Annotated in this window: 53 protein-coding genes and 2 tRNA genes (2 of these 55 cut by a window edge); 42 read left to right on the top strand and 13 right to left on the bottom strand. The window is 34.8% G+C overall.

Annotated features, from left to right (window positions below; translation table 11 throughout):
- Together ACSVH5_RS01250 and ACSVH5_RS01255 are read right to left on the bottom strand one after the other, a co-directional pair.
- A protein-coding gene (locus ACSVH5_RS01250; protein ID WP_438059648.1) for an adenylate/guanylate cyclase domain-containing protein crosses the window boundary here: on the bottom strand, window positions 1–564 show its start. 1,284 nt of this gene lie to the left of the window's left edge; only the first 564 of its 1,848 coding nucleotides appear in the window; its start codon is at window positions 562–564; the stop codon falls past the left edge of the window.
- 20 nt (window positions 565–584) lie between these two features.
- Window positions 585–1,160: a hypothetical protein gene (locus ACSVH5_RS01255; protein WP_438059649.1), complete on the bottom strand. Its 576-nt coding sequence runs from the start codon at window positions 1,158–1,160 to the stop codon at window positions 585–587.
- A gap of 255 nt (window positions 1,161–1,415) precedes the next feature.
- Here ACSVH5_RS01255 and ACSVH5_RS01260 point away from each other — a divergent pair, with 255 nt between their 5' ends.
- The 18 genes from ACSVH5_RS01260 (at window position 1,416) to argH (ending at window position 22,390) form a co-directional block, all read left to right on the top strand.
- Window positions 1,416–2,303: a YitT family protein gene (locus tag ACSVH5_RS01260; protein WP_438059650.1), complete on the top strand. Its 888-nt coding sequence runs from the start codon at window positions 1,416–1,418 to the stop codon at window positions 2,301–2,303.
- Between the two features lie 67 nt (window positions 2,304–2,370).
- Window positions 2,371–2,934, top strand: coding sequence for a TetR/AcrR family transcriptional regulator (locus ACSVH5_RS01265; RefSeq protein ID WP_438059651.1), 564 nt, complete (start codon window positions 2,371–2,373; stop codon window positions 2,932–2,934).
- 46 nt (window positions 2,935–2,980) lie between these two features.
- On the top strand, window positions 2,981–4,033 hold the full coding sequence (locus ACSVH5_RS01270; protein WP_438059652.1) for an alkane 1-monooxygenase: 1,053 nt from the start codon (window positions 2,981–2,983) through the stop codon (window positions 4,031–4,033).
- Between the two features lie 128 nt (window positions 4,034–4,161).
- Window positions 4,162–5,601: a M20/M25/M40 family metallo-hydrolase gene (locus tag ACSVH5_RS01275; protein ID WP_438059653.1), complete on the top strand. Its 1,440-nt coding sequence runs from the start codon at window positions 4,162–4,164 to the stop codon at window positions 5,599–5,601.
- A gap of 124 nt (window positions 5,602–5,725) precedes the next feature.
- On the top strand, window positions 5,726–6,808 hold the full coding sequence (gcvT, locus tag ACSVH5_RS01280) for a glycine cleavage system aminomethyltransferase GcvT (RefSeq protein WP_438059654.1): 1,083 nt from the start codon (window positions 5,726–5,728) through the stop codon (window positions 6,806–6,808).
- A 6-nt stretch (window positions 6,809–6,814) separates the two neighbouring features.
- Window positions 6,815–8,842: a carboxy terminal-processing peptidase gene (locus tag ACSVH5_RS01285; protein WP_438059655.1), complete on the top strand. Its 2,028-nt coding sequence runs from the start codon at window positions 6,815–6,817 to the stop codon at window positions 8,840–8,842.
- A gap of 94 nt (window positions 8,843–8,936) precedes the next feature.
- Window positions 8,937–9,647, top strand: coding sequence for a YebC/PmpR family DNA-binding transcriptional regulator (locus ACSVH5_RS01290; protein ID WP_438059656.1), 711 nt, complete (start codon window positions 8,937–8,939; stop codon window positions 9,645–9,647).
- 116 nt (window positions 9,648–9,763) lie between these two features.
- Window positions 9,764–10,945 (top strand): hypothetical protein, encoded by a 1,182-nt coding sequence (locus tag ACSVH5_RS01295; protein WP_438059657.1) that lies wholly within the window; start codon window positions 9,764–9,766, stop codon window positions 10,943–10,945.
- Window positions 10,946–11,437: 492 nt separating this feature from the next.
- A complete protein-coding gene (locus ACSVH5_RS01300; RefSeq protein WP_159684929.1) occupies window positions 11,438–12,055 on the top strand; it encodes a GNAT family N-acetyltransferase in 618 nt (205 codons plus the stop codon).
- Between the two features lie 57 nt (window positions 12,056–12,112).
- A complete protein-coding gene (locus ACSVH5_RS01305) occupies window positions 12,113–13,312 on the top strand; it encodes an argininosuccinate synthase (protein ID WP_438059658.1) in 1,200 nt (399 codons plus the stop codon).
- Between the two features lie 217 nt (window positions 13,313–13,529).
- Window positions 13,530–14,507 carry an N-acetyl-gamma-glutamyl-phosphate reductase gene (gene argC / locus ACSVH5_RS01310; protein WP_438059659.1) on the top strand — a complete coding sequence of 326 codons (978 nt, stop codon included), beginning with the start codon at window positions 13,530–13,532 and terminating at the stop codon, window positions 14,505–14,507.
- 126 nt (window positions 14,508–14,633) lie between these two features.
- A complete protein-coding gene (locus ACSVH5_RS01315; RefSeq protein ID WP_438059660.1) occupies window positions 14,634–15,770 on the top strand; it encodes an aspartate aminotransferase family protein in 1,137 nt (378 codons plus the stop codon).
- A gap of 86 nt (window positions 15,771–15,856) precedes the next feature.
- Window positions 15,857–17,053 (top strand): glutamate-5-semialdehyde dehydrogenase, encoded by a 1,197-nt coding sequence (locus tag ACSVH5_RS01320; protein WP_438059661.1) that lies wholly within the window; start codon window positions 15,857–15,859, stop codon window positions 17,051–17,053.
- A 102-nt stretch (window positions 17,054–17,155) separates the two neighbouring features.
- Window positions 17,156–17,917 (top strand): glutamate 5-kinase, encoded by a 762-nt coding sequence (gene proB, locus ACSVH5_RS01325; protein ID WP_438059662.1) that lies wholly within the window; start codon window positions 17,156–17,158, stop codon window positions 17,915–17,917.
- 53 nt (window positions 17,918–17,970) lie between these two features.
- Window positions 17,971–18,945: an N-acetylornithine carbamoyltransferase gene (locus ACSVH5_RS01330; RefSeq protein ID WP_438059663.1), complete on the top strand. Its 975-nt coding sequence runs from the start codon at window positions 17,971–17,973 to the stop codon at window positions 18,943–18,945.
- Between the two features lie 9 nt (window positions 18,946–18,954).
- Window positions 18,955–19,731 carry an acetylglutamate kinase gene (argB, locus tag ACSVH5_RS01335; RefSeq protein WP_438059664.1) on the top strand — a complete coding sequence of 259 codons (777 nt, stop codon included), beginning with the start codon at window positions 18,955–18,957 and terminating at the stop codon, window positions 19,729–19,731.
- A 147-nt stretch (window positions 19,732–19,878) separates the two neighbouring features.
- Complete coding sequence (locus ACSVH5_RS01340; RefSeq protein ID WP_438059665.1) at window positions 19,879–20,943, top strand: M20 family metallo-hydrolase; 1,065 nt, start codon at window positions 19,879–19,881, stop codon at window positions 20,941–20,943.
- A 166-nt stretch (window positions 20,944–21,109) separates the two neighbouring features.
- Window positions 21,110–22,390 carry an argininosuccinate lyase gene (argH, locus tag ACSVH5_RS01345; RefSeq protein ID WP_438059666.1) on the top strand — a complete coding sequence of 427 codons (1,281 nt, stop codon included), beginning with the start codon at window positions 21,110–21,112 and terminating at the stop codon, window positions 22,388–22,390.
- A gap of 85 nt (window positions 22,391–22,475) precedes the next feature.
- Here argH and ACSVH5_RS01350 read toward each other — a convergent pair whose 3' ends face one another.
- Together ACSVH5_RS01350 and ytxJ are read right to left on the bottom strand one after the other, a co-directional pair.
- A complete protein-coding gene (locus tag ACSVH5_RS01350) occupies window positions 22,476–22,997 on the bottom strand; it encodes a GNAT family N-acetyltransferase (RefSeq protein WP_438059667.1) in 522 nt (173 codons plus the stop codon).
- A gap of 75 nt (window positions 22,998–23,072) precedes the next feature.
- Window positions 23,073–23,462 carry a bacillithiol system redox-active protein YtxJ gene (gene ytxJ, locus ACSVH5_RS01355; protein WP_438059668.1) on the bottom strand — a complete coding sequence of 130 codons (390 nt, stop codon included), beginning with the start codon at window positions 23,460–23,462 and terminating at the stop codon, window positions 23,073–23,075.
- 152 nt (window positions 23,463–23,614) lie between these two features.
- Between ytxJ and clpB the strand changes: the two genes are divergently transcribed.
- From clpB to ACSVH5_RS01385, 6 genes are all read left to right on the top strand, one after another.
- On the top strand, window positions 23,615–26,218 hold the full coding sequence (gene clpB, locus ACSVH5_RS01360) for an ATP-dependent chaperone ClpB (RefSeq protein WP_438059669.1): 2,604 nt from the start codon (window positions 23,615–23,617) through the stop codon (window positions 26,216–26,218).
- Between the two features lie 201 nt (window positions 26,219–26,419).
- Window positions 26,420–26,677: a hypothetical protein gene (locus tag ACSVH5_RS01365; RefSeq protein WP_438059670.1), complete on the top strand. Its 258-nt coding sequence runs from the start codon at window positions 26,420–26,422 to the stop codon at window positions 26,675–26,677.
- Window positions 26,678–26,715: 38 nt separating this feature from the next.
- A complete protein-coding gene (locus ACSVH5_RS01370) occupies window positions 26,716–27,588 on the top strand; it encodes a DUF808 domain-containing protein (RefSeq protein ID WP_438059671.1) in 873 nt (290 codons plus the stop codon).
- A 185-nt stretch (window positions 27,589–27,773) separates the two neighbouring features.
- The gene (locus ACSVH5_RS01375) at window positions 27,774–28,139 is read left to right on the top strand and encodes a glyoxalase (protein ID WP_438059672.1); all 366 of its coding nucleotides are present in this window, start codon (window positions 27,774–27,776) and stop codon (window positions 28,137–28,139) included.
- Between the two features lie 132 nt (window positions 28,140–28,271).
- The gene (locus tag ACSVH5_RS01380) at window positions 28,272–29,159 is read left to right on the top strand and encodes a carbon-nitrogen hydrolase (protein WP_438059673.1); all 888 of its coding nucleotides are present in this window, start codon (window positions 28,272–28,274) and stop codon (window positions 29,157–29,159) included.
- Between the two features lie 2 nt (window positions 29,160–29,161).
- Window positions 29,162–30,202: an agmatine deiminase family protein gene (locus tag ACSVH5_RS01385; protein WP_438059963.1), complete on the top strand. Its 1,041-nt coding sequence runs from the start codon at window positions 29,162–29,164 to the stop codon at window positions 30,200–30,202.
- A gap of 74 nt (window positions 30,203–30,276) precedes the next feature.
- Here ACSVH5_RS01385 and ACSVH5_RS01390 read toward each other — a convergent pair whose 3' ends face one another.
- The gene (locus ACSVH5_RS01390; RefSeq protein WP_438059674.1) at window positions 30,277–32,538 is read right to left on the bottom strand and encodes a M1 family metallopeptidase; all 2,262 of its coding nucleotides are present in this window, start codon (window positions 32,536–32,538) and stop codon (window positions 30,277–30,279) included.
- Window positions 32,539–32,697: 159 nt separating this feature from the next.
- Between ACSVH5_RS01390 and ACSVH5_RS01395 the strand changes: the two genes are divergently transcribed.
- The 5 genes from ACSVH5_RS01395 (at window position 32,698) to ACSVH5_RS01415 (ending at window position 37,561) form a co-directional block, all read left to right on the top strand.
- Window positions 32,698–33,552 carry an aldose 1-epimerase family protein gene (locus ACSVH5_RS01395; RefSeq protein WP_438059675.1) on the top strand — a complete coding sequence of 285 codons (855 nt, stop codon included), beginning with the start codon at window positions 32,698–32,700 and terminating at the stop codon, window positions 33,550–33,552.
- A 10-nt stretch (window positions 33,553–33,562) separates the two neighbouring features.
- The gene (locus tag ACSVH5_RS01400; protein ID WP_438059676.1) at window positions 33,563–34,114 is read left to right on the top strand and encodes a GNAT family N-acetyltransferase; all 552 of its coding nucleotides are present in this window, start codon (window positions 33,563–33,565) and stop codon (window positions 34,112–34,114) included.
- A gap of 6 nt (window positions 34,115–34,120) precedes the next feature.
- On the top strand, window positions 34,121–34,636 hold the full coding sequence (locus ACSVH5_RS01405) for a hypothetical protein (protein WP_438059677.1): 516 nt from the start codon (window positions 34,121–34,123) through the stop codon (window positions 34,634–34,636).
- 46 nt (window positions 34,637–34,682) lie between these two features.
- Entirely contained in the window at window positions 34,683–36,881 is a 2,199-nt protein-coding gene (locus ACSVH5_RS01410) for a TonB-dependent receptor plug domain-containing protein (RefSeq protein ID WP_438059678.1), read from the top strand.
- A gap of 122 nt (window positions 36,882–37,003) precedes the next feature.
- Window positions 37,004–37,561 (top strand): DUF3575 domain-containing protein, encoded by a 558-nt coding sequence (locus ACSVH5_RS01415; RefSeq protein ID WP_438059679.1) that lies wholly within the window; start codon window positions 37,004–37,006, stop codon window positions 37,559–37,561.
- Here the strand turns inward: ACSVH5_RS01415 and ACSVH5_RS01420 are convergent.
- Window positions 37,558–37,782: a VF530 family DNA-binding protein gene (locus ACSVH5_RS01420; protein ID WP_438059680.1), complete on the bottom strand. Its 225-nt coding sequence runs from the start codon at window positions 37,780–37,782 to the stop codon at window positions 37,558–37,560. The genes ACSVH5_RS01415 and ACSVH5_RS01420 overlap by 4 nt on opposite strands.
- Before the next feature lie 70 nt (window positions 37,783–37,852).
- On the opposite strand from ACSVH5_RS01420, the gene smpB reads away from it, so the two are divergent.
- Together smpB and ACSVH5_RS01430 are read left to right on the top strand one after the other, a co-directional pair.
- The gene (smpB, locus tag ACSVH5_RS01425) at window positions 37,853–38,305 is read left to right on the top strand and encodes an SsrA-binding protein SmpB (protein ID WP_438059681.1); all 453 of its coding nucleotides are present in this window, start codon (window positions 37,853–37,855) and stop codon (window positions 38,303–38,305) included.
- 75 nt (window positions 38,306–38,380) lie between these two features.
- The gene (locus ACSVH5_RS01430; RefSeq protein WP_438059682.1) at window positions 38,381–39,019 is read left to right on the top strand and encodes a hypothetical protein; all 639 of its coding nucleotides are present in this window, start codon (window positions 38,381–38,383) and stop codon (window positions 39,017–39,019) included.
- Window positions 39,020–39,077: 58 nt separating this feature from the next.
- Here ACSVH5_RS01430 and ACSVH5_RS01435 read toward each other — a convergent pair whose 3' ends face one another.
- Complete coding sequence (locus ACSVH5_RS01435) at window positions 39,078–39,719, bottom strand: protein-L-isoaspartate(D-aspartate) O-methyltransferase (protein WP_438059683.1); 642 nt, start codon at window positions 39,717–39,719, stop codon at window positions 39,078–39,080.
- Window positions 39,720–39,884: 165 nt separating this feature from the next.
- Between ACSVH5_RS01435 and ACSVH5_RS01440 the strand changes: the two genes are divergently transcribed.
- Window positions 39,885–40,850 carry a Gfo/Idh/MocA family protein gene (locus tag ACSVH5_RS01440; protein ID WP_438059684.1) on the top strand — a complete coding sequence of 322 codons (966 nt, stop codon included), beginning with the start codon at window positions 39,885–39,887 and terminating at the stop codon, window positions 40,848–40,850.
- A gap of 88 nt (window positions 40,851–40,938) precedes the next feature.
- Window positions 40,939–41,826, top strand: coding sequence for a 3-hydroxyacyl-CoA dehydrogenase family protein (locus tag ACSVH5_RS01445; protein WP_315173368.1), 888 nt, complete (start codon window positions 40,939–40,941; stop codon window positions 41,824–41,826).
- A 70-nt stretch (window positions 41,827–41,896) separates the two neighbouring features.
- Here the strand turns inward: ACSVH5_RS01445 and gpmI are convergent, their stop codons facing one another.
- The 3 genes from gpmI to ACSVH5_RS01460 form a co-directional block, all read right to left on the bottom strand.
- Window positions 41,897–43,414 carry a 2,3-bisphosphoglycerate-independent phosphoglycerate mutase gene (gene gpmI, locus ACSVH5_RS01450; RefSeq protein ID WP_438059685.1) on the bottom strand — a complete coding sequence of 506 codons (1,518 nt, stop codon included), beginning with the start codon at window positions 43,412–43,414 and terminating at the stop codon, window positions 41,897–41,899.
- A 120-nt stretch (window positions 43,415–43,534) separates the two neighbouring features.
- The gene (locus tag ACSVH5_RS01455; RefSeq protein WP_438059686.1) at window positions 43,535–45,961 is read right to left on the bottom strand and encodes a DUF5916 domain-containing protein; all 2,427 of its coding nucleotides are present in this window, start codon (window positions 45,959–45,961) and stop codon (window positions 43,535–43,537) included.
- 168 nt (window positions 45,962–46,129) lie between these two features.
- Window positions 46,130–48,445 carry a DUF5916 domain-containing protein gene (locus tag ACSVH5_RS01460; protein ID WP_438059687.1) on the bottom strand — a complete coding sequence of 772 codons (2,316 nt, stop codon included), beginning with the start codon at window positions 48,443–48,445 and terminating at the stop codon, window positions 46,130–46,132.
- Window positions 48,446–48,723: 278 nt separating this feature from the next.
- Here ACSVH5_RS01460 and ACSVH5_RS01465 point away from each other — a divergent pair, with 278 nt between their 5' ends.
- Window positions 48,724–49,455, top strand: coding sequence for a murein L,D-transpeptidase catalytic domain family protein (locus ACSVH5_RS01465; protein WP_438059688.1), 732 nt, complete (start codon window positions 48,724–48,726; stop codon window positions 49,453–49,455).
- Here the strand turns inward: ACSVH5_RS01465 and ACSVH5_RS01470 are convergent.
- Window positions 49,444–51,030, bottom strand: coding sequence for a L,D-transpeptidase family protein (locus ACSVH5_RS01470; protein WP_438059689.1), 1,587 nt, complete (start codon window positions 51,028–51,030; stop codon window positions 49,444–49,446). The genes ACSVH5_RS01465 and ACSVH5_RS01470 overlap by 12 nt on opposite strands.
- Window position 51,031: 1 nt before the next feature.
- Complete coding sequence (locus tag ACSVH5_RS01475) at window positions 51,032–51,469, bottom strand: GNAT family N-acetyltransferase (protein WP_438059690.1); 438 nt, start codon at window positions 51,467–51,469, stop codon at window positions 51,032–51,034.
- Window positions 51,470–51,607: 138 nt separating this feature from the next.
- Here ACSVH5_RS01475 and ACSVH5_RS01480 point away from each other — a divergent pair.
- Together ACSVH5_RS01480 and ACSVH5_RS01485 are read left to right on the top strand one after the other, a co-directional pair.
- Window positions 51,608–51,680, top strand: a tRNA-Gly gene (locus ACSVH5_RS01480).
- 91 nt (window positions 51,681–51,771) lie between these two features.
- Window positions 51,772–51,844: transfer RNA gene (locus tag ACSVH5_RS01485), tRNA-Gly, on the top strand.
- A 33-nt stretch (window positions 51,845–51,877) separates the two neighbouring features.
- Here ACSVH5_RS01485 and pepE read toward each other — a convergent pair.
- Window positions 51,878–52,585, bottom strand: coding sequence for a dipeptidase PepE (pepE, locus tag ACSVH5_RS01490; RefSeq protein ID WP_438059691.1), 708 nt, complete (start codon window positions 52,583–52,585; stop codon window positions 51,878–51,880).
- A gap of 127 nt (window positions 52,586–52,712) precedes the next feature.
- Between pepE and ACSVH5_RS01495 the strand changes: the two genes are divergently transcribed.
- The 6 genes from ACSVH5_RS01495 to ACSVH5_RS01520 form a co-directional block, all read left to right on the top strand.
- The gene (locus tag ACSVH5_RS01495; RefSeq protein ID WP_438059692.1) at window positions 52,713–53,471 is read left to right on the top strand and encodes a carboxypeptidase-like regulatory domain-containing protein; all 759 of its coding nucleotides are present in this window, start codon (window positions 52,713–52,715) and stop codon (window positions 53,469–53,471) included.
- Window positions 53,461–54,183 (top strand): hypothetical protein, encoded by a 723-nt coding sequence (locus ACSVH5_RS01500; protein ID WP_438059693.1) that lies wholly within the window; start codon window positions 53,461–53,463, stop codon window positions 54,181–54,183. The genes ACSVH5_RS01495 and ACSVH5_RS01500 overlap by 11 nt, the downstream gene beginning before the upstream one ends.
- Window positions 54,170–54,904: a hypothetical protein gene (locus ACSVH5_RS01505; RefSeq protein ID WP_438059694.1), complete on the top strand. Its 735-nt coding sequence runs from the start codon at window positions 54,170–54,172 to the stop codon at window positions 54,902–54,904. The genes ACSVH5_RS01500 and ACSVH5_RS01505 overlap by 14 nt, the downstream gene beginning before the upstream one ends.
- Window positions 54,873–55,637, top strand: a complete 765-nt coding sequence (locus ACSVH5_RS01510; RefSeq protein ID WP_438059695.1) for a hypothetical protein — start codon at window positions 54,873–54,875, stop codon at window positions 55,635–55,637. Before ACSVH5_RS01505 ends, ACSVH5_RS01510 begins: the two co-directional genes overlap by 32 nt.
- Window positions 55,634–56,137 carry a DUF6702 family protein gene (locus ACSVH5_RS01515; protein WP_438059696.1) on the top strand — a complete coding sequence of 168 codons (504 nt, stop codon included), beginning with the start codon at window positions 55,634–55,636 and terminating at the stop codon, window positions 56,135–56,137. The genes ACSVH5_RS01510 and ACSVH5_RS01515 overlap by 4 nt, the downstream gene beginning before the upstream one ends.
- Before the next feature lie 61 nt (window positions 56,138–56,198).
- Window positions 56,199–57,671, top strand: the 5' portion of a protein-coding gene (locus ACSVH5_RS01520) for a M1 family metallopeptidase (RefSeq protein WP_438059697.1). It continues 771 nt past the right edge of the window; only the first 1,473 of its 2,244 coding nucleotides appear in the window; it begins with the start codon at window positions 56,199–56,201; the stop codon falls past the right edge of the window.

A 57,671-nucleotide genomic window follows, 5' to 3' on the forward strand; every position in this document is an offset into this window, starting at 1 on the left:
TAGTTCTAATTGATTGTTTTTTAGATATTCGTCACCCAAATTGGATAAAGCAGAGGCCAATTTCAAAGGCTCATTTGATTTTCGCAAAATTGCAATAGCTTTTTCATAATAAGCATACGCTTTTTTGGTGTCTTTCATAACCGAAAAGACATTGGCCATAGCCATATAACTTATTCCTTGCCCTACAAAATTATCAGAATTTTGAGCAATTTTAATGGCTTGCACAAAATCACTCAAAGCTTCTTGCAAGTTACCTTTCAACTTAAGTTTATTTCCTCTTAAATAATACCCTCTAAACAAGTACAAATCATTCTTTTCTTTTTTAGACAATACGATAAGCTCATTGCTATAGTTTATAGCCAATGATAAATCATTTAGCTCGTTGAATGCTAAATTGCGAAGTAATTCTAGTTGTGTAGCGTTATCATTCCCCCCTTTTTTATAGATAATAGCTAAACTGTCAGCGACTTTTTGATCTTGAGCATACAATGAAAATCTCAAAACTAATAGTATAAAAAAAAGAACTACTTTAGTTTTTCCTGAAAATTTAGAATAAGTATTCAAAAAATAACGATTTAGATGAATTACGGATTAATATCTAATTTGGGAGTAACGCCAAGTCCGGGATTAATGTCTAATTTAGGCGTGACACCAAGTCCGGGATTGATATCCAATTTTGGAGTGACCCCTGGATTATTGGGATTAATTTCAACTTTAGGATCAATTAAAAAAGATTTTGACTGTTCTTTGTAATGCACTGTAAAATGAATTTTATATACGTTTTGTTTTCCGATGAGACTTTCTCTGTCTTTTACTGTAGCTACAACATTTCCTGACACGCCTCCTTTCCCTATAATTGCTAAATCATCGGACGCATCATTCCCAAAACACATTTCAAAATCATCATTACTGGCATCTAAATCATAAACAACTTTGTCAATAGCCACTGAATACCAAGTATCATCTGTTACACCTTCCCATTCTACTTCTTGTGTTAGATAAACATTAGACAAAAAGTCTTGAATTTTACCGCTTTCTGAAAAACCATCATTATCATCGGACAAATAACAACGTTCATGTATTTCTTCCTGTGTTGGATTGGTCATTTGAAACAATCGGGCTGCTTCGACATTCAACTGAATTTTAACTCTTTTCCCCATAACGCATTACTTTAAATTAAACCATAAACTCTATTTCTAAAAAACAAATTCTATAAAATAATTAACTGATTTTGAGGCAAATAAAACAACTAATCATTCAAAGATACAGTTTTTATAAATAGGTTACTATTGTGTACTATAAAAAACAAAACTGCAAATGAATGCGACATAAAAATTGGTCTCAAAAAAATAACCCTTTGAAAACAAAGTATTTAAAATTTAAATAATTAAATTTATCGGTAAAACCATCTACAAATGAACCAAAGAACAAATTCTATTGACTGGAAAGAAATTTTTCATCCCAAAAATATTGCGCTAAACTTGATTGGTGTTGCCTTAATTTTATTAGCTCTAAAAGGATTCATGATTCCTAACAAATTTTTGGATGGTGGAGTTATTGGAATTTCCATCTTAATTCATGAGATAACCCATTGGCCGTTTAGCCTTTTGGTTTTAATTTTTAATATTCCATTTATTTTTTTAGGAAATAAATTATTGGGAGTAACTTTTGCCGTCCAAAGTTTAATTACTTTTATTTTAATCGCTGTTGGTTACACCTTTTTTCAAATTGATGCTGTTACATCTGATAAGCTATTGATTGCTTTATTTGGGGGTTGTTTAATAGGTTCTGGTATGGGATTATGCATTCGAAGTGGCTCGGTGGCTGATGGAATCGAAATAGTTGCCCTACTCACCACCCGAAAAATAGGTTTAAATGTATCTGAAGTAATTTTTGCGATGAACACCTTATTGTTTTTAGCTGCAGCATGGTCTTTCGGGATTTCAACTGCTTTGTATTCTATTGTAACGTATTTTTCTGCTATTAAGGCACTGGATTATATTTCGCATGGGGTCGAACAATACACGGCCTTGCATATCATTTCTGCAAAAAGTGAGGAAATGAAACAATTAGTTGTTCAGAAATTAGGAAAAGGAATCACAATAATCAAAGGAGAAAGAGGTTATCTTCCTGAAAGTTTTGAAGTTAAAGCGCCATGCGACATCATTGTTACTATTGTGACTCGCTTAGAATTACTTCGTATCAAAGACGAAATCAAACTAATAGATCCTCATGCTTTTACTTACATACAGTTTATAAAAGAAGCTAGCGGAGGCATTCTTCGTCTTCGAAAAAGTCATTAATTTTTTTAATGAACCTAACATCATCAATTGTTTTGATTAAATAGTATATTGTTCAAAATTTAAACCAATGAAAACAGAGGTTAAACTTCCTTGGATAGAGCTAGGGTATACTATTTTTGCTAACGAGGGACCATCTGCTATAAAAATAGAGCAACTGGCTCGTAAGGTTGGTAAAAGTAAATCTTCCTTTTATCATCATTTTGCCGATACCTCCGTTTTTCTTGAAGAATTATTGAAGTACCATTTGAAACAATCTCAAAAAATAAGTATTTTAGCCAAAGCCTGCCAAACGATAACTCCCGATTTTATTCATCTTTTACTTCAAATAAAAACAGACATTCTATTCAACAGACAACTACGTGTGCACAGAGACAATCCTGTTTTTAAAGAATGTTTCCTATCAGCCAATATTCCCGTTGAAAATGCTTTTTTACAAATTTGGACAGCAGGTATCGGATTAGAATCAAATGTAAAATTTGCAAAAATGTTACTACAACTGACCATTGAAAATTTTTATCTACAAATTACAGCTGCAAACTTAAATGAAGAATGGTTGACACACTACTTCAATGAAATTAAGACTATGGTGGCTTATTCGGATAAAAAACAAAAAATAGACGGTTTCGTCTAAAAAGTGATTCTCTTTTTTTACATATTTGTTCATAACAAAAAACGGTATGGAAAACACAAAATGGAAGTATTTGGCGGTTTATATCACCCCATTAGTAGTGATTTTTTCACTTTCAAGCATGAATTATTGGTCTTACTTTTCAGTACTATTCGTTTTCGGATTCATCCCTCTAGTTGAACTTTTCACTAAGAAAGATCAAAACAATTTATCCGAAATTGATGAAGAAAAAGCCTCAAAAAACCGTATCTACGATTGGATTTTGTATGGTTTGGTCCCGATGCAATATGGTATATTTTTCTATTTTTTGTATCAAATGAGTAACGATCAAGTGACTTTATTTACAAAAATTGGGTACACAACAGCCCTAGGCATTTCTTGTGGTGTATTAGGAATCAATGCTGCGCATGAGCTAGGCCATCGTTCCTCACGTAAAGAACAACTGATGAGTAAATTGCTACTAATAACCTCCTTGTATCTCCATTTTTTTATTGAACACAATCGTGGTCATCATAAAAATGTTTCTACAGACCATGATCCCGCTTCAAGTAAATTTGGCGAAACCGTTTACAGCTTTTACTTCCGATCCATAATTATGGGATGGCTTTCTGCATGGAAATTAGAGCAACAAAAATTGCAAGTCAACCACCAAAAATTTTGGAGTTGGCATAATGAAATGATTCGATTTCAAGTATATCAAGCTCTATTGATCCTTTTACTCCTGATTTTTTTTGGGGCACAAACTACACTATTTTTTATAGTAGCCGCTAGTATTGGTATCGTATTATTAGAAACTGTTAATTATATTGAACACTATGGCTTAAGAAGAACTAAAAAAGGAGAACGCTACGAACGTACCCTTCCTATACATTCTTGGAATTCAAATCACCCTATTGGAAGAGTACTATTATTAGAACTTTCAAGACATTCGGATCATCATTTTATAGCAAGTCGAAAATACCCGCTTTTAAGACATCATGACCAAAGCCCTCAAATGCCAACTGGTTACCCAGGAATGATGCTTTTAACATTAATTCCTCCATTATGGTTTTATGTAATGCATAGAAAAATAAATGAGATTAAAAGAGTTGCCATAAATTAATTCCGGTTTTGCCTTTATAAAAAAATTATTTAGAATTATAAAATTATAGTGATTCACTTCCATTTTTAACATAATTTTATATATTTTAGCAATAAAATACTTGATACTCTTTTAAAACAAGCTGAGAAATGAGATTGTATTGCTTTACTTTTATTTTTTTATTTTCGTATTCGATTTCAGCACAGTTTTTAAAAAAGAAAAAGAAAAAAATAATTTCTTATGAAAGTATCATCATTAGTGATTCGGCTACTCAAAGACTCTCTAATGCAATTCAGTTTGAAACGGTTTCTAAAACTGATTCCTTAGATTTTTACAAGGATGAGTTTGGAAAATTCTATCAATTTTTGAAATCTAGCTACCCCTTAGTATTTCAAAATTGCACACAAATTTCCTTCAATTCGCACGCTATCCTCTTAAAATGGGAAGGTTTAAATCCCAACCTAAAACCTAATTTATTCATGGCACATCAAGATGTAGTGCCTGCCAAACATCAAAAATACAAATGGAATTACCCACCCTTTGGAGGAGTAATCAAAAATGGACAAATTTATGGACGGGGTACACTTGATGATAAAGCTTCACTTATTGGCTTACTCGAAGCTGCCGAATATGCCCTCAAAAACAACTTTGAACCGTTACGGACCATTTATTTTGCTTTTGGAGATGATGAAGAAACCAAGGGTAATGGCGCGAAAGAAATCGCAGATTGGTTCCTAAAAAACAATATAGAATTCGAATTAATTTTAGATGAAGGTCCAGGCGTTGGTCTAGATATTATTCCAGAAGTTGCGAAACCTATTGCATTCATAGGCATAGCCGAAAAAGGATATGCTACAGTAGAACTAACCGTCAATCAAGAAAGTGGTCACTCTTCGATGCCATCGAAACATACCGCCATTGGTATACTAAGCCAGGCAATTGCCAATATTGAAAACAATCCTTTCAAAGCCCATTATCACGGGTTAGCCAAGAAAATGTTTGACGAAATTGCCTCTGAAATGGATTTCTCTAAAAAAATAGTATTTAGAAACAGTTGGCTTTTTAGTGGCTTAATCAAAAAAGAATTAGCAAAAAAATATTCTACTAATGCTTTAATACGAACCACAGCTGCCACAACCATGTTTACTTCGGGGGAATCTGAAAATGTTCTACCACACAAAGCCTCGGCTACTATCAACTTCCGATTAATTCCAGGTGACTCCATTAAAGACATTATGCCCTATCTCAAAAAAGTAATTGACAACCCAAAAGTAAAAGTTAGTTTTAAAGGAGAAGCTGTAAATGCCTCGCCCATAGCCAAAAAAAAATCGGTAGGTTACCGAGCCTTAGAGAAAAGTTGTCACGAAATTTTCCCAAAAGCTATTGTTGCTCCAGTTTTGGTTATTGGCTCAACCGATTCTCGATATTTCAACCTTACTTGCCATAACATTCTTCGATTTATACCCTTGCATTTTAGCAATGCCGACTTGGAACATATTCACGGATTTGACGAACACGTTGGAATAGAAAATTACCATAATATGATTCGATTTTACATTCGTTTATTTCAAAATCTTAATGATTTTTAATTTCATTGCAAATAATTTAAAAAAAACACTCCAAATCAGAACTCATATATCGCTAGCTAATTCTTTGCCACACGAAATAAAATCAATAAATTAGCGCCACTAAATTTTATACAAAACACACACAATGAAAAATACGGCGCTTACGCACATACACGAGGAGTTAGGAGCAAAAATGCTACCATTTGCAGGATACAATATGCCAATATTATACCAAGGAGTAAATATAGAACACGAAACCGTTCGTAACGGAGTGGGTGTTTTTGATGTTTCGCATATGGGTGAGTTCATGCTTTCAGGTCCAAATGCCTTGGCCTTAATTCAAAAAGTAACTTCTAATGATGCTTCAACGCTTACCATTGGAAGAGCCCAATATTCTTGTTTACCAAACAATGATGGTGGCATCGTAGACGATTTAATCGTATATAAAATGCAAGAAGAAAAATATCTTTTGGTAGTTAATGCTTCAAATATTGAAAAAGATTGGAATTGGATTACCTCTCACAATGATTTAGGTGTAACGATGGAAAACTTATCCGATGACTATTCTTTATTGGCAATTCAAGGACCAAAAGCTGTTGAAGCCATGCAATCATTGGCTACCATTGATTTATCGGCCATTGCTTACTATCATTTTGAAGTTGCCGAATTTGCAGGTTTCCAAGACATTATTATCTCAGCAACAGGATATACTGGCTCGGGTGGTTTTGAAATTTATTGCAAAAATGACCAAGTAGCAACCATTTGGAACAAAGTTTTCGAAGCTGGAGCTGCTTTTGGGATTCAACCTATTGGATTAGCAGCAAGAGATACTTTGCGATTAGAGATGGGATTCTGCTTGTATGGAAATGACATCAACGATACCACTTCACCGCTTGAAGCTGGTTTAGGATGGATTACAAAATTCACAAAAGAATTTACGAATTCAGAAAACTTGAAACAACAAAAAGAAGCTGGTGTAAGCAAGAAATTAGTAGCTTTTGAAATGCAAGAACGTGCAGTACCAAGACATGACTACGAAATTGTTGATGCTACTGGAGCAGTTATAGGAGTTGTAACTTCTGGAACAATGTCGCCTTCAATGAATAAAGGAATTGGTCTTGGTTATGTAACAACTGCCAATAGTGCCGTTGATAGCACTATTTATATAAGAATTAGAAAGAACGATGTACCTGCCAAAGTGGTAAAACTCCCTTTTTACAAAAAATAAAACATCATGAAAAAAATTTTACTGGTAGCCTTAGTATTCTCTAGCCAAATATGGGCTCAAAATAATGTGGACGCTTGTAAAATTCTTTCTAAAATAAATGCGCTTATTCAAAAAGAGCATGTACAACCTAAACCGGTAGACGATAGTCTATCGGTTTATATATTTGACAATTTAATCAATGATTTAGACCCTGGAAGAAATGTTTTTTTTACATCTGAATACGATACTTTGTCTAATAAGTATCGGTTGCAACTAGACAATCTAATTCAAAACCAAGATTGTGAATTCATTACTACTATAGATGTTATTTACCAAAAAGCAATCCTAAGAAACAAATCTATTTTAGAAAAATTAGATAAAGAGAACTTAGATTACAGCTTACAAGATACGGTTAGAGTATATAAAAAAGCTTTTCCTGTTTATATTACCCCTTCAAATTTGGAAAAAACATGGAGAAAGAAACTTCGTTTTGACATCCTAACTGAAATAGCTGGAAGCTCTAAAAATCTAGATTCCATTCAAGCCAATTTTGAATCCTTAATCAATTATTACAAAGGCATTACGATTCAAAATGAAATTTGTAAAATTAATACCGAGCTTAAAAGGAAAAACTATATTACTGAAAAAATTTTCGCCCTTTTTTGCACCTATTTTGACCCACACACCAACTATTTTAGCGCCAATAGCAAATCAAATTTTGTATCCTCTTTATCCAAAGAACGCCTATCATTAGGCTTCATGGTAAATTTAAATGAAAAAAATCAAATCATTATTGAAGAAATAGACCCAAATGGCCCAGCCTTCAAAAATGGAAAATTAAAAAAAGGAGATCAAATACTTTCAATAAGTAATACCAAAGAAACACTTAGAGTGACTTGTGCTTCTATGGAACAAATATCTGAGTTAATCAGTTCTGACGCCAATAAAATCATCACTTTGATGATTAAAAGAAAAGGTGAAAAAAACTTTAGTGTCACTCTCGAAAAAGAAGTCATCAAAGATGAAGATAATACTGTTTACAGCTATGTGGTTGAAGGTAAAAACAAAATCGGTTACATTAAAATACCTAGTTTTTATTCCAATTTTGAAAACAAAAACAGTAGTGGTTGTGCCGAAGATGTAGGCTCAGAAATCATAAAACTTCAAAATGACAATATTAACGGTTTAGTGATTGACCTAATGGACAATGGAGGCGGATCAATGGAAGAAGCAATTAAGCTAGCTGGTTTATTTGTACACCATGGCCCAATATCAATAGTGGTCGATAAAACCAAACGCCAACAAATTATTCAAGATTCTTACCGAGGTTATTTATACAAAGGCCCAGTAATCATCTTAGTCAATAACGGTACCGCTTCAGCAAGTGAATTTTTCGCTACGATTTTACAAGATTATAACCGAGCAATGGTCATTGGCAGCAGCACATTGGGCAAAGCGACTATGCAAACCATATTACCCTTAGAAAATGATGAGGACAATTTTGTCAAAGTGACTATTAATAAATTCTACCGTATTACAGGAAAAAGTCATCAAAGCATAGGGGTCATTCCAGATGTAAAGATACCGATCTTATACGAGTCGATTATGCAAAATGAAAGTGACTATCCTACAGCCTTCAAAAATGATGTACTAACCACCTCGATCAATTTTACACCCTATATAAAACATAAATTAATTCACCATTTGGCCAAAATCAGCCATCGAAGAGTTCAAGACAATTCGTATTTTAACAACATAGTGGCTTTGAACAAAAGAATTGATGCTGTGGTCAAAAACCCAAAAAATACAATTCCCTTAGAAATAAAGTCGATTTTCGAAGAACAAAAAGAAATGACTTCTATAACTGATGATATAACCAATTTCAAAGATGAAACTCTTAATTTGAAAGTAAAAAACGCTACTTTCAATGAATCACTATTAAAAGTTTATCCTTCACAAAGAGCCATCAAAGAAGAACAAATCAAGACCTTAAAAAATAATCATTATTTAAATGAAGCCATTCAAATTATCAACGATTATTTTGAATTAAAATAGAAAGTTTGCTACGTGGCAAACTACAAAAGAATTCTAAATGCATTTGGTAAAATAAGGAATAACTGTATTTTTGCAGTTCAAAATATAAATAGAAATGGGAAGAGCTTTTGAATTCCGAAAAGGTAGAAAAATGAAACGTTGGTCAGCCATGGCCAAAGCCTTTACTAGAATTGGTAAAGATATCGTAATGGCAGTAAAAGAAGGCGGTCCAAATCCAGATGCCAACTCAAGATTAAGAGCCGTTATCCAGAATGCTAAGGCAGCCAATATGCCTAAAGAAAACGTAGAACGCGCCATAAAAAAAGCAACCGAAAAAGATACTGCCAACTATAAAGAAGTTTTATTTGAAGGCTATGCACCACACGGAATTGCTATTTTAATAGAAACCGCAACGGATAATAACAACAGAACAGTAGCTAATGTTAGAAGTTACTTTAACAAATGCAACGGGACTTTGGGTACACAAGGATCTGTTGAATTTATGTTCGATCATACTTGCAATTTCAGAATTCCAAAAGAAGGTATCGACGCTGAAGAATTGGAATTAGAATTAATTGATTTTGGTGCCGAAGAAGTTTTTGAAGATGAAGATGGTATTTTGATTTATGCTCCATTCAATAGCTTTGGAACCATTCAAAAAGAACTAGAAAACAGAAATTTAGACATCTTATCTTCTGGTTTTGAAAGGATTCCACAAATCACTAAAAAACTTTCCGAAGCTGAAATGGCTGATGTAGAAAAATTGATTGAAAAACTTGAAGAAGATGATGACGTAATGAACGTATATCACACCATGGAAGAGTAACACTACGTAATTAAAAATAAAATCCGACACTTTGATTTGTCGGATTTTTTTTGGCGCTATATTTGGCATCTCCAAAAGAGCCAAAATCTAATCTAATACTAGAAATTACATTTAATATGAAGAAAACTACTCTAATCCTATTCCTCCTTTTTATTATTAGTGGTTGTGGAGTAAAACAAACCCAACAATTAGTTAGCACCGGTAATTATGATGAAGCCATCAACAACGCTTTGGCTAACCTAAGAACCAACAAAGACAAAAAAGGTAAACAAGACTACATTTACCTACTCGAAGAAGCCTTTGCCAAAGCCAAAGAGAGAGATTTGAACAATATTCAAATGCTAAATATTGAATCCAATCCCAATCAAATCGAAAAATTGTATAATTATTATGTGCAGTTACACGACCGCCAAGAAAAGATAAAACCTGTCCTTCCTTTGTTTTTAATTAAAGAAGGCCGCAATGCTATTTTTCCTTTTGAAAATTACAACAGCCAAATCGTTTCAAGTAAAGCCGCACTAGCCGAATACTTATACACAAAGGCGCTACAATTGATGAAAACCAATACCAAAGCAAATTTTAGAAACGCTTTTGATGAATTGACGTATCTCAATAAAATTAGTCCTAACTATAAAGAAGTAAATCGATTATTAGACGAAGCCAAATTCAAAGGAACCGATTTTGTTTTGGTAAAAACCAAAAACGAAACCAATATGATTATTCCTGCGCGTTTGCAAACCGATTTGTTGGACTTCAGTACATATCGCTTGAATAATCCCTGGATTGTGTATCACAATGCGCCTGAAAAAGGAACCAAATACGACTTTTCTATGATGATTCTGTTCCGAAACATATTGATTTCTCCAGAACAAGTTAAAGAACGTGAATTCATCAAAGAACGCGATATCAAAGACGGTTACAAAAAAGTAGTTGATGCTAATGGTAAAATAGTGTTAGACGAAAAAGGCAAAGAAGTTTTAGTCGATAATTTCAAAAAAGTAACGGTTCAAATCTATGAATACCGTCAACTTAAAACGTGTCAAGTAACGGCTAAAGTAGAATTTTTTACCACAAAAGGCAATCAATTACTTCAATCCTACCCTGTTACAAGCGAATTTGTTTTTGAAAATATTTATGCCACCTACAAAGGAGATAGAAGAGCTTCTGAGGAAAGCTATTATTCTAATTTTGACCGTAGAGCTGTTCCATTTCCTACTTCAGAGCAAATGGTGTATGATACAGGAGAAGATTTAAAGTCAAAAATCAAAGATATTATGAATTCTAACCGATTCGAATAAGAAAAGTAGCTTTTCAAAAAACAATTCTTCCCCCTATTACCATAAAAAAAGTGATTTTGACTTTCAAAGTCACTTTTTTTGCTTTAAAAAATAAATTTTTATGAAATTTAACAATTTTAAATAAAATTTGATTTTTTATAAAATTTTATATCGTAAATTTGCATCGATGAAAAATACAAGTTTACATATAACTTCTATCTACCGGATAAATTTACTTGCTACTTCTCCCGAAGTGCGGATGCTATGCCTATAGTCTCCAAAAAAGTGTTTTCTATATTTTATCCTTTTTCATTTTACCATTTTGAAATCAAATCCATTTTTTAATGGAGTTTCAAATCTGACTGAAACTCAATATAATTTTATAAGTAACTACATTTCAATTATTTACAATAAAATAGTTAAAAAAAATGTGGTACTTTTAATAGCGCATTGACTATGATTGCTTTAAAAAAAAGAACCAAACGATTTTTAACCTCTAAATCGAATTCCGAAATGAATATTTCTATAGTAGTAGCACAAAAAGAGCACTATACATTTGCTGCAGAAATTTGTGATACAATTGAAACCTCGGCCTTACAAAGAGGAACGGGAATAGCCAAAAGAACCCCAGAATACATCCAAAAGAAAATGGAAACCGAAAACGCGGTTATCGCCATAATCGATGGAAAATTCGCAGGCTTTTGTTATATCGAATCTTGGCAACACGGGCAATTCGTCGCACATTCAGGTTTGATAGTTCACCCAGACTTTAGAAATTTAGGATTAGCCAAAAAAATTAAAACCTTCGTTTTTGAGTATTCTCAACAAAAATACCCAGAAGCAAAAGTTTTCGGTATCACCACCGGATTAGCGGTAATGAAAATCAATTCCGATTTAGGATACAAACCTGTTCCTTTTTCGCAATTGACTACAGACCCTACATTCTGGAAAGGCTGTCAAACTTGTACCAATTTTGAAATCCTAAAAAGCAAAGACTACAAAATGTGTTTGTGTACCGGAATGCTGTATGATCCTAAAGAAAAACAGAAAAACCCACCCAAACACCCGTTCAATGTCCGGATATGGAATCGTTTGAAAGAAATCAAACAAGCCCTTTTCTTAAAAAAATAATAGTTAAAAAAATAAAAATCAACGTTTTGTCAGACACAAAACATTAAAAGATATACAATGGAAAATAAAAAAGTAGTATTAGCCTATAGCGGAGGATTAGACACGTCCTACTGTTTAAAATATTTAAAAAACGAAAAAGGATTCGAAGTACATACAGTATTAATTAACACGGGTGGATTTGATGAAACAGAATTAAAAGCCATCGAAGACAGAGCCTACGAACTAGGAAGCGCTAAACACGCCAACCTTACCATTTTAGACAAATATTACGACAAAGCCATCAAATACTTGATTTATGGTAATGTCCTAAAAAACAACACCTATCCGCTATCAGTGAGTGCCGAGCGTGTTTTTCAAGCCATCGAAGCCATAAAATACGCCAAATCCGTTGGAGCCACAGCCATCGCACACGGAAGTACTGGCGCAGGAAACGACCAAATTCGTTTTGATTTAATTTTCCAAACCATCGCTCCCGAAATCGAAATCATCACCCCTATTCGTGATTTGAAACTATCTCGTCAGGAAGAAGTAGATTATTTAGCCAAGAACGGGGTACATTATTCTTGGGAAAAAGCACAATATTCTATCAACAAAGGCCTTTGGGGAACCAGTGTGGGCGGAAAAGAAACCTTAACATCGGGACAACCTTTACCAAGCGAGGCCTACCCTTCGCAATTGCAAAAAGAAGGTGAAGAGAAAGTAACTTTGGAATTCAAAAAAGGCGAATTGGTTGCCATAAATGGCAAAGCAGACAAACCTTCTAACAATATTGTGGCCTTAGAAAAATTGGCTAGCGCTTACGCCATAGGAAGAGACATCCACGTGGGCGACACCATTATCGGTATCAAAGGAAGAGTTGGTTTTGAAGCCGCAGCCCCATTAATCATTATCAAAGCGCACCATTTGTTAGAAAAACATACACTAGGCAAATGGCAACAATACTGGAAAGAACAACTAGGCAACTGGTACGGAATGTTATTCCACGAAGGGCAATTTTTGGACCCAGTGATGCGCAACATCGAAACATTCTTAGAAGACACGCAAAAGACAGTCAATGGAACCGTAACGGTCTCTTTAAAACCATATCATTTCAGCTTAGACGGCATCGAATCACCAAACGATTTAATGAACACCGGCTTCGGTCAATACGGCGAAATGAACAATGCTTGGACGTCTGATGATGCCAAAGGCTTTATCAAAATTCTAGGCAATGCGCAAAACATATTTTCATCTGTGAATCAAGAAACTTACGAATAGTATAATTACTGATTAGGAGCGAAAGTTCAGGCATTTTTGGAAACATTAGTTCCCGCTATCCGTTGCAATATTTGTAGGCTGAACCCCAGCCCACAAAGGATTTCCACTACTATCGGGGCTAAAAGAGAAAAAATGGGAACTTTTGAATGACAAACTTACATTTTAAAAACAAACCCTTAGCGCTTTTGCGTCTTTGCGGTGAAACAAAATAAAAATTATGATTACTATTGGAATTATTGGCGGTTCGGGTTATACGGCTGGCGAACTCATCAGAATCTTGATGTTTCATCCCAACGCCAAGCTAGATTTTGTGTACAGCACCACCAATGCGGGAAAACCCCTTTCGGTAGCGCATCAAGATGTATTGGGCGATATCGAAATGAATTTTACAGACACCATCAACCCCAATGTAAACGTAGTGTTTCTATGTCTAGGTCACGGTAAATCCAAAGCTTTCTTATCCGAAAATACATTTGCCAGCCATACTAAAATCATTGATTTAGGCAATGATTTTAGGTTAGAAAAAGACGAAGTGTTTGAGGGTAAAAAATTCATATACGGCTTACCCGAATTGAATAAAAAAGCCATTAAAAACGGACAATTCATTGCCAATCCGGGATGTTTTGCTACCGCGATTCAGTTGGCATTATTGCCTTTGGCGGAAGCCAAATTACTCAACAGCGATGTGCACATCAATGCCACCACAGGAAGTACGGGAGCTGGAGTGAGTCTTTCAGAAACCTCACATTTTAGTTGGAGAAACAACAATATGTCGCACTACAAAGCTTTTGAACACCAGCATTTGGGAGAAATTGGCGAGAGTTTGCACCAAGTACAAGAAGATTTCAACAACGAATTGCTTTTCATCCCCAACAGAGGCGATTTCCCAAGAGGGATTTTTGCCACATTGTACACACATTGTGAGGAAAGTTTAGAAGATGTTGTGGCCAAATATGAAGCATTTTACAAAAATGAACCATTTGTAACCGTAACCACAACCAACATCAATCTAAAACAAGTCGTTCAAACCAATAAATGCATCATTAGTTTGATGAAAAAAGGCAACCGAATTTTGATTACTTCGATTATCGATAACTTAGTCAAAGGCGCCTCAGGTCAAGCCATTCAAAATATGAACTTACTCTTCGGACTCGACGAAAGCACCGGATTGCATTTGAAACCAAGTGGATTTTAGAAAAAATTGAAAGATTGAAAGATTGAAAAATTTAAGGATTATGAAATCCATAAAGTTTAAATCATTCAGTAACACACACAAATCTTTAAATTTTTAAATTATTTAAATCTTTAAATTACAACAACAATGAACCTTTTCGACGTTTACCCATTATACAATATCACACCTGTAAAAGCAGTAGACTGTACCATTACAGATGAAAACGGTGTAGAATATTTAGATTTATACAGCGGCCACGGAGTCATCTCCATTGGGCACACCCAACCGCATTATGTGGCGAAAGTAAAAGAACAATTGGACAATATTGGATTCTATTCTAATGCTATCCAAAATCCACTTCAAGTAGAATTAGCCCAAAAACTAGGCGAATTATCAGGTTATGATGACTATTCCTTGTTTTTGTGCAGCTCAGGCGCCGAAGCCAATGAAAATGCATTAAAATTAGCCTCTTTTCACAACGGAAAATCGAGAGTGATTGCTTTCGATAACTCCTTTCACGGAAGAACATCGGCAGCAGTAGCGGTAACCGATAACAAAAAAATTGTGGCTCCCATTAATGCGCAACAAGTGGTTACTTTTTTACCACTAAACCAAATTGATTTGGTAAAAACCGAATTACAAAAAGGCGATGTGTGCACCGTGATTATAGAAGGCATTCAAGGCGTGGGTGGTTTAGATGAAGGCACAACCGAATTCTTTCAAGCCTTAGAAAAACTGTGCAAACAATACGAAGCGGTTTTGATATTAGACGAAGTCCAATCGGGTTATGGCAGAAGCGGGAAGTTTTTTGCGCACCAGTACCACAACATCAAAGCGGATATCATTTGCTTGGCCAAAGGAATGGGCAACGGTTTCCCAATTGGGGGGATTTTGATTGCTCCACATTTCAAAGCGAGTTATGGCTTGCTAGGTACTACTTTTGGCGGAAGCCATTTGGCTTGTGCTGCTGGAATTGCCGTTTTGGATGTCATCAAGAGCGAAAAGTTAATGGATAATGTGAATGCCGTTAGCGAGTACTTTATGAAAGCCATCCAACAAGTACCTGAAATCATCAAAGTAAAAGGAAAAGGATTGATGTTGGGGGTAGAATTTGATTTTGATGTAAGTGCCTTACGCAAGAAAATGATTGTAGAAAAACATATTTTTACGGGTAGCGCCAATAATAAAAACTTATTGAGAATTTTACCTCCCTTGACCATTACCACAGCAGCTATTGATACCTTTATCATGGCCTTAAAAGAGTCGTTGGCCGAATTGAAATAGACTTTTTTATTCTATGGCTTGTGGTTTAAACCAATGGCTATAGAATAAAAAAAGGGCACGTCCAAAAAATTAACTAACCAAAAACTATGAATACACTACTAACCATCGAAAAGAGAAACGCCGTTTTAACCACGATGGCGACTTTGCTAGCGCAGGAAAGAACGGCGTTGAAAAGTAGTAACCAACAAGATTTAGCCAATTATTCCGGAGAAGATTTGGCAATGGAAAAACGTTTGTTGGTCGATGATGCCAAAATTGACGGTATGATTTTGTCTTTGCAACAATTGGCCAGTCAAGAAGACCCGGTGGGAAAAATTCGTTTTGAATTTGTTCACGATAATGGTCTCAAAATATATAACAAAACGGCTGCATTTGGCACTATTTTAATTATTTACGAGTCTCGACCTGATGTAACCGTTGAAGCGGGTGGTATTGCCTTTAAATCAGGAAATAAAATTCTTTTAAAAGGCGGTAAAGAATCCTTACTGTCGAATCAAAAGATTGTAAGTCTTTGGCATCAAGCGTTAGACAGCAATGGTGTAGCAACAAATTGGGTAGAATACCTGAATTACGATAGAGCACAAACCCAAGCTTTTTTGGAAAAACCTACTCAAAAGGTCGATTTGATTGTGCCTCGTGGAGGAGAAAAATTAATTGAATTCACCAAAAAACACGCAACCTGTCCAGTGATTGTAAGTGGTCGTGGCAACAACTTTTTATACATCGAAAAAGAAGCGGATGTAACCAAAGCTTTAAATATAATTATAAACGCAAAGACCTCAAATATATCCGTTTGCAACGCTTTAGATAAAGTAATAATTGATATTAATTTACCGAATTGGGAAAGTTTTGCAAACCAATTAGTCCTTGCTTTACAAGAACGAAAAGTGACTGTTTTGGGAGATGCTACAATAGCCAAATCAACTCAAATTTCTCAAATTGATTCAGATGCTATTTGGTATGAAGAATTTTTGGATTACAAGATTGTAATTGGCACTGTTTCTTCTAATCAAGAAGCAATAGCCAAAATCAATAAATATTGCGGAGGTCACTCAGCTGCTATCATCACCGAAAGTGAAACTACTGCCCAAGAATTTATGGATAATGTTGACGCCTCATCTGTTTATCATAATGCTTCGACTCGTTTTACCGACGGAGGACAATTTGGTCTAGGTGGAGAACTGGCTATCAGCACAGACAAATTACACCAACGCGGCCCCATTGGTTTACAACATTTGGTTACCAACAAATGGTATGTTTACGGAGAAGGACAGGTTCGATAAAATGACAGAATTGAGAGTATAGATTTTAGACGAAAGATTTGCGAACGTTGCGTTTTAATCGTTCCAATTATAAAAAAATTGCGCCCTTTGCGGTTAAAAAAGATGACAAAAAAAAGAATATTATTAAAATTAGGCAGCAACACCTTAACCAAGGAAACCAATCATATTTCGAGAGGTAAGATTGAGGATATCGGTATGCAAATTGCTGCGCTACAAGACCAATACGAATTCATTATTGTAAGTTCTGGGGCGATTGCCGCTGCCAAACAGTTTGTAAAACTTGACAATAATGATCAAGAAGTTTTTGTAAAACAAGCCTTAGCCTCCATAGGGCAACCCCATTTGATGCGTATTTATCACGAAAATTTCAGCGATTTAGGATTGCATATTTCACAATGTCTCCTCTCCTATTCTGATTTTGAAAAAGAACAATCCAAAGACAACATCGTGAACACCATCAATGTGTTGGTCAAAAACAACTACATCCCCATCATCAATGAAAATGACACGGTGGCGACGGACGAAATCAAGTTTGGCGACAATGATAAATTAGCCGCTTTAGCAGCCGTATTGTTAGATGTAGATATTTTGATTATTGCCACCAATACTAATGGAATTTACACTAAAGCTTCTATCAACGATGCACTTCCATCAACGATTGAACTAGTAACCGATTTGTCATTGTTACAAAAAGAAATAGGTGACACAAAATCGTCACACGGAACTGGAGGAATGCAATCTAAAATAGAATCGGCAGCAATTGCCAAAAAAGCCAATATTGAGACTTGGATTGTGAATGGCCTTGAGGATGATTTTATGCGGAAAGCGCTGCGGAATGAAATCCCTTTCACTAAAATTATTTAACTTAGTTAATTCAAATTCAACACAATAATTCAGAAATACTAAAATAACTAATCATGAATTACACCTCAATAAAAGAAATCGATTCCCTAAAAAAATGGGTAAAACAAGCCCTCAAGATAAAGAAAGACCCTTTAAAAAATCAAAGATTGGGTAAAGACAAAACATTGGTTATGCTCTTTTTCAATCCAAGTTTGAGAACGCGTTTGAGTACTCAAAAAGCAGCCATCAATCTAGGAATGAATGTGATGGTGATGAACTTTGGAGCTGAAGGATGGACTTTGGAGTTCGAAGACGGCACAATTATGAATCAAGGCGCATCAGAACACATCAAAGAAGCCGCCGAAGTCGTTTCGCAATATTGTGATATTATTGCCATCAGAGCTTTTGCGGGACTTACGGATAAAGAAAAAGATAATGCAGAAACAGTTTTGAGTGGTTTTGTAAAATATGCCACTGTGCCTATTGTTAATATGGAAAGTGCTACAGGTCACCCGCTACAATCCTTGGCCGATGCAATTACAATGGCCGAATTCAAAACCAAACACAAACCTAAAGTAGTACTGACTTGGGCACCTCATCCCAAAGCATTACCTCAGGCCGTGGCCAATTCGTTTGTAGAAATGATGCAACTGCAAAGAGATATGGATTTTGTAATTACGCACCCAGAAGGTTATGAATTGAATCCTGAAATCACCAAGGATTCGGTAATTGAATACAATCAGGACAAAGCTTTTGAAAATGCTGATTTTATTTATGCCAAAAACTGGAGCAATTACAACGACTACGGGAAAGTGACGAATACAGACGAAAATTGGACCGTTACGGCTGAGAAAATGAAGTTGACGAACAATGCCAAATTTATGCATTGTCTTCCGGTGCGTCGCAATGTGATTGTAGCCGATGAAGTGATTGATAGCGAAAACTCCATTGTGATCCAGCAAGCCCAAAACAGAACCTATTCGGCACAATTGGTTTTACAAAAAATACTGAAAAGATTACCTAATAAAACCAAAAGTTTAGAGTATTAATTCAAAAGAATGGAACAACTTACAATAGTAAAAATCGGAGGTAATATCATTGACAACCCAGCCGAACTACAGCAATTTATTGCCGATTTTTCAAAAATTGAAGGCTATAAAGTGTTGGTGCACGGTGGAGGAAAATCAGCTACCAAAATGGCAAAAAGTATTGGCTTAGTCCCTCAAATGATTGATGGAAGACGCATTACCGACCAGCCTATGCTAGACGTTGTGGTGATGATTTATGCAGGTGAAATCAACAAAAATATAGTTGCACAATTGCACGCAAATGGAACTAATGCTATGGGCTTTTCTGGCGCAGATGGCAATTTGATTCAGTCTACTAAAAGAAATCATCCCACGATTGATTACGGTTTTGTGGGCGATGTACAAATAGTAAACACCTCGCTGCTAGAAACATTGATTAAAAACGAGATAACACCGGTTTTTTGCGCTATTACACACGACAAACAAGGACAATTATTGAATACGAATGCTGATACAATTGCCAGTGAATTAGCCATTGCTCTGTCGGAAGTATTTGAAGTAACTTTGACGTATTGCTTCGAAAAATCAGGGGTTTTGTATGATGCTGATGATGATACTTCCGTAATTGAAAACATCAATAAAGAACTGTATGACCAATTAAAAACAGAAGGCGCCATACATTCAGGGATGATTCCAAAACTCGACAATTGCTTTAACAGCTTGTCCAAAGGCGTTCATAAAATAAAAATTGGACATCACAAACTATTGAAAGACAACAACGCACTTTGTACGAGTATCACATTGTAAATGTAGTAACGGCAAAGAAACTAAGTCGCAAAAAATATCGAATAACACTAATTTTTATCCATTAAAAAACAAAAATTAAACACAGATTACACAGATTTACACAGATTAAAGACAAAAAATTAGTGCCTTCGTGGCAAAAAACAAAAAATGAAAACCATTACAACACTTACACAAGAAGCCATCGCCTTACTAAAAGCACTGATTACTACTCCTTCCTTTTCTAGTGAAGAAGCACAAACTGCGCTTTTGATAGAGCAATGGTTCCAACAAAATAACATTCCTTTTGAGCGGGAAAACAATAATATTTGGGCGTATAATCAACATTTTGATGCGGCTAAACCTACGCTTTTACTGAACTCGCATCACGATACCGTAAAACCCAACCAAGGCTATACCAACGATCCATTTGAACCTATCGAAAAAGACGGAAAATTATTTGGTTTAGGCAGTAACGATGCGGGAGGTTGCTTAGTGGCTTTATTGGCCACTTTTGTTCATTTTTATACTCAAGAAAATTTGCCATACAATTTGGTGATGGTCGCTTCCGCAGAAGAAGAAAGCAGTGGCAAAAACGGCTTGAACAGTGTACTACAACATTTACCGGAAATTGATTGTGCCATAGTGGGCGAACCTACCTTAATGAATTTGGCCATTGCCGAAAAAGGGCTCTTGGTTTTGGATGTAGTAGTAAAAGGTACCGCAAGTCACGCAGCGCATCATAATCCTGACAATCCAATTTACAATGCGATGCCTGTCATCAGTTGGTTTAACAGCTACCAATTCGAAAAAATATCAGAAGTTTTAGGACCTGTAAAAATGACGGTAACCCAAATCACCGCTGGAAAACAGCACAATGTAGTACCAGCAGAATGTCATTTGGTAGTCGATATTCGAGTAAATGATTGTTATACTAATGCGGAAATATTAGACACAGTTCGTCAACAAGTGAAGGCTGAGATTACGCCGCGTTCCATGCACTTAAATGCTTCTTCTATTCCTCTTTCACACGGATTAGTACAAGCAGGAATCGCGTTAGGGCGCACCACCTATGGCTCTCCTACGCTTTCAGACCAATCGGTATTGAGTTGCCAGTCGTTAAAACTAGGTCCAGGAGAAACCCTGCGGTCACACTCGGCAGACGAATTCATTTACATCAATGAAATCGTAGAAGGAATTGAATTGTACATTAAAATATTGACAGATTTTTTTTAGGAGCTAATCCCGCTATCCGTTACAATCTTTTATGGCGAACCCCGCCATAAAAGGATTTTCACTACTATCGGGGCTAGGAATAAAATAAAACGAGAACATAAATCTAACAAAGACACTTTGGTAACCTCTGTTCACTTTTGTGGTGCTTTTTGAAAAATATAATAATATGAAACTCTGGGAAAAAGGAATACCAACCGACAAGCAAATCGAACATTTTACGGTAGGAAATGACCGTGAACTCGATTTGGTTTTGTCCAAATACGATGCTTTAGGTTCTATCGCTCACGCTAAAATGTTGGCTCAAATAGGATTATTGGAGGCTACAGAAGCTGATGATTTAGTTTTGACCTTACAAGAGATAATCACAGCTATCGAAAAAGGAGATTTCGAAATCGAAGACAGCTTTGAAGACGTACATTCCAAAATCGAATATTTATTGACGGAAAAACTAGGCGACGCTGGTAAAAAAATACATACCGCCCGTTCTCGAAACGACCAAGTGCTGGTGGATGTCAATTTGTATTTAAAAGATGTCGTTATCGCCCTCAAAGAACAAGTAAAAACGCTATTCGATTTGTTGATGGAATCCGCGGAACAGTATCAAAATGTGCTGTTGCCAGGTTATACGCATTTACAAATTGCTATGCCCTCTTCCTTTGGTATGTGGTTTTCTGCTTATGCCGAAACTTTGATAGACGATATCACGATGTTGAACGCCGCCTTGAAAGTGGTCGATCAAAATCCCTTAGGTTCTGCCGCAGGCTATGGTAGCTCCTTCCCTATCAACCGAACCTTTACTACTCAGGAATTAGGCTTTGCTACTTTAAAATTCAATTCGGTAGCAGCACAAATGAGCCGTGGAAAATCGGAGAAAACTGTCGCTTTTGCTATGAGTAGCGTGGCAGCGACTTTGGCAAAATTCTCTATGGATGTGTGTCTATATATGAGCCAAAACTTTGATTTTATTAGTTTACCAGCTCATCTAACCACTGGGTCGAGCATTATGCCCCACAAAAAAAATCCCGATGTTTTTGAGTTAATTCGTGGAAAATGCAACAAAATTCAAGCGTTGCCTTATGAAATCACTTTAATCACCAACAACCTTCCTAGTGGCTATCACCGTGAGTTTCAATTATTGAAAGAAGGATTATTTCCTGCGATTCAAAATCTAAAAGCCTGTTTGGATATTGCCATTTTTTCCATCAAAGACATTAAGGTAAAAGACAACATTCTAGCCGACCCAAAATACAATTATCTATTTACCGTAGACACTTTAAACGAAATGGTAGTTGCAGGAATGCCTTTTAGAGACGCCTACAAATCGGTGGCAGAACAATTAGAAAATGGTACTTACGAATCACCAAAAGCCACCCAACACACCCACGAAGGAAGTATCAATAATTTGTGTTTGGCTGAAATTAAAGAAAAAATGAGAGCAGCTTTTTAAAAGAAATGCATCTAAAATACAAAACCGTTCTAAGAAATTTAGAACGGTTTTTTTATTAAACTCGATTACGATTTTTAAATCAGGATTAACTCAATTTCAAGCGCATCATAATATCGGTCTGTTCGTCATCGCCTAGCTTAAAAATGTGTTTGTCAAAGGCCACAAAACCATTTTTTGTATAAAAACGAATGGCTTTCACATTTTCTTCCCAAACACCTAGCCATACATACTCAACGCCTTTTTCTTTGGCAATAGTTATGGCTTTATCATAAAGCAATTGTCCCACACGCTTCCCATGAAAGGCATTTATAACATAAATACGTTCAATTTCAAGCGCTTTGTTATCTTTCAACTCGGTCTGAGAATCACCAAAATTGATTTTCAAATACCCAATAATTTCATTGTCATGGGTGGCAAAATAGAACTCAGAATCTTTATTATGTAACTCTAAAGTAAGCTTTTCAACAGAAAAACCTTCTTCCAAATAGTTTTTCATGTTTTCCTCAGAATTGGAATCAGAAAAAGTCTCTTGAAAAGTTTGTCTCCCTATTTTTTGCAATGGAACAATTTCATTAGGCTTTACTTTTGTTATTTCAATAGTCGTCATATATATATTTTGATGTTCAAATCTAGTACTTTCAGTCTAGTGAATAGTAGTATAACTTATTATCCAAGAAAGAAATTAAACGTACTCTTTCAAAACCCCAGCTTCAATATCACTATGTGAGGCATCATAAATGGCTTTCCCTTCTTTTATCAAAATCAATTGAGGCGATTGATGTTGCACGCCAAAACGAGCAGCAATTTCATTCGAAATCTCACGATACGTAATTAAATCTAAAAAATAAGCATCGGTACTATCGTGCAGTTCAAACTCATTTTCAAACTGTTTCAAGGCAAATCGGCTAATACTACAACGCGTACTGTGCTTGAAGATAAGTACAGGTTTTTCATTAGAATGCGCCGTTAACTCGTCCAATTGTCCCATCAATTGCAAGGGTATCCAATTGACTTTACTAACCGATTCTTTTTTTTCTTCTGAACTACCGAATAAGGAATTAAATAGGCTCATTTTGTCTTTTTTATGTCTTTTTGTCGTTAAATACTACTCAAAATCAAATAAAAACAGTCAAAATGTCCGTAAATTTATATTGGAATACCATTTGACGATTTTCAACAAAAATAAACATTTACAACGAACAATAATCATCAAATCTATCAATCATGAACATCAACAAATTTACCATTAAATCCCAAGAGGCCATTCAGCACTCCCAACAATTGGTGCAAAGCCTAGGGCAACAACAAATAGAAAACGAACATATTTTCAAAGCTATTTTTGAAGTAGACGAAAATGTAGCACCTTTTCTTTTGAAAAAACTAAACGTAAACGTGCCTTTGTTTCTTCAAATTTTAGATAATCAAATTCAAAATTTCCCCAAAGTAACAGGTGGCGAAATTCAATTATCTAGAAGTGCAAACACCGCACTTAATGAAGCCGAAATCATTGCCAAAAAAATGAACGATGAATTCGTTAGCATTGAGCATTTAATCCTAGCCATTTTTGGTTCTAAAAGTAAAGTCGCCCAAATTCTAAAAGACCAAGGTGTGACTGAAAAAGGACTAAAAGCAGCCATCGACGAATTGCGCAAAGGCGAACGCGTAACCTCGGCCTCGGCAGAAGAAACCTATAATTCCTTGAGTAAATATGCTAAAAACCTAAACGAGTTAGCTAAAACCGGAAAATTAGATCCTGTAATTGGGCGTGATGAAGAAATTCGTCGTGTTCTTCAAATTTTGACTAGAAGAACCAAAAATAATCCGATGCTCGTGGGAGAACCAGGTGTGGGTAAAACCGCGATTGCCGAAGGTTTGGCGCACCGAATTGTTGCGGGTGATGTTCCCGAAAACTTAAAGAACAAAATTGTGTTCTCACTTGACATGGGTGCTCTGATTGCAGGAGCTAAATACAAAGGAGAATTTGAAGAACGATTGAAATCGGTAGTCAAAGAAGTTATCGCTTCGGAAGGAGAAATCGTATTATTCATAGACGAAATTCACACACTAGTTGGAGCTGGTGGTGGCGAAGGTGCGATGGATGCTGCCAATATCTTGAAACCAGCTTTGGCACGTGGCGAATTGCGTGCCATTGGAGCCACCACTTTGGATGAATTCCAAAAATATTTTGAAAAAGACAAGGCCTTAGAACGTCGTTTCCAAAAAGTAATGGTGGAAGAACCCGATACCGAAAGCGCTATTTCGATTTTACGAGGTATCAAAGAAAAATACGAGACACACCATCAAGTTCAAATTAAAGACGAAGCCATTATTGCTTCGGTTGAATTGTCACAACGTTACATTTCTAACCGATTTTTACCGGATAAAGCCATCGATTTAATGGACGAAGCGGCATCGAAATTACGCATGGAAATTAACTCCAAACCCGAAGAACTCGATGTCTTGGATCGTAAAATCATGCAACTTGAAATTGAAATCGAAGCCATCAAACGTGAAAAAGACGAAAGCAAGTTGAAAGTTTTAGGCTTGGATTTGGCCAATTTAAAAGAAGAACGCAACGAAATTTTTGCCAAATGGAAATCTGAAAAAGATATCGTAGATAACATACAATTGGTAAAAACAGAAATCGAAAACTTCAAGTACGAAGCAGAACGCGCCGAACGTGAAGGAGATTATGGTAAAGTAGCGGAGATTCGTTACGGTAAAATCAAAGAAGCGCAAGAAAAATTAGCAAATCTTACGCATCAATTACAAGAAAATCAATCGGGTACTTCTTTGATTAAAGAAGAAGTAACGCGAGAAGATATTGCCGAGGTTGTAGCCAAATGGACCGGAATTCCTGTCATGAAAATGCTACAAGGCGAACGCGAAAAACTATTGAAATTAGAGGATGAATTACACAAACGTGTGGTAGGACAAGAAGAAGCCATTGAGGCAGTGAGCGATGCGGTTCGTAGAAGTCGCGCAGGTTTGCAGGATATGAAAAAACCCGTAGGAACCTTCCTTTTCTTAGGAACGACTGGTGTGGGTAAAACTGAGTTGGCCAAAGCCATAGCTGAATATTTATTCGACGATGAAAATGCCATGACCCGAATCGACATGAGCGAATACCAAGAACGCCACAGCGTAAGCCGATTGGTTGGAGCGCCTCCGGGTTATGTGGGTTACGACGAAGGGGGACAATTGACCGAAGCGGTGCGAAGAAAACCGTATTCTGTGATTCTGCTGGACGAAATAGAAAAAGCGCATCCTGACACATTCAATATTTTGCTGCAAGTGCTGGACGAAGGTAGATTGACAGACAATAAAGGACGCTTGGCCGATTTCAAAAACACAATTATCATCATGACCTCGAATATGGGAAGCCAAATTATTCAAGATAAATTCGAGAATTTAAAAGGAAGTATCGAAGCTGCCACCGAAGCCGCCAAAGTAGAAGTATTGGGATTACTCAAACAAACGGTTCGTCCAGAATTCATCAACCGTATCGACGAAATCGTGATGTTTACTCCGTTGACCAATGCTAACATCGCTCAAATCGTAGGTTTACAGCTAAAAAGCGTGACCAAAATGTTGGCACAACAAGGCATCACCATGGACGCTACTCCCGAAGCGATAGACTATTTATCGAAAAAAGGATACGATCCTCAATTTGGTGCTAGACCAGTAAAACGTGTCATTCAGCGTGAAGTGCTCAACGAATTATCGAAAGAAATTCTGTCGGGCAAAATCACCACCGACAGTATCATTTTGATCGACGCCTTCGATAACCAACTTGTTTTTAGAAATCAAACAGAGTTGGTGGTATAATCAAAGATTACCACTAAACCCTGTCAGAGTTTTGAATTCTGACAGTTTTTTTCAACAGCACCAGTCGAAAGATTGGTGTTTTTTTTTTGCAATTCAAAACCTATGGAACAGAATATCTACTTAAATTCGTGTATTTTTGTTTTTCCTATCAAAGAAATGTAGCTTTTATATAATTTCTATTTAAAATAAAGAACCTAAATAATGGATATTGTTAAATTTAAAATCACACCTAAAACCATTAAAGTGGAAGTACGTAATTCAAATAATTATGTTTTTAATTTTAATAGTGCAGTGGAAATAGACAAACAAGACAAGGATGTTTTATTAAAATTATACAATGCTTTAGATCTTCTCTTTAAAAAAGAAGCTACAAATGAAACTAAAAATTATATTTCACCCAATCAAACCAATCTCTTAGATCAAATTAAGGAAGTTGGTGCTTCTGATGAAAAATTGTAATACTAAACTATTAACGCTTTAACTAACTTATTTTAAAAATGGGATCAGGATTTTTTGCACTTTTAGATGATATCGCAGCAATTATGGATGATGTGGCAGCAATGAGTAAAATTGCAACCAAAAAAACAGCAGGAATTTTAGGAGATGACTTAGCAGTCAATGCCGAAAAAGCTTCAGGATTTGTTTCTTCAAGAGAACTACCCGTATTGTGGGCCATTACTAAAGGATCGTTTTTGAACAAACTAATCATTCTTCCTATTGCTTTTGTATTAAGTGCTTTTTCTCCTTTAGCCATTAAAGTAATTTTAGTTTTAGGAGGCCTATATTTAGCTTATGAAGGCGCTGAAAAAATTTATGAATACTTTTTTCCCCATCATCATCACAAAGCAGAGGTTTTAACCTCCTTATCCTTAACAGAAGAAGAAATTTTAGCACAAGAAAAGGGCAAAATCAAAGCGGCCATTGTAACTGATTTCATTCTTTCGGTTGAAATCGTAATTATTGCTCTAGGAACCGTTTTAGAGCAATCAATTTCAACTCAAATTGCAGTGGTTTCTATTGTTGCTATCATCGCAACCGTTGGGGTTTATGGTATTGTTGCTCTAATTGTTAGAATGGATGATATGGGATTCAAACTAATGCAACTAAGCAGTAAAGAAAATGGTTTTTTGACCAAAATTGGAAGCTTCTTAGTAAACGCTTTACCCAAAGTGATTAAAAGTTTAGCCGTAATCGGAACTATCGCATTAATTATGGTAGCTGGCGGAATTTTTGCACATCAAATCGATTATTTACATCATGTTTTACCAAATGTACCTGATTTAATTAAAGAAATCCTATTCGGTTTAGGTTTTGGATTTTCTGCGTTACTTATTAGTACACTCTTTAAGAAAATTATGGGTAAAAAATAACCCCAAACACATTATTTACAATACTTTACAAGTTAGCTTTGTATTTTTTACGAAATAAAAGCTAACTTTATTATTTATTATTCAATTAGAATATGACATTTTAATTCGAAACATTTGTGCGTATTTGTAAATGCATGGATTGAACTATTTTTTTTAGCTGAAAGAATTCTCTCAACATACTAATAATGCAATTCAAAATCAAATCCATCCGTCCCTTTTTAGGCTCAAAAAACTACACAGAATCTAGACTATTTTATAAAGATCTAGGCTTTAATGAAAGTATTCTTTCTAGCAATATGAGTTATTTCAGCACGGCAAACTTTGGCTTCTACCTACAAGATGCTTATGTGAAAGATTGGGTCGACAATACTATGGTTTTTATGGAAATTGAAAATGTAGAAGAATTCTGGGAATCATTAAAAGCTTTGCATTTAAATGAAAAGTATCCAACTGCGAAATTAGTTCCTATTCGATATCTCGATTGGGGAAAGGAATGTTTTTTACACGATCCTTCAGGGATTCTTTGGCATTTTGGAGCATTTAATCCTTGATAAAAAATAAATTCTATTTACAATTAAACTTCAACAAAACCAATGATAGCTTGGCAACAAACCCAACTTTCATTTTCTCTCATTAGAACTCTTTAGAAAAAATAACTACTTTTGCACTCTAAATTTTAAGTTATGCCTAATAAAAAATACAAAATAGCGGTTATTCAATTAAACCTCAACGATGTTGCTGAAAACAACTTAAAAAAATGTTTGCACTGGGTTCGAGAGGCAGCAAAACAAGGCGCAGAAGTTATTTCCTTACCAGAATTATATAGCAGTCATTATTTTTGTCAAAGTGAAGACGTGGATAATTTTGCCTTGGCAGAACCTTTATATAGCACTTCATTTATTGCTTTTTCGGCATTAGCCAAAGAATTAGGCGTGGTAATCATTGTTCCTTTTTTCGAAAAAAGAATGGCAGGAATTTACCACAACAGTGCTTACATCATTGATACCGATGGAACCGAAGCAGGATTATATCGCAAAATGCACATCCCAGACGATCCTCATTTCTATGAAAAATTCTACTTTACTCCTGGCGACATAGGTTTCAAAGCTTTCCCTACACAAAAAGGAAAAATTGGAACCTTAATTTGTTGGGATCAATGGTATCCAGAAGGTGCACGTCTTACAGCTTTACAAGGAGCTGAAGTGTTATTTTATCCAACTGCAATTGGTTGGCATCCTTTAGAAAAAGAACAGTATGGCGAAAACCAACACGGCGCTTGGATGAATGTGATGAAAGGTCACGCTGTAGCCAATGGAGTGTATGTAGCAGCAGCCAATCGTATTGGTTTGGAACAATACATCGAAGGAACTGCTGGAATAGATTTTTGGGGTTCGTCATTTATTGCAGGACCACAAGGCGAAATTTTAGCGCAAGCATCACATGATAAAGAAGAAATACTAATCGCCGAAGTAGATTTGGATTTACAAGAAAACGTACGTCAGAATTGGCCGTTTTTCAGAGACAGACGAATCGATGCTTTTGGAGATATAACTAAAAGAGCAATCGATTAATGATGAGTACTTCAACACGAAGATTCCCTGCAGAATGGGAAAAACAGCAAGGAATCGTATTATGTTTTCCGCATAACGGAAAAGACTGGCCAGGAAAATACGAAGCAGTACAATGGGCTTTCGTAGAATTCATCAAAAAAGTAGCCACCTACGAAACTGTGTTTTTGGTAGTTGCCGATGAAAAACAAAGAGAGAAAGTCACTGAATTGCTAACAATAGCAACCGTTAATTTAGACCAGATATCCTTCATTTTTCATAAAACCAATAGAAGTTGGATGCGTGATTCTGGTCCAATCATTGTAAAAAATGGCAATCAGAGAGAAGCCTTGAATTTCAATTTTAACGGCTGGGCTAAGTATAAAAACATCAATTTAGACAAACACGTACCGAGTAAAGTCGCTGAACATTTACAGCTTCCCTTAACTCAAGTGACTTACAAAGGAAAGCCCGTAATTGTAGAAGGTGGCGCCATTGATGTAAACGGACGTGGCACCTTGTTAACTTCAGAAGAATGCTTGATGCATCCTACGATTCAGGTGCGTAATGAAGGTTTTACCAAAGAAGATTACGAAGCGGTTTTTAAAGAGTACTTAGGCATTACCAATGTCATTTGGCTAGGAGATGGTATCGAAGGAGATGATACTCACGGACACATTGATGATTTGTGCCGATTTGTAAACGAGGATACTATTGTAACCATTGTTGAAATGGATCCAAATGACAGCAATTACAAACCTTTGCAAGACAACTTAAAACGTTTACAAAATGCGAAACTAGAAAACGGACAAGCACCAGTAATTGTTACTTTACCTATGCCTAAACGCATTGATTTTGATGGATTGCGTTTGCCAGCGAGTTATGCTAATTTCTTGATTTTAAACCACTGTGTTTTGGTACCTACATTCAACGATGCAAATGACAGAGTAGCTTTGAATATCCTTTCGGAGTGTTTTCCTGATAGAGAAATCATCGGAATAAGTGCAATTGATTTTATTTGGGGATTTGGAACGTTGCATTGCTTGAGTCAACAAATTCCGGAGTAAATACAAACTAAAGAACTTAAAAAAAACGACTGTTAGACAAATTCTAACAGTCGTTTTCATTTAATGATAATTGATTATTTTTCTTTTGTAAATGGAATACTTTGGCCATTTTCAATGATGATCATATCAAAACCACTTTTTGCCTCATTGAACTTAAACTTTAATCCTGCCATTGAAGATTCGAAGGTGTTTTTTTCATTTATAACTTGGGTTACTGAGAATGTTGGGTACCCTTGTATATCAACATTAAGAACACTATTTTTTTCAGTCATTGTTATTTTTATTGGTGCATTAGCCGTTGCATAAACCCCTAAATAATCATCAAGTATCACGTCTTTTTCTAATTTGCCAGTAGCAGCAGTCCAAGTATTATTGGCAGTATTTGAATCTGGGAAAACGTGATCTGGATCAATTACAACACTTTCTATTTCTTCGGTAGAATTGTGTTTGAATGACCAATCCTTGTTACGTTGCCAAATTTCAACTGGTAATTTCACTCGAGTAACTTTACCACTTTTGGTTTTAATAGCAACAACTATCGGCATCGCCATTTTTTCGAAATTCTCAATAGTAATAATGATTCCTTTTTTCGGGTCATTTTTCACATATTTTACTGAATTCACACCTTGATCCAATCGCCAGTTGTATTGGAACCAACCTCTCCAAAACCAACTCAAATCTTCACCAGCAACATTCTCCATAGTTCTAAAGAAGTCATCAGGAGTTGGATGTTTGAAAGCCCATCTTTCAATATATGTTTTAAAAGCCGTATCAAAACGCTCTGGTCCTAAAACTTGCTCTCTTAAAATCACTAAACCTGAACTTGGTTTAAAGTAACACAACACCCCTATGTTTTTTTCTTTCATATTATCAGGAGAACTCATTATGGTCTCCAAATCCGAACTTGTCAACTCTTCGCTAATTTGGTGCAAATCTGATGGTTCGTCTTTGTATTCTCCTTTGTTAAAATCAACACCACTTAAGGAATTGATAAAAGTATTGAAACCTTCGTCCATCCAAGCGAATAACCGTTCGTTAGACCCAACAATCATCGGGAACCAAATGTGTCCAAACTCGTGATCTGTAACACCCCATAAATCTTTTCCTTTGGATTCCCATCCACAAAAAACAATCCCTGGATATTCCATTCCACCTTCATTTCCTGCAACATTGGTCGCTACAGGATAAGGATATTCTAACCAACGTTTAGAATAATTTTCGATAGCACCTTTTACGTATTCGGTAGAACGTCCCCAAGCCTCGTTGCCTGCAGATTCTACTGGATAAGCAGATAAAGCCAATGCTTTTTTACCGCTAGGCAAATTCATTCTCGCACCATCTAAGATAAACGCAGGAGAAGAAGCCCAAGAAACATCACGGGAATTTTTAATTTGATAATGCCAAGTTTTAGTAGCCGATGCATTGTTTTTTGCGTTTGCATTTACTTCTTCAGCAGAGCGAATCACTACCGTTTTATCACTAACCAAAGCTGCTTTGTATTGTTTGAATTGCTCCGCAGTATACACTTCAGCTGGATTCAACAACTCACCTGAACACACCACAACGTGATTGGCTGGTGCCGTAATCTTAATATCAAAATTTCCGTACTCCAAGTAAAATTCTGAAGCACCTAAATAAGGATTCGTATTCCATCCACGTACATCATCGTACACACACATACGAGGATACCATTGCGCCATTGTGAAGATTTTTCCGTTTTTGGTTTCCAAAACGCCCATACGGTCCGAACCTTCATTTGGTGCAATAAAAGAAAACTCGATTTTTAGTTTTACACTTCCTCCTTTGGCAGCAATAGCTTCAGGAAGAAATACTTGCATACGAGTATCCGTAACTACAAATTTTACGTCGGTTGCCGTTTTAGCTTTGCCTGAAATAGCTTTAACCGATTTGATTTTAAAACCCGCATCAAAAATTTGTCCTTGACCACCGTTTCTACTTCCTGTCAAAGGAACTAAAGCGGTTCCTCTAGAATCTTGTTTGAACAAGTTTTGCTCTAAATTCAACCAAAGAAAACTTAATTTATCCGGACTGTTATTAGTGTAAGTGATTTCATCTGTACCTATAACTTCATTGGTAGCGTCATTTAATTTAGCCGTCAACTGATAATCAGCACGATTTTGCCAATATTCAGGTCCAGGTTGTCCACTGGCTGAACGCGTAGAAGTTCCATTTTTGGTATAAAAATGTGGTGCAAAAGCATCGTGATAATCGTACTTAGAAACTAATTCTTTTTTTTCAGAGGAAGCAGGTTGCTGACCAAAAACGGAGAGTACTCCGAAGAAGATGCCCAAGCAAGAAAGCCACTTTGTTTTCATAATATCCATAATTTGTGTTAGTGTAAGCACAAATTAAATGAAAAAATAATAATTTATATCACTCAACCCTAAACTTTAAAGATATTATCAAAGGATTATTACTTTTGGTTTCATTTTATTGGGTAATATGAATACATTTACATCTCATTTAAAAAAAACGTGACTACAATTTCCATAACAAACAGACAAATAACTGCAAAGTTAAATACTCTTGGAGCCGAATTATTTTCTTTAAAAGATAACAACGACAAGGAATTCATTTGGGAAGGGAACCCTAGTTTTTGGGGAAAGCACTCCCCTATTTTATTCCCAATAGTAGGCTCATTAAAAAACAATACTTTTGAATATAATGGTACCTCCTATTCACTACCACGTCACGGATTTGCTCGTGAACTGACTTTTGAAGTAATAGATAAAAAGGCGGACAGCGTTACTTTTTCATTACAATCCAATGAAGAAACGTTAAAAAAATATCCTTTCTCGTTTGAACTTCAATTGAGCTACACCCTAATTGATCGTTCCTTGCATTTAGGCTACAAAGTCATTAATAATTCAGAGACTATACTTCCATTCTCGATTGGTGGACATCCAGCCTTTGCTTTACCAAAAGCATTCGATAGTTACCAATTACAATTTGACGGTTTAGACTCATTGACTTTTCACTTATTAGAAGAAGGGTTGATTTCGGATGAGACTAAAACCATTGAAATACCGAAACAACAATTGAATTTAGAATATCAGTTATTTGAAAATGATGCTTTGGTGTTCAAAAATATACCTTCAAAATCTGTAACAATTTTAGAAGAAAACCAACCCATACTCAAAGTAGACTATGCTGATTTTCCAGACCTTGGTATTTGGACACCAGTAAATGCCCCTTTTATTTGTATCGAACCTTGGTTTGGTTATTCAGATACACCAAATAATTCAGGAAAAATATTGGAAAAAGAAGGAATACAATTAGTGGCTCCAAATTCTTTTTTTCAATCCACTTATACAATAACGATTCTTTAAATTTAGAAAAATGCTAACCATTAACTTCTCTCCTTTTCCTGTTTTAGAAACCGAAAGACTCATCCTTAGAAGAGTGTTACCTTCTGATGTTAAGGAAATGTTCGAATTGCGCTCCAATCCTGAAACTATGAAGTACATCCCAAGACCTTTGTTAACAAATCACGAAGAAGCCTTAGCTCATATTCAAATGATGGAAGACAAAATTGAAACCAATGAAGGAATCAACTGGGCTATTACATTAAAAGGTGAGGATAAGATGCTTGGTGTTATTGGACATTATCGCATCAAACCCGAACATTATAGAGCCGAGGTTGGCTATATGATTTTACCTGAATATCACGGAAAAGGAATTACTACAGAGGCTGTACAATGCGTAGTAGCTTATGGCTTCAATACGATGCAATTGCATTCTATCGAAGGAGTAATCGACCCTGAAAATGGAGCTTCAGAGCGAGTTTTACAAAAATGTGGATTCGTCAAAGAGGCCCATTTTAAAGAAAATGAGTTTTATGATGGCAAATTTATAGATGCTGTAGTATATTCGAAACTCAACCCTATTTAGCATTTAATGATACCAAAAAAGAAATATAAAAAGATTCTCGGCACCTACGCAATGGTCGTAATGTACTGTTTGGGTCTTTTTTTTTCTTTTACATTGCTGATATTACAAGAATGGCAACATATTCATTACCAAAATCAGCTTAACCAAACTGACAAATTTCAGTTGCTCTATTTTACTATAAAAGAATGGAATGCAACAAAAAACAAAAGGGAGTTCAAATTAAATGGTGTATACTATGATGTTCATTCTATTAACTACAAAGGGAATTTAGTCGTTGCCAAAGTTGTAAAAGACGAACGAGAAAACGAAATCCGACTTTTGTTGACACAATCGTTTCAAAAACAAAAATCCATTCCTGCACACAAGAAAAAAGGGCATTTTTTATCCGTTCACGAACCAACTTTAACCCAATGGATAACAGAAAAAAGTCTCCAATTTTTCGAAACTAAAAACACTATCATCCATAAAAAAAGTTTCTGCAATTGGCTTATCAGCCAAAAACTATTTCGTCCACCCTGCTAGTTTAATTTTAAAATAGATTTTTTTATAAAATTAAACCAAAGCAACTATGAAGAAAACAATCACTTTGTTGACTTGTCTATGCACTTTTATGGGCTTTTCGCAAGCAACAAAAGACAGCGTGACTGCTGTTGAATTAAACGAACTAGTGGTCAGCTCTAGACGTTTTGCACAACCTAAAAAGAAAATGACACAGCAAATAGAAACGCTGTCCAAAAAACAAATCGAATTTCAAAACTTTCAAACTAGTGCCGATGCACTTGCGAATTCTGGAACATTAGCTGTTCAGAAATCACAGCAAGGCGGCGGTAGCCCCATCATCAGAGGATTTGAATCTAGTCGCATTTTGTTAGTAGTTGATGGCATTCGCATGAACAACCTTATTTATCGCGCTGGGCATTTGCAAAATATCATCACCGTTGATAAAAATATGCTCGAAAACATTGATGTGCTTTTTGGCCCTTCTTCCACAATTTATGGTAGTGATGCAATGGGAGGTGCTATTTTTTTACAAACCAAAAACGCACGTTTACTTGATGAAAATGACAATAAAAAGTTTTCTGGAAACGTGTTATCTTCTTATAGCACCGTAAATGAAGGTAAATCGGGTCATTTTGATTTTAATTATGCGGGCAATCGCTGGGCAAGTCTAACCTCTTTTTCTTATAATGAATTTGGAGATTTAAGAATGGGTAAAAACAAAAACGGGGACAATCCTTTCTTTGGAGAACGCCTTTTTTATATAGAAACCAAAAACGGAATTGACACTCAAGTCACTAACCCAAATAAATACATTCAAAAATTTTCGGGCTACACCCAATATGATTTTATGCAGAAAGTGGTATTTAAGCAAAATGAATCTACAAAACATCAATTGAATGTTCAATATTCAACTACTACTGATATTCCAAGATACGACCGTTTGACGGACACCAATGCAGCAGGCAAATTAAGGTCGGCCGTTTGGAATTACGGTCCACAAGACAGATTTTTATCAGCTTATAAACTAGTAAAAAAAGACATTTTTGGCTCCACAACTTTGAATTTGAACGCTAGTTATCAAAAAGTAGAAGAAAGTAGGATTACCAGAAGCTTTGGTAGTACCAACCAAACTTCAAGAATTGAAAAAGTTAATGTGTATGCCTTAACTTCTGATTTTAAAACTAAAATTGGTAATGGAGATTTGGTATATGGCGCCGACTTTTACTATGATGATTTGCAATCCAAAGGAATTCGAAAAAACATCCTAACCGGTGCTGAATCCGTTACAGATTCCCGTTATCCTGATGGAAAAAACAATACATTTAGAGCTGAAGGTTTTGTGTATTACAACAATGAAATCAATCCCTTAACTACTTTCAACACGAGTCTAAGAGGTGGTTACACACAATTGAATAGCGAAGCAGATACTAATTTTTTCAAACTTCCTTACACCACAGTAAAGCAAGAAAATTTCACCTACAGCGGTGCCATGGGAATTGCGCATAACCCAACTAATAATGTAAAATTAGTATTCAATTTAGCCTCTGCTTTTCGAGTACCGAATATCGATGATTTGGCTAAAATCTTCGAAACGGTTCCTGGAAGAGTTATTGTTCCCAACCCAAACATAAAACCTGAACAATCCGTAACAGCAGATATGGGCATCACCTTTTGGGAAGGCAAACGCTTTCAACTAGAAAACACCTTCTTTTATACTCAATTGTATGACGCCATTGTCACATCTCCTTTTACACTTAACGGTCAAAATAGCATGATTTATGAAGGACAAGTAAGTCAAATCTACGCGAATCAAAATCAAGGAAAAGGCAAAATTGTAGGACTGTCTACTTCTTTAAAATGGTATCTGCAACCAAAATTACTTTTGTATGGTAACTTCAATTATACCAACGGAAGGGTTGAGAATAATTCAGGTAGATTTCCTCTAGACCATATTGCTCCTATCTATGGAAAAGCAGGTGTAAGTTATGAAGCAAATCAATTAATGATGGAGGCTTTTGTTTTATACAATGGCAAAAAAAGATTAAAAGATTATTCACCAAGTGGAGAAGATAATTTACAATATGCACCAGCTAACGGCATGCCGGCATGGCAGACTTACAATTTGAAAGGAGCTTATAAACTAATAAACAATCTTACCATTTTTTCTGGAGTAGAAAATCTGTTGGATACACAATATAGAACCTTTGCTTCAGGCATAAATGCAGGAGGTCGGAATTATTACCTAGGCGGAAAATATAGCTTTTAAAGTTTTAAAGCACCAAGTGTTGTTTGTAGTAAAGGTAAACATTCAACACTTGGTTATTTTTACCTGAATTGACCTAGGAATTTTCCCAAAAATAAATATACCTTTGCCATAAATTAATACACATGAAAAAAATTATTCCTTTTATATTTTTATTACTAGTTTCCACAAGTTTTGGGCAAACCTACCTCAAATTTAATGGTGCCACAGCATTAGTTGGTGTTCCAAATATAGGAATAGAAACAAGCATTGGTAAAAAAATGACATTTAGCTTTGATGTCATGGCTTCCTTTTGGAAATCTTTTGCAAGTCATCATCCCATGCAATTTTATACCTTTACACCAGAAGTTCGCTACCACTTTAAAGAAAAATATAAGGGCTGGTATTTTGGTGGACATATTGGTCCTGATATCTATAAAATTCAGAAATGGAATTACTGGAACACTAATAAATATGAGGATGGTTTTGGCTACAGAATAGGAGCAACTATTGGTTACAATTTCAAAATCACTGAAAAAATCAACCTAGATGCTTTTGTTGGAGGCGGTTGGCATCAAGGATTTTATAAAGGGTATTACAACGATGGTACACCTGGTCGCTATGAAAAAGCTAAAGATTGGAACAAGAGCGGAGAATGGTTACCTTATCGAGGTGGAGTAATGATCTCTTACAAATTGAACTAAAACTTAGAAAGTGAGCGCAAATATAATTCTTCCACTTTTTTCCTAGCCCAATCTGTTTTTCTCAAAAAAGTTAAACTGGATTTTATACTAGGATTAGTGATAAAACATTTAATTTTTATCAACTCACCTAAAGTATCAAATCCATAAAAATCAACTAATTGTTCTACAATTTTTTGAAGCGTGATGCCATGCAAAGGATCGTTTGATTTTTTATTTTCCATACCGCAAATTTATAGCATTTTTGACAAAACAATTGTGCTTTCATTAATTTGTCGCTAAATTTGCTTCCCTATGCAAAAAACAGTTAACATACAAAATAAAAGAGCCCGCTTTGATTATGAAATAATCGAAACCTATACTGCTGGAATTGTTTTGGCGGGAACGGAAATAAAATCCATTCGTTTAGGTAAAGCTAATATTACAGAAAGCTTCTGCGAGTTTAGCAACAACGAACTATTCGCCATAAATACCTATATCGAAGAATATGCTTTTGGCAATCAGTTCAATCACAAAGCGCGAAGTGAACGTAAATTGTTATTGAATAAACGAGAATTGAAAACCCTCGCTAGAAACGTACAAGCAAAAGGTTTGACAATTATTCCTTTGAAATTATTCACAAATGAAAAAGGATTGGCAAAATTACAAATTGGCCTCTGCAGAGGAAAAAAGAACTACGATAAAAGAGAATCTTTAAAAGAACAAGATACCAAACGAGATCTTGACCGAATTAAAAAAGCATTTTAATTATTTCTTTTGACACGATTATTTATTAAGAATTATCACTATTTTTACAGTTCTAACTAGAAATAAATAACGAATATGAAATTTATCACAGCTGCTTTTTTATGCTTCATGCTTCTTAGTTGTGGCAGCAACACTTCAATTGTCAACAGCTGGAATGATCCAGAGACAACTATTGCTCAAGAGCAATTCAAAAAAGTTTTAGTAGTGGTTTTGGTCAAAGATGAAGCGACACGAAGAATTACTGAAAACAAAATTGCTTCAGTAAATCCAATTTTTAAAACGTCTTATCAATATTTAAACGACACCAATTTACAATTAACCAACGAACAAAAACTTCAAATTTTGAAAAATGAAAACTTTGATGGTGTTGTAACTATGCGGTTAGTAAGTAAAGAAAAGGAAACCAACTATGTTCCTGGAACGAATACTTCGATTTATTATGGCGGTTTTGGCGGGATGTATTCAGGAATGTATGGATATGGTTTTGGAAATTGGTACGGCATGTATTCTCCAAATTTCTATACTCCAGGTTATTACCAAGAAACCACCTATTATATGGTAGAAACCAATGTTTTTTCTTTGAATAAAAACAAATTAATTTGGACAGGAACTACTAAATCATCTAATTTAACAGACATTGGATTAACTGTTGATGAAATCATGAAAACACTTTATAAACAAATGATCAAAGACGGTTCTGTAACTAAAAAATAGCATTTGAATAACCATAAAAAAAGGGGCTGAAATAATTTTTTTCACCCCCTTTCTTTATTTAATTTTTATCTTCTAATAAAGGCACAAATCGAAATTCTCCAAACTCATGTTTTTCAAATTGAGTGGCATTTTTTCTAATCAACATAGTCATAATCTGAAGTTCATCTCCTAAGGGAATGACTAACCTTCCTCCTATCTTCAACTGAGCCATTAAAGGTTTTGGAATTATAGGCGCTCCAGCTGTTACAATGATACTATCAAAAGGAGCATGCTGAGGCAAACCTTTATAACCATCTCCAAAAGACAAATGCTTAGGTCTTATCCCTAATTTAGGAAACAAAACCGAAGTTTTTTTGAACAATTCATTCTGACGTTCTACACTGTACACTTTGGCACCCATAGCACACAAAACAGCCGTTTGATATCCTGAACCCGTACCAATTTCTAATACTTTTTCCTCTTTTTTAACTTCTAATAGTTGTGATTGAAAAGCGACAGTATAGGGTTGCGAAATTGTCTGACCTGCACCAATAGGAAAAGCTTTGTCTTGATAGGCATAATCCTCAAAACTAGAATTCAAAAAAAGGTGTCTTGGTATCTTGCTAATCGCATCTAACACATTTTTATCAGTTATTCCTTTTTGTTGTAGAAGGCTTACTAATTGATTCCGAAGTCCTTGATGTTTGGCAGTATCTTTCAAATCTAAAACAAATTATTTCGGTAAAAATAAACTAAAAATTCAAAATCCAATTAAAAAAGAAAACCAAAAAAATTAGCTTTTTTTTTAAAAACCACCCCTTTAATTTGGAATTCTAAAAATTGGATTTTCTCATTAAATTGCTATTTTTGTAGAAAGAACAATCTTATGCTAAAAATTGGAGTATTGGGTGCTGGTCACCTAGGAAAAATACATTTGCGTTTGTTGCAACAATCAGAAAAATACGAGTTGGTTGGTTTTTATGATGAAAATCTAGAAAATGGTCAAAAAATTGAAAAAGAATTTGGCTACAAACAATTCAAAACTATCGCTACTCTAATTCATGCTGTTGATGTCATTGATATCGTTACACCAACGCTTTCTCATTTTAAATGTGCCAAAGTTGCCATCAAATCTGGGAAGCATGTCTTCATAGAAAAACCTATTTCTAATACCGTTGATGAGGCTCTTGAAATTATAGCTTTAGCCAAAGAAAATAATGTAAAAGGACAAGTGGGCCATGTAGAACGATTCAATCCTGCGTTTATCGCTACCAAGAACATGATTGAAAACCCAATGTTTATTGAAGCCCATCGACTTGCTGAATTCAATCCTCGCGGTACGGATGTTCCAGTTGTACTCGATTTAATGATACACGATATCGATGCTATTTTAAGTGTGGTGCAATCCAAAGTAAAAAATGTAAGTGCTAGTGGTGTATCCGTTATTAGCGAAACCCCAGATATTGCCAATGCAAGAATTGAATTTGAAAACGGTTGTGTTGCTAATTTAACAGCTAGCCGCATATCAATGAAAAACATGCGTAAATCAAGATTTTTTCAAAAAGACGCATATATCTCTGTTGACTTCTTAGAAAAAAGATGCGAAGTTGTTAAAATGAAAGATGCTCCAGAAGTTCCTGGTGATTTTGACATGATTTTACAAAATGCAGAAGGCGTAAAAAAACAAATCTATTTTGCCAATCCTGAGGTGGTCCAAAACAATGCAATCTTAGACGAATTAAATTCATTCGCAGACGCAATCAACAACAATACTACTCCTGTTGTTACCTTAGAGCAAGCAACAGAAGCCCTAAGTGTAGCCTATCAAATTATTGATTGTTTTAAAAAATAATACTACTATAATAAACAAATAAACAATTTAAAACAAAGCTTGAAGTTGTATACTATAACTTTGAGCTTTTATATTTAAACAAAAACTTATGAAAACAATAGCTGTTATAGGTTCAGGAACTATGGGTAACGGAATTGCCCACACCTTTGCACAAAGCGGATTTACAGTAAAATTAATTGATGTTTCTGAGAAAGCATTAGATAAAGGAATGGCAACCATAGCTGCCAATTTGGACCGAATGGTTAGCAAAGGCACCATTACAGAGGAAGACAAAGCCAAGACCATTACCAATATTATTACATATACAGACATCAAAGACGGAGTGGTTGGTGTAGACTTAGTGGTAGAAGCCGCTACAGAAAACGTAGAGCTTAAACTAAATATTTTCAAGCAACTGAATGAAGTTTGTTCCCACAACACTATTTTAGCAACCAATACTTCTTCTATTTCAATTACGCAAATCGGAGCTGTGGTAAGTCATCCAGAGCGTGTTATCGGTATGCATTTTATGAATCCGGTGCCTATTATGAAATTAGTTGAAATCATTAGAGGCTACAACACTTCTGATGAGGTTACCGAAATCATTATGAAATTATCTGAAAAACTAGGAAAAGTACCTGTTGAGGTGAACGATTATCCTGGTTTTGTAGCGAACCGAATTTTAATGCCTATGTTAAATGAAGCTATTGAAACTTTGTACAATAAAGTAGCTGGCGTTTATGAAATAGATACGGTAATGAAACTAGGTATGGGACACCCAATGGGGCCATTACAATTAGCTGATTTTATTGGTTTGGATGTGTGTTTAGCCATTTTAAATGTAATGTACGAAGGATTCAAAAATCCAAAGTATGCTCCATGCCCATTATTGGTCAATATGGTGCGCGCCGGAAAACTAGGAGTAAAATCAGGAGAAGGATTCTATGACTATAGTGAAAGTAAAAAAGCAGAAAAAATTTCAAAAATGTTTTTGTAATATTTTTTTTAAAATAACAAACCCCAAAATCAGTTGATTTTGGGGTTTGTTTTTATATAAGCTTTCCGATTTACAATAACGAATGACTCGTCATCACGGCAGGTTTTTCAATTCCCATCAACTCTAAAATTGTTGGAGCAATATCACCTAACACACCATCATTAATTTTCTTTAATTCTTTGTCCACTAAAATAATTGGCACTGGATTCGTAGTGTGAGCAGTATTAGGACTGCCATCAGGATTAATCATCGTTTCGCAATTTCCGTGATCTGCAATTACGATAGTAGTATAATCATTGGCTAATGCCGCTTCAATTACTTCTTTCACACAAGCATCTACAGCTTCACAAGCTTGAATGGCAGCACTCATTACTCCCGTATGACCAACCATATCACCATTAGCAAAGTTCAAACAAACAAAATCAACCTCACCTTTATTCAATTCAGGAACCAAAGCATCTTTTAGCTCATAAGCACTCATTTCTGGCTTCAAATCGTAAGTAGCAACTTTTGGTGAATTTCTTAAAATTCGTGTTTCGCCTTCAAATGGAGTTTCTCTACCTCCAGAGAAAAAGAAAGTTACGTGTGGATACTTTTCTGTTTCTGCAATACGGATTTGTTTCTTATTCGCTTTTTCTAAAACCTCGCCTAAAGTTTCTGTAATGTTGTCTTTGTTGTACACCACTTTTACATTTTCGTAGGTTTCATCGTAATTCGTCAACGTAACATAATACAAAGGCAGTTTATGCATGTTTTGCTCATGAAAATCTTTTTGTGATAACGCTTCTGTTAACTCACGACCTCTATCTGTTCTGAAGTTAAAAAAGATTACTACATCATCACCTTGAATAGTTGCCAAAGGTTTATTAGTAGCATCAACTACTACTAACGGATCGATAAACTCATCTGTAACATCTTTTGCGTAACTTTCTTCAATAGCCGCAACAGCGTTTTGAGTTGGTTTTCCTGTTCCGTTAACTACTAAATCGTAAGCTAATTTTACTCGTTCCCATCTTTTATCACGATCCATAGCATAATATCTACCTACAACAGAAGCTAATTTAGCTGTAGTTGGTGCCATGAAATCTTCTAAATCTTGGATGTATTGTTTTCCTGATTTTGGATCTACGTCACGACCATCGGTAAAAGCGTGTACAAATACATTTTCTAAACCATATTCTTGAGAAGCAGTAATCAATCCGCGTAAATGTGAAGTATGAGAATGAACTCCTCCATCAGAAACTAGTCCTAAAAAGTGTACTTTTTTGTTGTTTTCTTTAGCATAAGTAAAAGCATCAATTAGCACGGGTTCTTTTGCTAAAGTATTATTAGCTACAGCCAAATTAATTTTAGCCAAATCTTGATACACGATTCTTCCCGCACCAAGGTTCATATGTCCTACCTCACTATTACCCATCTGACCTTCTGGCAAACCAACGTTTAAACCATCAGTTCTTAACTGTGCACTTGGATAGTTGTCGTATAGACTATTTATAAAAGGAACATTTGCATTGTCTATTGCAGATACTTTAGGATCAGGTGATTTCCCCCATCCATCAAGAATCATAAGGATAACTTTCTTATTCATGATAATTTTTTTATCAAAGATAAAGAATTTTCAAAAGCCGAAAAAGGTTTCGGAATTTAACCAAAAACTTCAATCGTTGTAGGGGATAAATAATCACAAATAAGTAAGTAAATATTGTATTTAGCTTTTTACAAACTGATTTTTGATTTCATTATAATCTATAAAATAACGAACGCTAACCGACAAAGTATGTTGCAATTTTTCATTGGTCAAAAGTGAACTTAAATTATCGCTATAATCCTTATTGATAATTCGTTCAAAATTTGCGGAACTATTGCGATACAAAAACGAAACTTGGCTTCCAGGTGCAAACCACCATGAATACGACAAATCCATATTCCAAGAATAAAAGCTAGAATTTTTATTTTTAGAATACCCGACATAATCTATTAAACGTCCTTTATCTGTCAAAGAAAGAATGTTTTTGTTTTCGGCATAAGACCAATATTGACGTAAGGATAAATTAAAATTCATTTGGCTGTTTATAGAGTATTTTCCTGAAACGTTATGGGCATAGGTAACCACGTTTCTATTCGCAAAAATGATTGTTTTATCAGCATTGGGATCAGATAGATTATCAACTTTGTCAATAAACCCTTTATTATTATTGCGCCTTGAATAACTAAAATCATATACCATTGCCAATTTATCATTGAAGCGATATCTAGGACTCAAATTTATACCAATAAAATCTCTACCTGGCTCATCTGCTTTTGAATATTCTGGATTGATATCAAAGGCAAATTTATAGTTATAGTTACGAGAATAATAAGCCCAAAAACTATAGCTCGTAGGAGTAATTACAAATCTTCCAGCTTGACGTGGCTCATAATAATCATATCGTTCGAACGGATTGAAATTGATTCCAAAACCATAAGAATTATTTTTTAAAGTTTCGATATTGGTGTTGATGTTGATATTACTTCCTTGCACCTGTCCCGTTTCTTTGTTGAATTGAATGAAATTATTATAGTTCAATCTAAAACCATTAAAACGCTTGGTTGGGTTTAGAATTCGATAATTAGCATTACCATATATACTATAATAATTGGTCTCAAAATTGATCCCCAAATCATTGTTATCAAAATCTTTGGTATACATATCGGCGCCTAAACTATAGCGATAGTTTCCAGATGTTTCGGCAAAATTTAATTGAGTAGCGATACCCGTTTTAATTTTATCTTCATTAACATAACTGTACTTAAAATCACCAGACAAGTTGTAAGTATTCGCTTTAGTATTCAAATCCCAAACCAAAGCAGTAACATTTCCATCTCTAAAACTACCATTTCTAGTCACATTTGTATTGACTAAGGCAATTGAAGAATTTTTTCTAAATCGTTGGTCCAAAACCATGACATTATAATTCGCTAAAGGTTCTACCACTTCTTTACGAGCATCTCCTGTTACAGTATTTCTTATAGTTGCAGTTGTCTTTTCAGTAACCGCATTCAAAACCCCAATTCCAAGTCCACTTTTGGTTCTTCCCGATACTTTTAACGCATTAATCAAGTTTACACTTGCTGGGTTATCTGTAATTACTTCATCTGTTGAAACATTGGGATAATTAGTTGGCGCACCCCCTATTCTTCGAGAATACAACAAATTTCCTTTGCTAAACAAGTCTGTCCCTTCTGTAAAGAAAGGTCTGTTTTCATTAAATTGTTGTTCAAATGGCCCTAAATTTAAAATCACATCATCATATTTGGTTTGACCAAAATCGGGTATCAAAATGGCATCAAGAGTAAAGGCATCATTGATTCCATATTTTACATCCAATCCTCCCTTTAAAGTACCGGTTGTTTTTTGCTGGTCATTCGCATTCAAATAAAACGAAGAATAAGGCAACAAGAATAATCGGGTAGGCGTTTTAATATTTTCAATCCCTTTCAAAATTCCATTTTGCTGAGTAAATGTTCCTAGCTTTGAATCAATGAAATTCCAAGAATATTTCTGACGATCTCTTCGGATTTCTCTAAAAAAATTAATCCCCCACGTTTGTACCTTTTCTGGAGAAAAACGCAATGCTGCATAGGGAATTCGCATTTCAACCACCCAACCAAAATCGGTAATTACGGCTTTACTATCCCAAACCGCATCCCAAGAATAATCCTCTCCATTGGAATCTGTTGCCAAACAATCGGCTTGTCCATCGGCAGCATTGACAAAGAATTGAAAATTTTGTTGTCCATCATTATAGCCGTTAATAAAAATTCCGAAAAAATCTGCCGTGCCAAAATTATCTCGCTGTGAAATTTCTCTTAAAATTTTATTGGGCTCATTATCATACATCTTCGCAGAAATATAAATTGCTGTATTATCATACACTACTTTTACTTCTGTCCTTCTTTCCGGAGCTACAGCTTTACCATTGTCTGGTTGAAACATCACAAAATCAGTCGCAGGCTCCACTAAATCCCATGACTTCTCATAAAAATTACCATCTATTGTTATTGGATCTGTGATAAATTTAGTCGCAATGGTCTTTTTTTGAGTAAACCCAAAAATTGAAAATAAAAGACCAAGCGTAAGAAAGAAATATTTCATAAAAATGGATTGATTAGGTAGTGTCTATAAGAACTTAAATAGACTATCATCATTTCAATTTGTTACAGTTTTTGCAACACTTTTTACAAATATTCAAAAAATAAAAATAACGGCTTTCTTCTAACCAAAGTTCTTAGTGCAAGTTTGATAATGTAAGTAACCTAAAGATTACCATTTGTTTTTGACGGTATTGTAATCAATAAAATAACGAAAACTTAAGGATATATTAGAAGTCAAATTATTATTCCAAACATTTTTAAAGTTTGTAGAAAAATTCTTCTCTACTTCATTTGTTCTATCTAAGGCAAAATTTCGGTATAAAAATGACATTTGACTTCCTGGTGCGAACCACCATGTATAGGATAAATCAAAGTTCCAAGAATTAAAATTTCTATTTTTATTTTCATTATATAAGGTGTTGAGAGCTAACTTTCCGTCATCTTGCAATGTAAAAAATTCATGATTTTTAGCATAGGACCAATAGTAACGTGCTGTTAAGTTAATGGTCATTTTTTCATTTAGAGCATATTTACCTGTAAAATCATGTTGAATATATTCTCTATTGCGTTCCGCAAAAATGATTCCATCAGTTGTAGTATCAACCCAACCTCTATCATTTTTTTTATTCAAATAATCGACAGCATAGGCCAACGACAACTTATCATTAAAACGATATTTTGGACTAGCATAAAAACCATAATTATAGCGTCCTTGCTCGTCAAATTTGGCACATGATAGCGTTACATCAAAAGTAAAAGGATGGTTACGGTTCATTTCTATTCCGAAATAAGAAGATATTCTTTTAGGAATATATACATATCTATTGTATTCTCTGGGTTCATAAAAATCATAGGTAACTAGAGGATTTGCTATAAGTGCAAATTCAAAGTAATCATTATTTAAATTAGTTCCTTTCAATACCGTTTTATACCAAGCCTCTTGAAGCTTTCCGAATGTATTTTGAATCTCAGCGTTGACTTCTTGTTCTACTTTGAAAGTATTAAATACTTTGGTTGGATTAACAATTCTATAACTTCCATTGGCCAAAAAACCATGGTAGTTAGTAAAAAAAATGATACCCAAATCATTGATGTCATAATCTTCAGAAATGTATTTACCTGAAAACAAATAGCGATATTTTCCACTAGTTTTGGCAAAATTTATTGCGGTTTTAAAACCATTATAATCTTGAACATCATTGATTGCGCTATATTTAAAATCACCATATAAATTATAAGTATTGGCCTTGGTACTTAAATCAAATAATAAGCCTGAGACATTGGCATCTCTAAAACCACCGTTTCGTGTAGTATTGGTATTGATAAAAGTAACCGAAGAGTTTTGATTAAAACGCTGGTCAAAAACCAAAACATTATAATTAGTAAGAGGTTCAATGACTTCTTTTCTTTGAGAATTACTAACTGTATCTTTTATCGTTGCAAATGTTTTTTCGGTTACCGCATTTAAAAACCCAACTCCTAACCCTTTTTGAGTTCTTCCAGATACTTTTACAGCATTGATTAAATCTACTGAATTGGGATAATTAGTAATTTCTTCATTGGGCTTCAGATTAACCTCGGTTGTAGGAGCTAATCCAATTCTTCTGGAGTAAAACAAATTTCCTTTATTGAATAAATCGGTTCCTTCAGTAAAAAATGGTCGATTCTCTTGAAATTGTTGTTCAAAGGGCTCGAGAATGAGAATAGCATTATCAAACTTAGTTTGGCCAAAATCGGGTACCAAAATAGCATCTAAAGTAAACGAATCATTGATACCGTATTTCAAATCTAATCCTGCTTTGAAAGTTGTGCCAGAACCAATATCGTTTTTTTGATAATAAACAGAAGAATAAGGGATAAAAAACAAACGAGTTGGAGTATCAATATTTGAAATACCTTCTAAAATACCCGCTTGTGGAATGACCGCACCAATTTTTGTATCAACTAAATTCCACGTGTATTTTTGTACATCACGCTTAATTTCCCGCATAAAATTAAGACCCCATGTTTGCTTTTCTGCATTTGAAAATCGCAAGGCTGCATAAGGAATTTTCATCTCAACGGTCCAGCCAAAATCAGTCAGTATCACTTTACTATCCCAAATAGCATCCCATGAAAAGTCTTCAAAATCTTCAGTGGCTAGACAATCCATTTGTACACCAGCAGCACTTACAAAAAAACGAAAATCTTGCTGACCGTCATTGAATCCATTAATATAAATCGAAAAATGATCGGAAACGCCAAAAACATCTCTGTTAGTCAATTCTCGTTGAATTTTGGACGGTTCATTATCATACATTGTTGCCGCTATATAAATTGCAGTATTATCATACACAATTTTAACTTCAGTTTTTTTATCGTCACTAATAGGTTTGCCGTTATCCGGTTCAAACATCACAAAATCAGTGGCTATTGCGGCAGACACCCATGCTGTTTCGTTAAATTTTCCATCAACAGTAATGCTTTCTGTAGTAGATTTCGTCACAAGGTTTTTTTTTTGTGACCAAAGATTACAATTCAATAAAAACAATAAAATAACAATAAACAAGTATTTTTTTTTCATTTGGAGACGAACTATTTCGTAAATGTATAAAATTTAACATAATAAAAAAGAATAACTCACATTATTTCAGAATCACAAAAAACAAAAAAACATCGACAAAGTGTTAAATTTTATCGATTAAATACATCATGTCGAGTTGAAAGATGTTTTTTTTTGTAGATTTGTCAACCCCAAATCTTTGTTTAACAAATAGAATATCAATGAGTTATAGCATATTCCTTACTACAGTATTTTTCTTCTTAAACATCTTCTCTGTAAACACTACGGTTTTAGAAGAATTCAAAAAACGAAAATCCCATGTAGAACATGTTGCAACATTCAAATCTAATGCCGATTTGATAATAGCCTCTACTTATCAATCCTTAAAGTCAAACCAATATAGTCTCCCCCAATTTGAAAGCTTTGCGGCAGCTCTAAAAGGATATTATAACTTAACAAAACAAGGGTTGGTAAAAAAAGAAATGCTCACGATTATCGACTTTAGCTTATCTTCAAATACAAAAAGGCTTTGGGTCATAGACATGACATCCAATACCATTTTGTTTAATTCTTTGGTTGCTCATGGCAGAAATACAGGTGAAGAATTTGCTAATCGATTTTCGAACAAAGAAGCCTCTTTTCAAAGCAGTTTAGGCTTTTACTCAACAGGAGAAGTCTACCATGGAAAACATGGACTGTCTCTAAAATTGGATGGCTTAGAAAAAGGAATAAATTCTAACGCCCGTTCTAGAGCCATTGTAATGCATGCAGCAGCCTATGTTTCAGAGGCATTTATCAAGCAACATAAAAGATTGGGAAGAAGTCAAGGATGTCCTGCTTTACCTGATGAATTAACCTTACCTATTATCAATACTATTAAAAATCAATCCGTTTTATTTATTTACCACCCATCACTTAAAACGTTAAATGAAAAGGAAAGTTTAACTTCTTAATTTATCATACAAAGCTGTATCATAATCATAAATATCTTTTCGAAAGTAGAGTTTCCCTTTATGACTCCAGGCTGTCCAATACCATAAGTAAAGATTGTATTTTTTTTCAATTTTAACATAATGCGTTTTTCGAGTGGCTACTATAGAATCTATTTTAGTTTTTGACCAATTTTCGGAATGGTTTAAAAAGTATCCAGCTAATTCCAATGGCTTTTCCACACGAATACATCCTGAACTCAAAGACCGATTATACAAACCAAATAAGTTTCGATGATTGGTATCGTGTAGATATATACTATGGTGATTAGGAAACAAAATTTTCATCTCGCCAAGTGTATTATTTGGACCTGGTTTTTGAATGTATTTGTATTGATTTGGCTTATTAGGATTCCAACTTTCAGGTGGAACAATATTGTTATTACTGTCATAAATCAAAATATCTTTATTTAAAAGATACTGACGGTTTTTTTTCATTGCTGGCAACACATCTTCTTTTAAAATAGTTGGAGGTATTGTCCAAGTAGGATTTAAAACCACTGTTTTTAGATAAGAGGTTAATATAGGAGTTTTCCTTTTACTTGTTCCAACAACTACTTTTTGAACAAGGGTTGTATCTTGGTTCTCAACTACAATTAGTTTATAATCTGGAATATTAATACTAATGTAATCTTCATTAGGAAGTTCTTCAAACCAACGCCATCTCTCTAAATTAGCAATGATTTGTTTTTTTCGTCTCGATTTTGTAAAATTCAAAGCCTCAATCGTTCCTGCTCCAATTATTCCATCTGGCGCCAATCCGTGTCTTTCTTGAAAACGCTTCACAGCAGCAACTGTCTTTGCATCATAAAAAGGAGACTTGTTCCCAGAGGCAGTGATGTCCCCCCAATACCTAAGGCGTTTCTTTACAGTAATAATCTTTGGATTGGTATCGTTGGGTACTATAAGTTCCGCAAAAGAAATCGGTGTAAAATCAACATCAGGATACTGTTCGATAAGTCTCAAAGCTTCTTTCAATTGACTATAAACTGGTGCAATGGGTCTGCAATTTTGCATCAATTCCAACAAGCTTTTTTGATTAAAAGCTTCAATTAGCCTAGAATTTACATCAAATGGAGTTTTGAAAATATCCCAATTTGTATATAATTTTCTAGGATCTAACTTCCCCGTTTTTAAATCCAATAATAAATGTTGAGTATAGATTGTCAACAATATATCATACTCTACCAAACCACTATTTTGTAACATCGAATATTTTGCTTCCAAAGACTGCAACAATGCCAACTGATAATCTTCAGGAAACAATCCTTCTTGATAGGAATTAGCAATAGTTTCTAAAACAATTGCACGATCCTTTTGCGATTGCCAAACTGTTGTAAAACCAGTTGCTCTATAAAATTCGAGTAACTTTTGATTAGAATAATTCAAAACCAATGAGCTATCAAAAGCAATTGCATTTGGGCCAATTTCAATCAGAGCAATTGTTCTGGGCTTAACAAAATTGGCTATATTTTCATTCGAATTATCTTTACAACTGATAACCAGCAACCCCATTAAAAAATAAAAAATACATCTCATCTCAAAAGTTTTTGTACATAATTATGTGTGGTCCTACCTCTGGAATATCAAACAATTTCCCATAGATGGCATACCCTAAACTTTCATAGAAGCCAATGGCGCTCACTCTAGCATTGAACCAAATTAATTGTGTTGCCTGTTCTCTAAAAAATGATTCGCAATATTGTAATAAAATCTTACCCAAACCTTTGTTTTGATGCTCCTCCAAAATTGCCATACCTCGAAGTTGGAATTGCTTATCATGACTGAAGTGCTTACTGTTTTTCATAAAAAAAGAAGCTACCCCTAACAATACTTCATTGTCAAAAACACCAAAATGCAGTGTATTTAAATCTTCATCACCTTCAAAATAACAAGTTGAGATTGGCTTGCCTGCTCTCAAAACAGCATGTCTAATAGAATACGTAGCTTTGGCTTCGATTTTTTTTATTGTATACATAGGCATTTTTAAAAAAAAATAAAAGTATAACAATTTAGTTTTAAATTAATTATAACTTCGTTTATATATATATCATATTTTTTGCTACAAAAATTTGTAATTTACTGAAATGTTTAACTATATTTGCACCACAATAATGCGAAAGTAGCTCAGTTGGTAGAGCTCCAGCCTTCCAAGCTGGTTGTCGCGAGTTCGAGCCTCGTCTTTCGCTCAAAGTTAGAAATTATTCTACACGTTCTTGAATATAAAAAACTATAAGTTGCACTTATTTTTAGTTTATTTATATTAATACCAAATTTAATGCGAAAGTAGCTCAGTTGGTAGAGCTCCAGCCTTCCAAGCTGGTTGTCGCGAGTTCGAGCCTCGTCTTTCGCTCATTAAAAAGCCGAAACTTATGTTTCGGCTTTTTTATTTCAATCTACTTAAATCAGTGCCTGGTTCTAACTCAACAGGCTCTTGATTTTGCAAAAACAAACGAGCGGTTAAATCCCCTTTTAAAGTAACTTTTTCTCCTATTACTTCAAGCCAACTCCCCTCTCTTAAACCCAATACTGGCAAAGTGTTAAAGGCGTGAAATTCTTTAATTCTCGTTTCTCTTGTTTCTCCCATATGTGTAGAATTGGGTATTGGATCCAAATAATGAGGATTCAGATTAAACGGAATTACTCCTAAAGTCTGAAAACTTGGAGGATACACTATTGGCATATCATTAGTGGTCTGCATGCTCAGTCCACAAATATTACTTCCAGCACTTGTCCCTAAATAAGGAGTCCCTTTATTTATGGTTTCAGATAGCAATTGCATGATTTCCATTTTATACAATTGACTAACCAACAAAAAAGTATTACCTCCTCCTGTAAAAATTCCCTCTGCTGTAACTATCGCTTTTTTTGGATCTTCAAACTCATGAATGCCTTTCACGCCAATGCTTATCTTGGCAAATGCCGAAGCCACTTTAGCAGTATATTCCTCATGACTAATTCCTCCTGGGCGAGCAAAAGGAATAAACAAAATGCTTGAACAAGACTCAAAATGCCTTTGTAATGTATCCAATAAATAGTCTAAATAATCCCCGCCATGTAGGGTTGATGTACTTGCTATGATACAATTTCTCATACTATTATTTTTAATCGTTAAAGGTATTAAAATCCATTTTTTAAATTAACATTTTTTTACCAAGCTTTTAATAATTATTTGGCAAGAGATTGAAATACTTTTACCACATATCAAATGGAGAATAGTAATGAAATTATGCTTGACACTATTTTTTCAAATAGCCATTCTCGCCATTGCCAGGGGACAGCAACAAAAAGAACTTATGATTTCAGGAATTGTCCTCATAAACGACAAAGGCATTGAGAGCGTTATTGTTAAAAATGAAATGTCCAACGCTTCTACAGTTACCGACTCCAAAGGGTATTTTACTATTACATGTCAAATTGGAGATATTTTAAATTTTTCTTCAATTAATGCTGCACCTTTAAGAAAGAAAATAACTAAAAACGAGTTTCAAACCAATAATATAGTGATAAACATGACTTTACAAACTATAGATTTAAGAGAAGTGATTATCAACAACAATACAATAACTGCTGAAAAACTTCGAATCATTCCAGAAAATCAAAAAAAATATACTACTGCTGAAAGACGATTAAAAACCGCTGGAGACTTTAAACCCATACAACTTTTGAGTATCTTAGGTGGCACTTTGCCATTTGACCCCATTATCAACAAAATATCAGGAAGAACCAAAAGACTAAAGCAAGAACTCGAAATTGAAAAAAAAGAACATCTATTTAACAGACTTAAAACACTTTACAAAGATGAATTTTATGTTGTGAACTTAAAAATTCCAGAAATATACATTGATGCCTTTAGATATTATTGCATCGAAAATCAATTTATAGTTTCTTATCTTAATTCAAGAAACAAACAACTATTAGAGCTATTAATGAGTGAATTAGCAGTTACCTTTAACAAAAATCTATCTAGTGAAGAATAATTTTACCTTTTTACTATTTCTTTTTTGGACGTCTATCATCGTTGGACAAACCCTAACTGAGAGAACAATTCAGGGTAGGATTTCTGTAGAATCTAATTTTGTTGATGGAGTAAATATCAAAAACGAAACTACTAATCAAGCTACCACAAGTAGAATTGAAGGCTATTTCAGAATCCCAGCCAATGAAGGCGACATTGTTGTATTTACAGCTGTAAACCTTGAACCATTAACAAAGATAATTACAAAGGCTGATCTTGCCAATAATGAAGTAAAAATTGAAATGATGCTAAAAAGTATCGTTTTAAAAAATGTCGTCATCAATACCTATCCTGAAATTTCAGCTGGGAAACTTGGTATTCCTAATGCAACCAAACATTTTACACCCGCCGAGAGAAAACTTCAAACGGCAACCAGAGGCAGCTTAGATGGCATATTAAATGGTATTTCTGGAAGAACAACAATGCTCAAAAAAGAAATTCTTGTAGAAAAAAAAGAAAAGTTACTTGACAAATTAGAGTACTTATTTGATGAAAATTTTTATATTCAAAAATTAAAAATCCCCAAAGAGTACATCAAAGGTTTTCAATATTTCTGTATAGAAGACCAGCCATTTATCAATTCGTTAAAAACCAAAAACAAAACCATGAGCGAATTTTTGATAATAAAATTAGCCGAACGGTATGTAAAAATCATTTCAAATGAAAGTAAATAAATCAAAAACAAAAACGTTGGTTTTTTTCTTAGTCACTCATTGTGTTTTAGGTCAAGTAAAAGAACAAAAAATGGTCAAAGGAAAAATCAAGACCAACTCAGGTGTTTCTACAGAAATAGAAGTAGTGAACTTAAATTCTGAAAATAGTGTAAAAGTAACTGAAAATGGGGAATTCACTATTCAGGCAGCAATTAACGATGTTTTATTTTTTGTTTCTAAAAATTTTGAAGCCTATAGAAAAGTGATTCAAGACAATGATTTTTGTGAAGACTTCATTACCATAGAAATGACACCAAAAGGCATCGAATTAGACGAAGTAATTGTCAATCCATACGCTACTATCAATGCTCGTGATCTTGGAATTATTCCTAAAAACCAAAAATCATATACTGTAGCCGAGAGAAGAGTTAAAGCCAACTCTGGAGGTATAGGAGGACTAATCAATATGCTTTCTGGCAGGAAAGAAATGCTAAAAAAAGAACTAGAAGTAGAGAAAAAAGAAATCAATTTAGCCAAATTAAAACGATTATTTACTAATGATTTTTACCAAAAATCATTTCATATTGCTGCTGACAAAATCAACACCTTTCAATATTATTGCATTGAAAACAAAAGCTTTGCCAAATTATTAGCAACCAATAATAAACCGCAAATGCTGATTGCTATGCTTCAATTAGCCTCGACCTTTAATGAACTCAATAGCAATGAAGGAAAACTATAAACTAATAGTGTACTTCTTTTTTGTTGTTGGAGTCGCTTTTTCACAAGAAAGAAGCAATTTAAAAGGAAAAGTGGCCAATAGTATGAAAGCTTTTGTAAATGGCTCTGTTGTTAATTTGAGTTCCAAAACAAGAACAGCAATTTCAGAGCAAGGTTATTTTGAAATTTTGGCTCAGCCTAAAGATACTTTATTATTTGCTAGTTTAGCTTGCTTACCCAAAAAAGTAATTCTAAACAGTAAGAATTTTGACATTCCATACCTTGAAATAGAACTTGAATTATTTGACAATGAATTAAAAGAAGTAATTGTTTTGAATCAAAAAGAGATTCGACCTTTGAGTACCAATCTTCAAAAATATACAGATAAAAAATACTATGATGATGCACAATCATCCCCTACCAATCCTTTGATGCCTCCAACAACAATTGCTAACGGGACTGACTTTGTACGACTTTTCAAAGATGTCAAAAAGTTATTAAAAAAGAAAGCATTACAAAAAGATAGCCAAGAAAAACTCCTCAATTATTATGTAGAAGTATTTAATAATGTGCCTATTGATTTTTTTTCAGAAACCTTACAGCTTAAAGAAGAAGAGTTGATTTTATTTCTTTCTTTTTGCGAAGCAGATAAAAAAGCTTTTGAGATTCTAGAAGAAAAGGATTCCTTTCGTTTGCATGATTTTTTAATTGGTAAGAACAAAGAATTTAAAAGTTTAACTACTTTTGGAAAATGAAAAAAACAGTTTTATTCTTTGCACTATTCTTTTTAACGTTTAGCCTTTCATCCTTTGAAATGCATAAATTTTATGTGGCTATATTTCAAGTTCAATTTGTTCCCGAAAAGAAAAGAATTCAAATCACTTCACGAATTTTCTTAGATGATTTAAACAAAGCTTTAGAAAAAAAATACCACCAAAAAACAACAATTGGAATTGGATCAGAAAAACCAGAAGACCTTATTTTATTAAAAAAATACTTTGCTGAAAATTTAAAAATCAAGCTAAATAATCAACAACAAAGTCTAAATTATATCTCAAGCGAAGTTGAAGAAGATGTTCTAGTTTCTTACCTATCAATCAAAGAAATCACAAAATTTCAAAACCTAAGCATTCAGAATTCCTTATTGATGGATTGGAATTCAGAACAACAAAACATTATGCATTTTACAGCAAATGGCGTTAAAAACAGTCTCAATTTTACCGATTCTTCAAAGTCTCAAATGTTAAAATATTAGGATTAAGGACGTAGTTACATTAAAAATGTTATTTTCACAGCCTTAAATTTCTATTTTAACTATGAAAAAAGCTACCCTATTGTTATTTCTTCCGGCACTATTATTTGCCCAAGAAAAAACCACCACCAAAACACCAAAACAACAAGGCAAATACGACACCAATAAGTTCAGCCAAATGTATGATTTATTGGCCACTCCAAACATGTTTCGAACTGCATCAGGAGCGCCAGGACCAGCCTATTACCAACAACAAGCAGATTACAAAATAGACCTTGAGTTAGATGACAAAAACTCCAAAGTATATGGGTCAGAAACCATTACTTACACCAATAATTCACCTGATAAATTGGAGTATCTTTGGTTGCAAATGGACCAAAATCAGGCCGCAAAAAATTCACAATCACCCCTAGCAGAAAGTGACCGAATTGAGCAAGTAATGGCTCCAAATAGATTTACTAAAGAATATCTAAAACAAGGTCTTGACCGAGGTTTTAAACTAGACTACGTTAAGGATGCCAAAGGAAACCCAATGACTTACACTGTAAATCAAACCATGATGCGTATTGATTTACCCACCCCAATGAAACCAGGAGAAAAAATCACTTTCTCTGTAAAATGGTGGTACAACATCAACAACTACCAACAAGATGGGGGTCGTTCAGGATATGAATTCTTTGAAAAAGATGGCAATAAATTGTATGTAATTGCTCAATTTTATCCAAGAATGGCCGTTTACAATGACGTTGAAGGATGGCAAAACCAACAATTTTGGGGAAGCGGAGAATTCGCATTGCCTTTTGGAAATTTTGACGTAAACATCACTGTGCCTGCTGACCACGTTATGGAAGCAACTGGAGAACTATTGAACCCCGCAGAAGTTTTTACTGCTGAACAACTAAAGCGTTATGAACTAGCCAAAAAAACCTATGATAATCCTGTTGTAATCGTTACACAAGCTGAAGCTGAAGCTGCTGAAAAAGGTTTTTCTACTCAAAAGAAAACATGGAAATTTAGCGCCAAAAATGTTAGGGATTTTGGAATAGCGACTTCTAGAAAATTCATTTTTGATGCAATGGCAGTAAAACTTGGTGAAAAAACTGTAATGGCTACTTCTGTATATCCAAAAGAAGCCAATCCACTATGGGGCGAGACTTCAACTAGAACGGTTGCTCATACTTTAAAAAGTTATTCATCCCATACTTTCGATTATCCTTATCCAAAAGCAGTATCTGTTTCTGCAGAAGATCAAGGAATGGAATACCCAATGATTTGTTGGAATTTTGGTCGCCCAGATGCAAATGGGGTAACTAATCCTCAGGTAAAAAATGGAATGATTGGCGTAATTATTCACGAGGTAGGACATAACTTCTTCCCTATGATTGTTAACTCCGATGAACGTCAATGGTCATGGATGGATGAAGGCTTGAATTCATTCATGGAATATATGGCCGAGCAAGAATTAGGAACCAATTTCCCTTCAAGAAGAGGACCAGCAAAAAACATTGTTCCTTACATGAGTGGAGATCAAAAGTTT

This window comes from Flavobacterium sp. RSSA_27 (genome assembly GCF_051547125.1).
In the GTDB taxonomy this organism is placed as follows: Bacteria; Bacteroidota; Bacteroidia; order Flavobacteriales; family Flavobacteriaceae; genus Flavobacterium.

Coding starts and splice junctions, on each gene's coding strand:
- ACSVH5_RS01255 (WP_438059649.1), bottom strand. CDS start 1,160: ATGGGGAAAAGAGTTAAAATTCAGTTGAATGTCGAAGCAGCCCGATTG.
- ACSVH5_RS01260 (WP_438059650.1), top strand. CDS start 1,416: ATGAACCAAAGAACAAATTCTATTGACTGGAAAGAAATTTTTCATCCC.
- ACSVH5_RS01265 (WP_438059651.1), top strand. CDS start 2,371: ATGAAAACAGAGGTTAAACTTCCTTGGATAGAGCTAGGGTATACTATT.
- ACSVH5_RS01270 (WP_438059652.1), top strand. CDS start 2,981: ATGGAAAACACAAAATGGAAGTATTTGGCGGTTTATATCACCCCATTA.
- ACSVH5_RS01275 (WP_438059653.1), top strand. CDS start 4,162: ATGAGATTGTATTGCTTTACTTTTATTTTTTTATTTTCGTATTCGATT.
- gcvT (WP_438059654.1), top strand. CDS start 5,726: ATGAAAAATACGGCGCTTACGCACATACACGAGGAGTTAGGAGCAAAA.
- ACSVH5_RS01285 (WP_438059655.1), top strand. CDS start 6,815: ATGAAAAAAATTTTACTGGTAGCCTTAGTATTCTCTAGCCAAATATGG.
- ACSVH5_RS01290 (WP_438059656.1), top strand. CDS start 8,937: ATGGGAAGAGCTTTTGAATTCCGAAAAGGTAGAAAAATGAAACGTTGG.
- ACSVH5_RS01295 (WP_438059657.1), top strand. CDS start 9,764: ATGAAGAAAACTACTCTAATCCTATTCCTCCTTTTTATTATTAGTGGT.
- ACSVH5_RS01300 (WP_159684929.1), top strand. CDS start 11,438: ATGAATATTTCTATAGTAGTAGCACAAAAAGAGCACTATACATTTGCT.
- ACSVH5_RS01305 (WP_438059658.1), top strand. CDS start 12,113: ATGGAAAATAAAAAAGTAGTATTAGCCTATAGCGGAGGATTAGACACG.
- argC (WP_438059659.1), top strand. CDS start 13,530: ATGATTACTATTGGAATTATTGGCGGTTCGGGTTATACGGCTGGCGAA.
- ACSVH5_RS01315 (WP_438059660.1), top strand. CDS start 14,634: ATGAACCTTTTCGACGTTTACCCATTATACAATATCACACCTGTAAAA.
- ACSVH5_RS01320 (WP_438059661.1), top strand. CDS start 15,857: ATGAATACACTACTAACCATCGAAAAGAGAAACGCCGTTTTAACCACG.
- proB (WP_438059662.1), top strand. CDS start 17,156: ATGACAAAAAAAAGAATATTATTAAAATTAGGCAGCAACACCTTAACC.
- ACSVH5_RS01330 (WP_438059663.1), top strand. CDS start 17,971: ATGAATTACACCTCAATAAAAGAAATCGATTCCCTAAAAAAATGGGTA.
- argB (WP_438059664.1), top strand. CDS start 18,955: ATGGAACAACTTACAATAGTAAAAATCGGAGGTAATATCATTGACAAC.
- ACSVH5_RS01340 (WP_438059665.1), top strand. CDS start 19,879: ATGAAAACCATTACAACACTTACACAAGAAGCCATCGCCTTACTAAAA.
- argH (WP_438059666.1), top strand. CDS start 21,110: ATGAAACTCTGGGAAAAAGGAATACCAACCGACAAGCAAATCGAACAT.
- ACSVH5_RS01350 (WP_438059667.1), bottom strand. CDS start 22,997: ATGACGACTATTGAAATAACAAAAGTAAAGCCTAATGAAATTGTTCCA.
- ytxJ (WP_438059668.1), bottom strand. CDS start 23,462: ATGAGCCTATTTAATTCCTTATTCGGTAGTTCAGAAGAAAAAAAAGAA.
- clpB (WP_438059669.1), top strand. CDS start 23,615: ATGAACATCAACAAATTTACCATTAAATCCCAAGAGGCCATTCAGCAC.
- ACSVH5_RS01365 (WP_438059670.1), top strand. CDS start 26,420: ATGGATATTGTTAAATTTAAAATCACACCTAAAACCATTAAAGTGGAA.
- ACSVH5_RS01370 (WP_438059671.1), top strand. CDS start 26,716: ATGGGATCAGGATTTTTTGCACTTTTAGATGATATCGCAGCAATTATG.
- ACSVH5_RS01375 (WP_438059672.1), top strand. CDS start 27,774: ATGCAATTCAAAATCAAATCCATCCGTCCCTTTTTAGGCTCAAAAAAC.
- ACSVH5_RS01380 (WP_438059673.1), top strand. CDS start 28,272: ATGCCTAATAAAAAATACAAAATAGCGGTTATTCAATTAAACCTCAAC.
- ACSVH5_RS01385 (WP_438059963.1), top strand. CDS start 29,162: ATGAGTACTTCAACACGAAGATTCCCTGCAGAATGGGAAAAACAGCAA.
- ACSVH5_RS01390 (WP_438059674.1), bottom strand. CDS start 32,538: ATGAAAACAAAGTGGCTTTCTTGCTTGGGCATCTTCTTCGGAGTACTC.
- ACSVH5_RS01400 (WP_438059676.1), top strand. CDS start 33,563: ATGCTAACCATTAACTTCTCTCCTTTTCCTGTTTTAGAAACCGAAAGA.
- ACSVH5_RS01405 (WP_438059677.1), top strand. CDS start 34,121: ATGATACCAAAAAAGAAATATAAAAAGATTCTCGGCACCTACGCAATG.
- ACSVH5_RS01410 (WP_438059678.1), top strand. CDS start 34,683: ATGAAGAAAACAATCACTTTGTTGACTTGTCTATGCACTTTTATGGGC.
- ACSVH5_RS01415 (WP_438059679.1), top strand. CDS start 37,004: ATGAAAAAAATTATTCCTTTTATATTTTTATTACTAGTTTCCACAAGT.
- ACSVH5_RS01420 (WP_438059680.1), bottom strand. CDS start 37,782: ATGGAAAATAAAAAATCAAACGATCCTTTGCATGGCATCACGCTTCAA.
- smpB (WP_438059681.1), top strand. CDS start 37,853: ATGCAAAAAACAGTTAACATACAAAATAAAAGAGCCCGCTTTGATTAT.
- ACSVH5_RS01430 (WP_438059682.1), top strand. CDS start 38,381: ATGAAATTTATCACAGCTGCTTTTTTATGCTTCATGCTTCTTAGTTGT.
- ACSVH5_RS01440 (WP_438059684.1), top strand. CDS start 39,885: ATGCTAAAAATTGGAGTATTGGGTGCTGGTCACCTAGGAAAAATACAT.
- ACSVH5_RS01445 (WP_315173368.1), top strand. CDS start 40,939: ATGAAAACAATAGCTGTTATAGGTTCAGGAACTATGGGTAACGGAATT.
- gpmI (WP_438059685.1), bottom strand. CDS start 43,414: ATGAATAAGAAAGTTATCCTTATGATTCTTGATGGATGGGGGAAATCA.
- ACSVH5_RS01455 (WP_438059686.1), bottom strand. CDS start 45,961: ATGAAATATTTCTTTCTTACGCTTGGTCTTTTATTTTCAATTTTTGGG.
- ACSVH5_RS01465 (WP_438059688.1), top strand. CDS start 48,724: ATGAGTTATAGCATATTCCTTACTACAGTATTTTTCTTCTTAAACATC.
- ACSVH5_RS01470 (WP_438059689.1), bottom strand. CDS start 51,030: ATGAGATGTATTTTTTATTTTTTAATGGGGTTGCTGGTTATCAGTTGT.
- ACSVH5_RS01475 (WP_438059690.1), bottom strand. CDS start 51,469: ATGTATACAATAAAAAAAATCGAAGCCAAAGCTACGTATTCTATTAGA.
- pepE (WP_438059691.1), bottom strand. CDS start 52,585: ATGAGAAATTGTATCATAGCAAGTACATCAACCCTACATGGCGGGGAT.
- ACSVH5_RS01495 (WP_438059692.1), top strand. CDS start 52,713: ATGAAATTATGCTTGACACTATTTTTTCAAATAGCCATTCTCGCCATT.
- ACSVH5_RS01505 (WP_438059694.1), top strand. CDS start 54,170: ATGAAAGTAAATAAATCAAAAACAAAAACGTTGGTTTTTTTCTTAGTC.
- ACSVH5_RS01510 (WP_438059695.1), top strand. CDS start 54,873: ATGAACTCAATAGCAATGAAGGAAAACTATAAACTAATAGTGTACTTC.
- ACSVH5_RS01515 (WP_438059696.1), top strand. CDS start 55,634: ATGAAAAAAACAGTTTTATTCTTTGCACTATTCTTTTTAACGTTTAGC.